Source organism: Hymenobacter sp. FMD4, from assembly GCF_058932745.1.
On sequence record NZ_JBZYWH010000003.1, the window covers coordinates 1 to 57671 of the forward strand.

Annotated in this window: 48 protein-coding genes and 1 other RNA gene (1 of these 49 running past the window's edge); 27 read left to right on the forward strand and 22 right to left on the reverse strand. The window is 58.3% G+C overall.

Features of this window, described 5'->3' with window-relative positions:
* From AC5FXY_RS03850 to AC5FXY_RS03860, 3 genes are all read right to left on the reverse strand, one after another.
* Entirely contained in the window at positions 1-258 is a 258-nt protein-coding gene (locus AC5FXY_RS03850; RefSeq protein ID WP_493555316.1) for a hypothetical protein, read from the reverse strand.
* A 27-nt stretch (positions 259-285) separates the two neighbouring features.
* Positions 286-525 carry a hypothetical protein gene (locus AC5FXY_RS03855; RefSeq protein ID WP_493555317.1) on the reverse strand — a complete coding sequence of 80 codons (240 nt, stop codon included), beginning with the start codon at positions 523-525 and terminating at the stop codon, positions 286-288.
* Between the two features lie 227 nt (positions 526-752).
* Positions 753-2084, reverse strand: coding sequence for a chloride channel protein (locus AC5FXY_RS03860; RefSeq protein WP_493555318.1), 1332 nt, complete (start codon positions 2082-2084; stop codon positions 753-755).
* A gap of 216 nt (positions 2085-2300) precedes the next feature.
* Here AC5FXY_RS03860 and AC5FXY_RS03865 point away from each other — a divergent pair, with 216 nt between their 5' ends.
* From AC5FXY_RS03865 to AC5FXY_RS03900, 8 genes are all read left to right on the forward strand, one after another.
* A complete protein-coding gene (locus AC5FXY_RS03865; RefSeq protein ID WP_493555319.1) occupies positions 2301-2918 on the forward strand; it encodes a (2Fe-2S)-binding protein in 618 nt (205 codons plus the stop codon).
* Between the two features lie 99 nt (positions 2919-3017).
* Positions 3018-5510 carry a xanthine dehydrogenase family protein molybdopterin-binding subunit gene (locus AC5FXY_RS03870; protein ID WP_493555320.1) on the forward strand — a complete coding sequence of 831 codons (2493 nt, stop codon included), beginning with the start codon at positions 3018-3020 and terminating at the stop codon, positions 5508-5510.
* Positions 5507-6529 (forward strand): FAD binding domain-containing protein, encoded by a 1023-nt coding sequence (locus AC5FXY_RS03875; protein WP_493555321.1) that lies wholly within the window; start codon positions 5507-5509, stop codon positions 6527-6529. The genes AC5FXY_RS03870 and AC5FXY_RS03875 overlap by 4 nt, the downstream gene beginning before the upstream one ends.
* Positions 6529-6771 carry a hypothetical protein gene (locus AC5FXY_RS03880; RefSeq protein ID WP_493555322.1) on the forward strand — a complete coding sequence of 81 codons (243 nt, stop codon included), beginning with the start codon at positions 6529-6531 and terminating at the stop codon, positions 6769-6771. The genes AC5FXY_RS03875 and AC5FXY_RS03880 overlap by 1 nt, the downstream gene beginning before the upstream one ends.
* Positions 6772-6864: 93 nt before the next feature.
* Positions 6865-8025, forward strand: coding sequence for an XdhC family protein (locus tag AC5FXY_RS03885; protein ID WP_493555323.1), 1161 nt, complete (start codon positions 6865-6867; stop codon positions 8023-8025).
* A complete protein-coding gene (locus AC5FXY_RS03890) occupies positions 8022-8642 on the forward strand; it encodes a nucleotidyltransferase family protein (protein ID WP_493555324.1) in 621 nt (206 codons plus the stop codon). Before AC5FXY_RS03885 ends, AC5FXY_RS03890 begins: the two co-directional genes overlap by 4 nt.
* Before the next feature lie 77 nt (positions 8643-8719).
* Entirely contained in the window at positions 8720-10180 is a 1461-nt protein-coding gene (locus AC5FXY_RS03895) for an MFS transporter (protein ID WP_493555325.1), read from the forward strand.
* A gap of 84 nt (positions 10181-10264) precedes the next feature.
* Entirely contained in the window at positions 10265-10771 is a 507-nt protein-coding gene (locus AC5FXY_RS03900; protein ID WP_493555326.1) for a DinB family protein, read from the forward strand.
* An 81-nt stretch (positions 10772-10852) separates the two neighbouring features.
* Here the strand turns inward: AC5FXY_RS03900 and AC5FXY_RS03905 are convergent, their stop codons facing one another.
* Positions 10853-12535: an amidohydrolase gene (locus AC5FXY_RS03905; protein ID WP_493555327.1), complete on the reverse strand. Its 1683-nt coding sequence runs from the start codon at positions 12533-12535 to the stop codon at positions 10853-10855.
* A gap of 139 nt (positions 12536-12674) precedes the next feature.
* Positions 12675-13448, reverse strand: coding sequence for an AMP nucleosidase (locus AC5FXY_RS03910; protein ID WP_493555328.1), 774 nt, complete (start codon positions 13446-13448; stop codon positions 12675-12677).
* A gap of 128 nt (positions 13449-13576) precedes the next feature.
* On the opposite strand from AC5FXY_RS03910, the gene AC5FXY_RS03915 reads away from it, so the two are divergent.
* Positions 13577-14056, forward strand: a complete 480-nt coding sequence (locus AC5FXY_RS03915; RefSeq protein ID WP_493555608.1) for a type I restriction enzyme HsdR N-terminal domain-containing protein — start codon at positions 13577-13579, stop codon at positions 14054-14056.
* Complete coding sequence (locus tag AC5FXY_RS03920; protein ID WP_493555329.1) at positions 14053-14661, forward strand: hypothetical protein; 609 nt, start codon at positions 14053-14055, stop codon at positions 14659-14661. The genes AC5FXY_RS03915 and AC5FXY_RS03920 overlap by 4 nt, the downstream gene beginning before the upstream one ends.
* Here AC5FXY_RS03920 and AC5FXY_RS03925 read toward each other — a convergent pair whose 3' ends face one another.
* The 5 genes from AC5FXY_RS03925 to AC5FXY_RS03945 all read right to left on the reverse strand — a co-directional run bounded on the left by AC5FXY_RS03925 (position 14662) and on the right by AC5FXY_RS03945 (position 20147).
* A complete protein-coding gene (locus AC5FXY_RS03925) occupies positions 14662-16566 on the reverse strand; it encodes an LTA synthase family protein (RefSeq protein WP_493555330.1) in 1905 nt (634 codons plus the stop codon).
* 91 nt (positions 16567-16657) lie between these two features.
* The gene (locus tag AC5FXY_RS03930; RefSeq protein WP_493555331.1) at positions 16658-17257 is read right to left on the reverse strand and encodes an SMI1/KNR4 family protein; all 600 of its coding nucleotides are present in this window, start codon (positions 17255-17257) and stop codon (positions 16658-16660) included.
* A gap of 165 nt (positions 17258-17422) precedes the next feature.
* Complete coding sequence (gene ald, locus AC5FXY_RS03935; RefSeq protein ID WP_493555332.1) at positions 17423-18550, reverse strand: alanine dehydrogenase; 1128 nt, start codon at positions 18548-18550, stop codon at positions 17423-17425.
* An 84-nt stretch (positions 18551-18634) separates the two neighbouring features.
* Positions 18635-19132: a hypothetical protein gene (locus AC5FXY_RS03940; protein ID WP_493555333.1), complete on the reverse strand. Its 498-nt coding sequence runs from the start codon at positions 19130-19132 to the stop codon at positions 18635-18637.
* A 223-nt stretch (positions 19133-19355) separates the two neighbouring features.
* On the reverse strand, positions 19356-20147 hold the full coding sequence (locus tag AC5FXY_RS03945; protein WP_493555334.1) for a DUF1573 domain-containing protein: 792 nt from the start codon (positions 20145-20147) through the stop codon (positions 19356-19358).
* 288 nt (positions 20148-20435) lie between these two features.
* On the opposite strand from AC5FXY_RS03945, the gene AC5FXY_RS03950 reads away from it, so the two are divergent.
* On the forward strand, positions 20436-22856 hold the full coding sequence (locus AC5FXY_RS03950; RefSeq protein WP_493555335.1) for an alpha-ketoacid dehydrogenase subunit alpha/beta: 2421 nt from the start codon (positions 20436-20438) through the stop codon (positions 22854-22856).
* Between the two features lie 77 nt (positions 22857-22933).
* Here the strand turns inward: AC5FXY_RS03950 and AC5FXY_RS03955 are convergent, their stop codons facing one another.
* On the reverse strand, positions 22934-23476 hold the full coding sequence (locus AC5FXY_RS03955) for a hypothetical protein (protein WP_493555336.1): 543 nt from the start codon (positions 23474-23476) through the stop codon (positions 22934-22936).
* A gap of 114 nt (positions 23477-23590) precedes the next feature.
* Here AC5FXY_RS03955 and AC5FXY_RS03960 point away from each other — a divergent pair, with 114 nt between their 5' ends.
* Both AC5FXY_RS03960 and AC5FXY_RS03965 read left to right on the forward strand, forming a co-directional pair.
* The gene (locus tag AC5FXY_RS03960; protein WP_493555337.1) at positions 23591-24607 is read left to right on the forward strand and encodes an acyl-CoA synthetase family protein; all 1017 of its coding nucleotides are present in this window, start codon (positions 23591-23593) and stop codon (positions 24605-24607) included.
* Positions 24608-24795: 188 nt separating this feature from the next.
* Positions 24796-25176 carry a hypothetical protein gene (locus AC5FXY_RS03965; protein WP_493555338.1) on the forward strand — a complete coding sequence of 127 codons (381 nt, stop codon included), beginning with the start codon at positions 24796-24798 and terminating at the stop codon, positions 25174-25176.
* A gap of 65 nt (positions 25177-25241) precedes the next feature.
* On the opposite strand, the gene AC5FXY_RS03970 is transcribed toward AC5FXY_RS03965, so the two are convergent.
* The 7 genes from AC5FXY_RS03970 to AC5FXY_RS04000 all read right to left on the reverse strand — a co-directional run bounded on the left by AC5FXY_RS03970 (position 25242) and on the right by AC5FXY_RS04000 (position 32235).
* On the reverse strand, positions 25242-26399 hold the full coding sequence (locus tag AC5FXY_RS03970; RefSeq protein ID WP_493555339.1) for a sigma-54-dependent transcriptional regulator: 1158 nt from the start codon (positions 26397-26399) through the stop codon (positions 25242-25244).
* A 127-nt stretch (positions 26400-26526) separates the two neighbouring features.
* Positions 26527-26924: RNase P RNA component class A (gene rnpB / locus AC5FXY_RS03975), an RNA gene on the reverse strand.
* Positions 26921-27493, reverse strand: a complete 573-nt coding sequence (locus AC5FXY_RS03980; RefSeq protein ID WP_493555340.1) for a hypothetical protein — start codon at positions 27491-27493, stop codon at positions 26921-26923. The genes rnpB and AC5FXY_RS03980 overlap by 4 nt, the downstream gene beginning before the upstream one ends.
* Before the next feature lie 20 nt (positions 27494-27513).
* Positions 27514-29400: a M1 family metallopeptidase gene (locus AC5FXY_RS03985; protein ID WP_493555341.1), complete on the reverse strand. Its 1887-nt coding sequence runs from the start codon at positions 29398-29400 to the stop codon at positions 27514-27516.
* 152 nt (positions 29401-29552) lie between these two features.
* Positions 29553-29834 carry a GIY-YIG nuclease family protein gene (locus AC5FXY_RS03990; RefSeq protein ID WP_493555342.1) on the reverse strand — a complete coding sequence of 94 codons (282 nt, stop codon included), beginning with the start codon at positions 29832-29834 and terminating at the stop codon, positions 29553-29555.
* A 190-nt stretch (positions 29835-30024) separates the two neighbouring features.
* A complete protein-coding gene (locus AC5FXY_RS03995; RefSeq protein ID WP_493555343.1) occupies positions 30025-31158 on the reverse strand; it encodes a Smr/MutS family protein in 1134 nt (377 codons plus the stop codon).
* A 102-nt stretch (positions 31159-31260) separates the two neighbouring features.
* The gene (locus AC5FXY_RS04000) at positions 31261-32235 is read right to left on the reverse strand and encodes a DUF2279 domain-containing protein (protein WP_493555344.1); all 975 of its coding nucleotides are present in this window, start codon (positions 32233-32235) and stop codon (positions 31261-31263) included.
* 152 nt (positions 32236-32387) lie between these two features.
* On the opposite strand from AC5FXY_RS04000, the gene AC5FXY_RS04005 reads away from it, so the two are divergent.
* Positions 32388-35228, forward strand: coding sequence for an alpha-amylase family glycosyl hydrolase (locus tag AC5FXY_RS04005; RefSeq protein ID WP_493555345.1), 2841 nt, complete (start codon positions 32388-32390; stop codon positions 35226-35228).
* 68 nt (positions 35229-35296) lie between these two features.
* On the opposite strand, the gene AC5FXY_RS04010 is transcribed toward AC5FXY_RS04005, so the two are convergent.
* The gene (locus tag AC5FXY_RS04010) at positions 35297-36157 is read right to left on the reverse strand and encodes an N-acetylglucosamine kinase (RefSeq protein ID WP_493555346.1); all 861 of its coding nucleotides are present in this window, start codon (positions 36155-36157) and stop codon (positions 35297-35299) included.
* Between the two features lie 411 nt (positions 36158-36568).
* Between AC5FXY_RS04010 and AC5FXY_RS04015 the strand changes: the two genes are divergently transcribed.
* The gene (locus AC5FXY_RS04015) at positions 36569-37810 is read left to right on the forward strand and encodes a T9SS type A sorting domain-containing protein (RefSeq protein ID WP_493555347.1); all 1242 of its coding nucleotides are present in this window, start codon (positions 36569-36571) and stop codon (positions 37808-37810) included.
* 413 nt (positions 37811-38223) lie between these two features.
* On the opposite strand, the gene AC5FXY_RS04020 is transcribed toward AC5FXY_RS04015, so the two are convergent.
* The 3 genes from AC5FXY_RS04020 to AC5FXY_RS04030 all read right to left on the reverse strand — a co-directional run bounded on the left by AC5FXY_RS04020 (position 38224) and on the right by AC5FXY_RS04030 (position 44064).
* A complete protein-coding gene (locus AC5FXY_RS04020; protein WP_493555348.1) occupies positions 38224-39276 on the reverse strand; it encodes a SusE domain-containing protein in 1053 nt (350 codons plus the stop codon).
* A gap of 91 nt (positions 39277-39367) precedes the next feature.
* Positions 39368-41026 carry a RagB/SusD family nutrient uptake outer membrane protein gene (locus AC5FXY_RS04025; RefSeq protein ID WP_493555349.1) on the reverse strand — a complete coding sequence of 553 codons (1659 nt, stop codon included), beginning with the start codon at positions 41024-41026 and terminating at the stop codon, positions 39368-39370.
* Between the two features lie 11 nt (positions 41027-41037).
* Entirely contained in the window at positions 41038-44064 is a 3027-nt protein-coding gene (locus AC5FXY_RS04030) for a SusC/RagA family TonB-linked outer membrane protein (RefSeq protein ID WP_493555350.1), read from the reverse strand.
* Between the two features lie 410 nt (positions 44065-44474).
* On the opposite strand from AC5FXY_RS04030, the gene AC5FXY_RS04035 reads away from it, so the two are divergent.
* From AC5FXY_RS04035 to AC5FXY_RS04090, 12 genes are all read left to right on the forward strand, one after another.
* Positions 44475-45896: an alpha/beta hydrolase-fold protein gene (locus AC5FXY_RS04035; protein WP_493555351.1), complete on the forward strand. Its 1422-nt coding sequence runs from the start codon at positions 44475-44477 to the stop codon at positions 45894-45896.
* A gap of 504 nt (positions 45897-46400) precedes the next feature.
* Positions 46401-47882, forward strand: coding sequence for an anthranilate synthase component I family protein (locus AC5FXY_RS04040; protein WP_493555352.1), 1482 nt, complete (start codon positions 46401-46403; stop codon positions 47880-47882).
* Positions 47883-47919: 37 nt separating this feature from the next.
* Positions 47920-48492 (forward strand): anthranilate synthase component II, encoded by a 573-nt coding sequence (locus AC5FXY_RS04045; protein ID WP_493555353.1) that lies wholly within the window; start codon positions 47920-47922, stop codon positions 48490-48492.
* Between the two features lie 107 nt (positions 48493-48599).
* Complete coding sequence (gene trpD, locus AC5FXY_RS04050; RefSeq protein WP_493555354.1) at positions 48600-49592, forward strand: anthranilate phosphoribosyltransferase; 993 nt, start codon at positions 48600-48602, stop codon at positions 49590-49592.
* 121 nt (positions 49593-49713) lie between these two features.
* Positions 49714-50547: an indole-3-glycerol phosphate synthase TrpC gene (trpC, locus tag AC5FXY_RS04055; protein WP_493555355.1), complete on the forward strand. Its 834-nt coding sequence runs from the start codon at positions 49714-49716 to the stop codon at positions 50545-50547.
* Positions 50548-50561: 14 nt separating this feature from the next.
* Positions 50562-51236 (forward strand): phosphoribosylanthranilate isomerase, encoded by a 675-nt coding sequence (locus AC5FXY_RS04060; protein WP_493555356.1) that lies wholly within the window; start codon positions 50562-50564, stop codon positions 51234-51236.
* Between the two features lie 61 nt (positions 51237-51297).
* Positions 51298-52485: a tryptophan synthase subunit beta gene (trpB, locus tag AC5FXY_RS04065; protein ID WP_493555357.1), complete on the forward strand. Its 1188-nt coding sequence runs from the start codon at positions 51298-51300 to the stop codon at positions 52483-52485.
* Positions 52486-52565: 80 nt separating this feature from the next.
* Entirely contained in the window at positions 52566-53345 is a 780-nt protein-coding gene (trpA, locus tag AC5FXY_RS04070; RefSeq protein WP_493555358.1) for a tryptophan synthase subunit alpha, read from the forward strand.
* A 41-nt stretch (positions 53346-53386) separates the two neighbouring features.
* Entirely contained in the window at positions 53387-54415 is a 1029-nt protein-coding gene (locus tag AC5FXY_RS04075; RefSeq protein ID WP_493555359.1) for a bifunctional 3-deoxy-7-phosphoheptulonate synthase/chorismate mutase, read from the forward strand.
* A 72-nt stretch (positions 54416-54487) separates the two neighbouring features.
* Complete coding sequence (locus tag AC5FXY_RS04080) at positions 54488-55729, forward strand: helix-turn-helix domain-containing protein (RefSeq protein WP_493555360.1); 1242 nt, start codon at positions 54488-54490, stop codon at positions 55727-55729.
* 59 nt (positions 55730-55788) lie between these two features.
* Positions 55789-56664, forward strand: a complete 876-nt coding sequence (locus AC5FXY_RS04085) for a DoxX family protein (protein WP_493555361.1) — start codon at positions 55789-55791, stop codon at positions 56662-56664.
* A 292-nt stretch (positions 56665-56956) separates the two neighbouring features.
* Positions 56957-57671, forward strand: partial view of a phenylalanine 4-monooxygenase gene (locus AC5FXY_RS04090; protein ID WP_493555362.1) — the 5' portion only. The gene runs 20 nt beyond the window's last position; the window shows 715 of its 735 coding nt (coding positions 1-715); its start codon is at positions 56957-56959; its stop codon lies beyond the right edge, outside the window.

The following is a 57671-nucleotide window of genomic DNA, read 5'->3' on the forward strand; positions in this document are numbered from 1 at the left end:
CTAGCCCACCTGGGTATCATAGTCGCGTAGTTCGAAGCCTGTTTCGCGCAGCGCTGCTTTGATGCTATCGGGACCGGGGGGAGGCTGGTGCATCGCGGCTACCTCCGCATGGCCCAGGCTCACCTGGTCGACGAGCAGGCCGAGGCTGGTGAGCTTCTCTCTTACCCGCACAATGCTGGTGTCATCGGTCATATTGTCGATATACAGCACGTAACGAACCAGCTGGGTCGGGTTGGTATCGGGCGAATCAGGAGACATAGGCACAATGCGTAAGCAGCGGGTTAACTAAGAAATGAGAAGCTGGTGCAGTTCCTCGAGGCCACTGATGGGGCCACGGTGATGAATCTGGGGTGCGTACAGGTCACCGGATGAAATTTCGATATCGGGCGAGTCGACGGGCACAAATACACGCAAAGAACCAGTAGCCGACATCCGCACATAGAGTTGACCCTGGGTATAGGTAGTGCCCGAAGGAACCCAATCGGCAGGCAAAAACCCCGCTTGGGCAAGTTCTTCGGCAGTCATGGGAGCAATAGGAATGCAGGTGGGAGCAAGGCATTAACTAGCTGATCCTCTATACATTTTGGTCCAGAGTTGGCAACAAAACCAGCATGCACCGCCACTGGCATGAAGCAGACGCAGAACTTTCATTTTGCAGAAAGCAGATCAACACAGTGGGGACTACGGGTAACGCTACCGTAAAGTTGCGGTAACGCTATAGTAGCCCGGAAGCTGGACCGGCGCTGATAAGCTTAAGCCCTGCGGCGCTTGCTGAGGCTGCTGAGCGCTTGGCCGGCGTCGCGGCCGTAGCGTAGGTGCTTGGCTTCGCCAATGATCTGCGAACCGTAAATGCCCCCGTGACCGGATGTAAGGTAAGCCACTACGCAGGCCAGCGCCAAGTAAGGCGCGGCGGCCAGCCCAAACAGCTCGATTCCCATCAGAATGCAGGCCAGTGGCGTATTGGCAGCGCCGGCAAACACCGCCACGAAACCCATGGCGCCCAGCAAGGCTACCGGCAACGGCAGCACCACCGCCAAGGCGCTGCCCAGCGCCGCCCCGATAAAAAACAGCGGTGTCACCTCACCGCCCTTAAAGCCCGTGCCCAGCGTGAGCGAGGTCAGCAGTAATTTAAGCGCAAATGCGTACCACGGAAGCGGGGTAGCCAGGGCTGCTACAATAGTGGGTACGCCCAAGCCCAGGTAGCGCGTGACATCCGGCACTGCCGTAATGCTCAGCAGCCATACCAAAGCCAGCAGAAGCGCGCCTCCCAACATAGGCCGGAGTGGGGGCCATTGCAGGCGCCGGGCAAACCAACCCTGAATGCCGTGCACGGCCACCGAAAAGCTGCGCGCTGTGAGGCCAAACAGCAGGCCAACTAGCAGCGTCGCGGCCACGGCAGTGGCCGACAGGGGTGGAGCGGCTACCAACGGGTAGTGCGTGTGGCCCACGCCCCAGACCCGCGTTACCCAATCAGCCCCGAACGCGGCGAGGAAGCTGGGAATCAAGGCATCGTAGCGCAGCCGACCGATCAGGAACACCTCCAGGCCAAAAATGGCGCCAGCTAGCGGTGTGCCGAACACCGAAGCAAAGCCTGCGCTGATGCCAGCAATAAGTAAAAGACGCCGGTCGCGGGGGCGCAGGCGTAGGGGAGCAGGTAGCCAGCGGGAGAGCTGATCAGCCAGGGCGCCACCCATCTGGACAGCGGTGCCCTCGCGGCCAGCCGAACCGCCCACCAGATGGGTCAGCAAGGTTCCCAACAGTACCAGCGGTGCCATGAGCAGCGGAATCACGTCGCGCGGTTGATGGATTTCTTCGATGAGCTGGTTGTTGCCTTTTACCACGCTTTGGCCTAGGTAATGGTAGAGCAGCCCGACGGCAAGGCCGCCCAGTGGTAGCAGTAAAATCAGCCAAGGGTGAGCCTCGCGGAATACCGTGACCCAATCCAGCGCCACCAGAAAGCCCGCCGACGCCGTACCTGCCAGCGCACTCACCACGGCGCAAATGAGCAGCCAGCGGAATAAGTAGAGCAGCTGCGGCAGCGGATCCTGGCGCAACAACCGGGCGGAAAAAGAGGTGTGTGGCAAAAGGCAGAGCAGAATAAATACGACCTGCAAAGTACACTGCGGAGCAGGATTGGGGTGCTTGCCTTCCCGCTGGGGCCTAAGCGGAAACCTTCCTGTTGGCTCGGGGTTGAATTTTCTTTAGGGTTTAGATAAATTTAGAAGGGTGGCGCAACTGTAAGCCGCGACTACGCTTCTTTTCGCCAATAATTTTTTCGTCTCCCACGAAGCCATAGCGCTATGCCTGATCATGACGAATTACCCGAGTCGGTGCGCGGCCTCTCGCGCCGCGGCTTCCTGAAGGGGGCCGGAATTACTGCTGCGAGCGGCGTGGTACTCAGCACCGGTCTAGGCTCGCTGGCCGAAGCCGCGCCTGCCACGCCGGCGGCCGTAGGCCCCGGCCGCACAAGCATCAGTTTGAAAGTCAACGGGGAGAAGCGTAAAGTCAGCATCGAGCCGCGCCAAACCCTGGCCGAGGTGCTGCGCGACGAGCTGCAGCTCACTGGCACTAAAGTGGTGTGCAACCGCGGGGCTTGCTCGGCCTGCACCGTCTGGCTCGACGATTTACCCGTGAACAGCTGCATGACGCTGGCCATTGAGGTGGGCAAACGCGAAGTAACCACGGTGGAAGGCCTCAGCAAGAACGGCAAGCTGCACCCCGTACAAACGGCCTTCATGGAGCACGACGCGCAGCAATGCGGCTTTTGCACGCCCGGCATGGTGATGAGCTGCGCCGCGCTACTGAAGCGGAACGCCAAGCCCAATCTCGATGAAGTAAAAACTGCCCTGAGCGGCAACTTGTGCCGCTGCGGCACTTATCCGAAGATTTTTGAAGCCATGCTGGCCCTGGCGAAATAGGTAGAATCGGCAAGCGAGAATTGAAACCAGGAATGAGGCCTGAACCAGCACCCAGTGCCAGGCCCTTGTTCAATTCTTCATTCTCAATTTCAAACTGATATGGGCTACCGCAAACTAAAGAAAAGTGCCAAGAAGGCCGGCAAGTTTGAGCATCTGAAGGCTGCTATGGCCGCGCCGCTGCCCGGCATGGCGCCCGCCGCTACCCAAAAGCTAACCATGCCGCTGGGTATTCCGGGCGTCAATCTCAAAACCGTGGAGCGAGAGGTGCCCGCCGACGAGCCGCCGGTACTGGCCCCGAACAAAGACCTGCGTGTCATTGGCAAGCCCGTGCGCCGCATCGATGCCCAGTACAAGGTGACTGGCCAGGCCCGCTACACCTACGATGTGCACCTGCCGGGCATGCTTTACGCCCGCATGCACCGCTCGCCGCACCCGCACGCCCGTATCAAGAGCGTAGATACCAGTGCCGCCGAGCGTTACCCCGGCGTGCAGGGTGTGTATGTAATTCAAACGGTGATGGGCTCGGCCGTGGAAGTGCGCGACCCTGGTCATGCCAATCCGAAAGTGAGTGCCGAACCCACCGGTAGCACCTTTCCGGTGATTCGCTACGTGGGGCAGCCCATTGCGGCTGTGGCCGCCACCTCGCAGCAAGCCGCCGATGAAGCCGCCCGGCTGGTGCGCGTGGAGTATGAACTGCTGCCCTTCGTGGTGGATTTGGACCGTGCCCGCCAAGCCGATGCGCCGCTGGTATTCGGCGGCCGGCAGGTAAGTCAGGCCGGTACTGGCGGTGGCGGTGGCGCTGCCCGGGCCTTGCCGCAAAAAGGTAATGTGCGCGGCCCAAACACCGGCGGCTCCCGCGGCGACGCCGACAAAGGCTTTGCGGAAGCTGAAATAGTGGTGGAAGGCGAGTTTCGGACGCAAGTGCAGACGCACTCCCCACTGGAAACCCACGGCATAGTAGCTGACTGGAAGCCCGAGGGCCTCACGGTATACCTTTCGACGCAGGACGTAAGCGGGGCGCGCAACGAATTTGCCGAGCGTTTTGAGCTGCCGCAAAGCAATGTGCGCGTCATTACCGAGTACATGGGGGGCGGCTTTGGGGCCAAGTACGGCGCGGGCAACTACGGCGTGGCCGCTACTAATCTTTCGAAGAAAACAGGCCGACCGGTGCGCCTGATGCTCGACCGCCGCGAACAGCACCTGGCCGTAGGCAACCGCCCCAACTCCATCCAAACGCTACGCATCGGGGCCAAAAAAGACGGTACGCTCACCGCCATTGAGCAGACCTCCTACGGCACAGCCGGCGTGGGGCTGGGAGCTGGCGTGGGCCTGATAGCCGTGCAAATGTATCAGACCTGCCCCAACGCCAAAGTGGCTCAGTATGACGTGATGACCCACGCCGGCCCCGGAGCAGCCTTCCGGGCGCCAGGGGCGCCGCAAGGGGCATTTGCTTTGGAGCAGCTGATAGATGAGTTGGCCGAACGCATTGGGCAAGACCCGCTGCTGTTGCGCGACAAAATCGACAGCAGTGAAATGCGCAAGGCGCAGCGCCGCCTCGGAGCCGAGAAATGCGGCTGGAGCCAGCTGCGCAAGCCGCCCGGTTCCTCACCCGGAGCGGTGAAGCGCGGCGTGGGCATTGCGCAAAGCGAGTGGGGCCGCTACGTGCAGCAGGGAGTGGGCGCCGAAGTGCGCATCCACCGCGACGGCTCGGTGGCGCTGATGTCGGCCGTGCAGGACCTGGGCACCGGCGTGCGCACCATTCTGGCGCAGGTGGTAGCCGAGGAACTAGGGCTGCAGGCGACGGACATTACCGTGCGCATCGGTGATTCGCAGTATCCGCCGGGACCGGCCTCAGGTGGCAGCAAGACCACCGGTTCCATCACGCCGCCGGCCCGCAATGCGGCCTACAAAGTAGGACAGCAGCTATTGGCGGCCGTGGCGCCGGCGTTGGGCGTAGGCCCGAGCGAGTTGGCATTCAGGAACGGCCGTGTCATCGTCAAGACCAACCCCGGCAAGAGCTTGAGCTTTAAGGAAGCCGCGGCTAAGCTGCCCGGCGAGCAAATAGCCGTGACGGCGGAGCGCAAGGAAGACTACGGCGGCATGGTCAACCGGGGCGTGACCTACGGGCGCTCCGGGGGCGTGCAGTTTGCCGAAGTCAGCGTGGATACCGAAACCGGCTACGTGAAAGTGGAACGCGTGGTGGCCGTGCACGACTGCGGCCGCCCGATCAACCCGCTGCAGCTCGAAAGCCAAATCAACGGCGGCGTGATTCAAGGCATCAGTTGGGCCCTCTACGAAAACCGGCACATGGACCGTAACTACGGTCACATGATGAATGCCAACCTCGACCAGTATAAAATCCTCGGTGCCCGCGAAGTGCCGAAGATTGAAATTCACCTGCTGGAAGAATACACCGCCACCTCCAGCACCGATGCGCTCGGTATTGCCGAATCGGCGAACGTGGCTACGGCCGCGGCTGTAGCCAATGCCGTGTACAACGCCATCGGGGTGCGCATCCGGGAGTTGCCCATCACGCCGCAGCGCATTCTGGAAGCTTTAGCCAATCAAACCAAAGCCACCGGCCGCCTATGAACGCCTTTGAATGGATGGACGCCACGAGCGTCAAGCAGGCCCAGGGGCAGCGCACCGTGCCCGTTGCCGACGCTATGTTACCGAGCGCCCAGCCCGGCACCGCCACGGTGTTCAAAGCCGGCGGCGTGGATTTGCTGGATCTGATGAAGGAGCATCTGCTGCAGCCGGCTCGCCTGGTGAGCGTGCTGAATCTGCCCAAGATGAACAGCATCAGCGACGCCAAAGAGGGCTCTTCCTTGGGCGCCCTCGTGACGCTTGCGCAGCTGGAAGCCGATAAAGGTCTGCGCCAGCGCTACGTGGCCCTAACGGAAGCTATTGCCCATGCCGCCACGCCGCAGGTGCGCAATGCCGCTACCCTGGGCGGCAACATCATGCAGCGGCCGCGCTGCTGGTATTTCCGCAACGAGCATTTCCAGTGCCTGAAGAAAGGCGGTACCAAGTGCTTTGCCAACGAGCCTGGCGCCGAAAACAAGTACCACGGCATTATCGGCAATCAGGTGTGCTCCGCCGTGCACGGTTCCAGCATCAGCACGGCCCTGGTAGCTTTTGGGGCGCAGGTGGAGCTGCAGGGGCCGCAGGGCACGCGCCGGGTGCCGCTCGAGCAGTTCTTCGTGCGGCCCGAGCAGGATGTACGCCGCGAAAACAGCATCCAGCCCAATGAACTGATTACCGAAGTGCTGCTGCCGCGGCCCGCAGCCGGCACCGGCTCGTGGTACATCAAGTTTGGCGAGCGGGAAAGCTACGACTGGGCTACTGCCGATGTGGCCGTGGTGCTGGAGCAGGAGGGGGGCACCTGCCGCAAAGCCAGCATCGTACTGGGGGCGGCGGCACCAGTGCCCTTGCGCGTGCCAGCGGCCGAGGCGGCTTTGGTCGGTAAGCCCATCAGCGAAGAAACGGCCCGCGCCGCTGCCCAGGCCGCTGTGGCCGGCGCCACGCCGCTGGAGCAAAACGCTTACAAGGTGCCGGTGTTTGAGGCCATCGTGCGCCGGGCCATTCTGAAAGCGGCAGGGCTAAGCTGATGCAGTTTATTCCCGTTCACCTCGAGCCCCAAACCGATGTGTGCCGTTTTCTGCGCAGCAAAACCGGCGTCGGCACCAGTGAAGGCGGTGAGGAGCCGTGGCTGTTGGTCGATTCGCTGACGGCTACCTCGTGGTGCCTGCGCACCATGGAGGCTTTCGGGCCCGACGAAGAAGTAGCCGAGCCCCTAGAGTGCCGGCCGGGCCGGGAGTGTTACGCGGCTCCAAGTAACGCAAGCTTGTAGTTCGCGTATCGTTGCTGGCTGCTTATCTACTGACGTTTCTTGATCTGCGCGCCGCCAGTTGGCTTTACTAGCTGGCGGCGCACTACACCTGCTATGACCGAACTCCAACGCCTGCTAGCCGTCTACGACCAGCACCGCGCCGCTGGCCGGCCTTGCGCCTTGGCCACCGTGGTGGAGGTGCTCGGCTCGGCTTATCGCCGGCCCGGCGCCCGCATGCTCGTCACCGACGACGGTCAGCTTACCGGTGCCATCAGCGGCGGCTGTTTGGAAGGCGACGCCCGCCAGCGCGCCCGCCAAGCCATTCAGCGCGGCCAAGCGGCCCTGGTTACCTACGACACCTCCGACGAAGATGACCCGCGCCACGGCCTCGGCCCAGGCTGCCAGGGCACCGTGCGCATTCTGCTGGAACCACTGGACTTTTCCGACGCGGCCAATCCGCTGGAACTACTGCGCGGCTTTGCCCAACACCCCGCACCGGCCGTGCTGGCCACCGTCTTCAGCCGGCCCGGCAGCGACGTAGCCGGCCTGGGCCAGCGCTTACTGCTGACTGCCGCCCACGACCACATCAGCACTCCAACCGCTGACGCCACCACGCCGGAGCTTCTTTCCGATGCCGCCGAGGCCCTCGCCTCTGGCCAGTCCATGACCCAGGATTACGAGACTGGCACGGGCCCGGTGCGGGTGTTTCTGGAAGTGCTGCGACCCCCGCTGCGCCTCACCATTTTCGGCGCCGGCAACGATGCCCAGCCGCTGGTGCGCCTGGCTGCGTCGTTGGGCTGGCGCGTGCAGGTGCTGGATGGCCGGCCCGCGCAGGCAGCCCCGGCCCGCTTCCCTGAGGCCGAAGCCGTGCGCGTAGTGCCCGTGGGCGAGGTGCCCCAGTTGCCTCCCGACGATGCCTACGCCGTGCTACTCAGCCATAACTACACCTACGACCTCGCGGCGCTTGAGTACTTAATCGGTACCGATACCCCTTACATCGGCCTGCTGGGCCCGCGCACCAAAGCAGCCCGCATACTGGAAGAGCTGGCCCTATACGTGCCCGATGCTACCGAGAAGCTGGCCGAGCGCCTGCACAGCCCCGTCGGGCTCAACATCGGGGCCGAAACTCCGGAGGAAGTGGCCTTGTCCATCGTGGCCGAAATTCAGGCGGTAGCCGCTGGCAGGGCTGCTGGCTTTTTGCGCGATACGTCCGAGCCGATTCACGCGCGGTCATCCGCTCAGATGTCTGCCGCTGCCAGCAGCCTTTCCGCGTGAGCCGCCCCGCCGCCCCGCCTTCAGTGGCCGCGCTGCTGCTGGCCGCCGGCTCTTCCAGCCGCATGGGGCAGCCCAAGCAGCTGCTCCCGTACCGCGGGCGCACGCTGCTGCGTCACGCCGCCGAAACGGCCTTGACTGCTGGCTGCACCCCGGTACTCATGGTCACCGGCGCCCAACACGCCTCACTCGCAGCCGAAGTAAAAGAGTTGCCCGTTCTCCTCAGCCACAACACAGACTGGCAAGCTGGCATGGGCAGCTCCATCAAAACGGGGCTACAGGCCTTGCTGACGGTCACCGAGCCGCATGCGCCCGATGCCGTTCTGGTTTTGCTCAGCGACCAGCCGCTCATCACGCCCGAACTGCTGCGGCTGCTCATTCGCGCCTGGCACACCAGTGGCTTGACCGCTGCTGCTACCACCTACGCGGGCAGCGTAGGCGTACCCGCGGTTTTCGGGCCCGCAGCCTGGCCGATGCTGCTGGAAATGCCCGCCGATGCCGGCGCCAAGCCGCTGCTGCTGCGCCTCGGGGCGCAGGTGGCGCTGGTTGCCTTTGAGCCGGCTGCCCTGGATGTAGACACGCCCGCGCAGTACCAACAATTGCTCCGCTCAGGTGGCTGAATAGTTAACCGCGCAGTAACCGCCCCAATGGCTATTTCTGCGTAGTTTGGCCGTTACTACCTTTTACCATTGCATCTATGTCTTCTGCCGCGGCCCCGGTCATCCTCGATTCGGGCTTTGAAAATGTACCCAAGGACGACAAGCGCATCACCCGCGGCTGGACGTTCTACGACTGGGCCAACTCGGTGTATCCGCTGGTGATTACCAGTTCCATCTTCCCGATCTATTGGGGCTCGATGGTGAAGGCTGTAACCGGCACCGACAGCGGCAAGTCGCCCGTAGAATTTCTGGGTTTGCACATCCCCGGCACTTCCCTCCAAAACTACTCTGTGTCGGCGGCCTTTCTCATCATTGCGCTCATCAGCCCCATCCTCACGGCTCTGGCTGACTATTCGGGCCGCAAGAAGCTGTTCATGCAGATTTTCTGCTACCTCGGCGCGGGCGCCTGCGCGGGGCTGTACCTCTTCACGCCCGATACCTTCACCGCCAGCGTGTTCATGTTTATCCTGGCCACGGTAGGGTTTTCCGGCTCCATTGTCTTTTACAATTCTTACTTGCCCATCATTTCCTCCGAGGAAAAATTTGATTCCTTGTCGGCCCGCGGCTTTTCCATGGGTTACATCGGATCGGTGCTACTGCTGGTGCTATGCCTGGCGCTGATTATGGGCCCCGAAATGATGGGTGGACCTGAAGGGGTAGCCATGTTTGGCTTGAGTACCGGGCAGGCCACACGCCTTAGCTTCCTGCTGACGGGTATCTGGTGGGCTGGCTTTGCCCAAATTCCCTTCTTTGTTCTGCCACCCGACCCCGGTCGGCCTGCCGGTGCCACTTCCGAATCGGGCTGGTTGCTCAATGGCTTTCACGAGCTGAACAAAGTGTGGCAAGAGCTCAAGCACTTGCCCAACCTGAAGCGGTTTCTGCTTGCTTATTTTACCTATAACATGGGCGTACAAACCGTAATGTACGTGGCTACGCTTTTCGGCGACGAAGAGCTGCACCTGCCTGCCGATCAGCTAATTATTACCATACTACTGCTGCAGCTGGTGGGTATTCTTGGCGCTTATTTGTTTGCCAAGCTTTCCGAACGCATCGGCAATACCCGGGCTCTGAGCTGGGCAGTGTTTATCTGGATGCTAATCTGCATTGCCGGCTATTACGTGCAGGCTGGCTGGTCATTTTTTGCGCTGGCAGCCGTTATCGGCCTCACTATGGGCGCCGTGCAAAGTCTGTCGCGTTCTACGTATTCAAAGATTATTCCTGAGAATACCCCGAATACGGCCTCATACTTCAGCTTTTTCGACGTAACCGAAAAAATCAGCATCGTAATTGGCCTGCTTGTGTTCGGCGGCATTTCGCAGTTGATGAACGGCAACATGCGCTACAGCATTCTGGCGCTGATTTTCTTCTTCGTGCTGGGTATGATCTTCCTGCTAACGCTTCGCGGTAAAAAGCTTCGTGACGACGTTACCACCGGATCCGAAACTGTCTCCTCGCCGCCTGCTACCCCCAACATCGGCATGCCCGCCAGCAGACGCTAACGACTACAAATTGCGCTAACTGGCTTCGAAAGCACCCCTTCGGGCGGTTGCCGGTTGAGGCTGAACCACATTTTTCTCATTCCCATGACTGACACTCCTGCCTCGCTGCAAACTGTCCTTGCCCAAGAGCTGAAATACGAGCTGAACCTCACGCGCCGCCTGCTGGAGCGCGTGCCCACCGAGCATTTCAACTGGCAACCACATCCCAAGTCCATGCCTATCGGCAAGCTGACCTGGCACATGGCCAACCTGATTGCCTTTCTGGAACTGTCGCTGCAAGGGACGGAAACCGACATGACCACAGTACAGTGGCCCGCTACAGCTACCACGACCGATGAAGTTCTCAGCCGCTTCGACGTTACGGCAGCTAGCATCCAGCAGGTCGTAACCGGCATCGAGGATGAGCAACTGCACGGTTCCTGGACCATGCGACTAGCCGAGCGGGTGATTGGGACCATGCCGCGTACTCGCGTGTTGCGCGTGCTGGTGCTCAATCACCTCATTCACCACCGCGGCCAGCTTTCGGTATACCTGCGCCTGCTCGACGTCCCGGTACCCAGCATTTACGGCCCCTCTGCCGACGAGCAATAGTCACTCAAAGATTCCGGCACAATGCAAAAAGGCCCGTTATCAATTGATAACGGGCCTTTTTGCAGTTGCTTGTTCTAGGTACTATCGACCAGCGGTTTGCTGCTTACCCGAGTACACCTTCTCGCCGCTGATGTACGTGCTCAGCACCTTGATATTGCGCAGCTGCTCCGCTGGGGCTGTCATCAGGTCTTGATCCAGGATGACGAAATCAGCCCACTTGCCGTTTTGCAGCGTGCCTTTCTTCTCGTCTTCGAAGGCTGCCCAAGCGGCCCATACCGTCATACCGCGCAAGGCCTCTTCGCGGGTAAGGGCATTTTCGGGTTGAAAGCCGCCTTTGGGGAAGTTCTTGGCGTCCTGCCGCGCCACGGCCGAATGAAAGCCAAACAGTGGGTTCAGGTACTCCACCGGAAAGTCGGAGCCGATGGCCACGCGGCCAGTAGCGCGCAGCAGGTCTTTGTAGGCGTAGGCGGTCTTCACGCGCTCTGCGCCTAGCCGGTCGCCGGCCCAGTACATATCCGAAGTAGCGTGCGTGGGCTGCACTGAGGGCACGATGCCGTACTGCCCAAACTTCGCCACGTCGGCTTTGCTGACCACCTGGGCGTGCTCAATGCGCCAGCGCCGGTCTTTCTGCCCGCGCAGCACTTCACCGTAGATGTCCAGCAGCGTCCGGTTGGCCGAGTCGCCGATGGCGTGGGTGTTCATCTGAAATTTACTGGCTGCCAGTTCCTGCGCCAACGCCCGGTATTCGGCCACCGACTGCAGCAGGAAACCCGTCTGGCTAGGCTTGTCCTGGTAAGGGTGGAGCAGGCAGGCCCCGCGAGAGCCCAGCGCGCCGTCGGCGTACACCTTAAAGGAATTAACGGTGAGGCGGTCGGTGAGGTAGGGGCCGCGCTTCAGGTAGTATTGGCGGTTGGCGGGTGTCGGGTTGATCATGCAGGCCAGCCGGAGTTTCAGTTGCTTGGCTTGCTGCAGCGAGTCGAGCCGCTCAATCTGGTTGCGCTCCAGGCCGGCGTCGGCCAGGCTGGTAAGGCCTAGCTCCACACATTCTTCCTGCGCCTGCAGCAGCAGTTGGGCCGCTTCGGCCGCCGTGGGCTCCGGAATCTTGGCCGATACCAGATCCACCGCGTTATCGACCAACAAACCGGTCAGACGACCCTGCGCGTCCTTCTCTATCACGCCGCCGGAAATTGGCGTGCGGGCTGTGACGCCGGCCAGGTCCAGTGCCTTCTGATTGACGAGGGCGGCGTGGCCATCTACCCGAATGATGAACACCGGCACGTCAGGAAACTGCCGGTCCAGGGAATCCTTGGTCGGAAATTGCTTCACGGCCCAGTCGTTCTGGTCCCAGCCGCGGCCGGTGAGCCACGCACCCTGCGGGTACTCGCGCCGCTGCGCCCGTAGCTTGCCCAGCACCTCGCTCCACGACTCGGTGCCCACCAGATTGGCGTCGCGCAGACCGAGGGCGTAGCGGTAGAAATGGCAATGCGCGTCGTAAAAGCCCGGATAGATGAACTTGCCCTGCGCGTCCACTTCCTCGGCTGCTTTGTATTGTTGCCGCACCTCGTCGGAGGTGCCCACCAACAAAACTTGGCCGTCCCGAACCGCAAAGGCTTGGGCCTTGGTAAAGGCCGAGTCCACCGTATAAACCGTGGCATTGTATACAATCAGATCAGCGGTGTTCTTGGTGGCAGGGCAACCTGTCAAGCCGAAAAGCAGCGGCAATGCTGCAAGCGGCGCCAGCAGTGGGCGGAGGCGAGTAGGCATGGGTTCAGAGATGGAGAAGCGGCAAGTTAGCGTGCGGTGAGTGCTCAATAAAAAAGTGGTGCCACAGCTCTGAGCCGTGGCACCACTTCATTCGGGAAAAATGGGCTACCAAATTAGTGGCAGCCTAAAAAGCCGTGATTTATTCAAAGCGCATGTGCTTCACCGACTCGCCTGAGTTCTTCAGCTCCAGGAGCGAATCAATACCGATCTGCAGGTGCGTGGTGACGTAGTTGGAAGTCACGCTCTTGTCGCTTTCGGCGGTTTTTACACCTTCTGGCGTCATCGGCTCGTCGGATACCAGGAGCAACGCGCCGTGCGGAATTTCATTCACGAAGCCCACCACGAAGATAGTTGCCGTTTCCATGTCCACGGCCATGGCCCGAATCTGGCGCAGGTAATCCTTGAAGTTTTCGTCGTGCTCCCACACGCGGCGGTTGGTGGTGTACACCGTGCCGGTCCAGTAGTCCTTCTCGTTCTTCTTGATCATTGAAGACACCGAACGCTGCAGGCGGAACGAAGGCAGGGCCGGAATTTCGGGCGGGAGGTAGTCATCGGAAGTACCTTCGCCGCGGATGGCTGCGATGGGGAGAATCAGGTCGCCCACTTTGGTCTTGCCCTTCAGGCCACCGCACTTGCCCAGGAATAGGGCCGCTTTCGGCTTGATGGCGCCCAGCAGGTCCATCACCGTGGCTGCCATAGCCGAGCCCATGCCGAAGTTGATGATGGTGATGCCGTTGGCCGTAGCCGACTGCATGGGTTTATCCAAACCACGGATTTCGACGCCGAACTGCTCGGCGAACATGGTCACGTAGTTGATAAAGTTGGTGAGCAGGATGTACTGCCCAAATCCTTCCAGCGGGACCCCGGTGTAGCGGGGTAGCCAGTTTTTGACGATGTCGGATTTGCTTTTCATGTGTTTGGAAAGGGGGAATGCGGGGCGTTAATGTAAGGATGCAAAAAAACCGTCGCACACGAAATGAACGACGGCTCTGCGAGCGAAAAAGCGGGTGCAGGAGCCTGTTAGCAGTACCTTTGTAGGTGATGCAAGCCTTGAACCTGCCGCCTTTCGCCCACAAAGTTACGCAATCGGGCTCAAATCTGATGATCTGGGACGTGCTGCGCCGCCGTTCGGTGGTATGCACGCCCGAAGAATGGGTGCGGCAGCACGTGGTACACTACTTGGTAGAGCACCTGGGCTACCCCCGCGGCCTGCTAAGCCTGGAGCGTGGCCATACCTACAATCAGCGCCGCAAACGTACCGATCTGCACGCCCTCGGCCCCGATGGTCAGCCCCTGCTGCTGGTCGAATGCAAAGCTGCCTCCGTACCGCTCACAGCCGATGTAGCCATGCAGATTGCTACCTACAATCAAACCATCGGCGCGCCGCTGCTGCTGGTTACCAACGGCGTGCAGCACTGCTGCTGGCGCGTGCACAGCTTAGAGCGTACTACGCAGGCGCTGACATTTATTCCCACTTACGAGGAGGCGCTGGAGCTGCTGGCTGTAGCTCGGACGCCATGAACGCGATGCGAAACAAGATGAGCCATCTTCGAAATTGGCTGTTTGCAGGAGTTATGGCCGGGGCAATTGTCGGTTGTCAATCCAAACCCCAGGTGATTTATCTGACTGCTTTTGATGGGGTGCCATCAGCTCAAATTGTGTTGGTGCGCGACGTTATTCAGCGTTTTTATAAACGACCGGTTCATCTGTTGCCTACCCAGCGTCTTTCCCGCAAAACCATTTGTCCAGTGCGTCACCGTCACCGAGCGGCGTTGCCGTTGAATCAATTGCAAGCTTTGCTGCCTGATACTACCGATGGGAAGATTCTAGCTCTGGCAATGCAGGATGTGGAAGTCGAAAGTCCTAAAAAGCCGCACTGGGGAGTTATGGGACTGGCCAATTACGTCGGTGGTGACGCCTGCGTAGTGTCTACCTTTCGATTAGGAGGCCGTCAGGAGCGGCTACGAAAAGTAAGCGTACACGAAATAGGGCACTTGATGAACCTGCCGCACTGTACTTCCGGTACGACTACCTGCGTAATGAACGACGCCCGTGGCCGCGGCTCCATCGTCGACAAAACCAGACTACAACTCTGCCCAGCCTGTCAAGCACGCATGGCATGGTAGCTACTGCCGGTACAGCGTGTTGTCGAGCAGCCCATTCGTGAAGAATTGAACGAGGGCGCGTATTTCCTGACCGTAAGCCTGCTGCTTGTTGGCGGGCGGATTGGCCAGCGGCTCCACCGGCATACTATGGGTTTGGTAAGGATAGAGCCGCACCTGATTATCGGTGGTCAGCTCCGTTACGTAGTCGCGGTGGACCAGATAGTAGGTGTTGCCGGAAAGGAAAACCGCCCGGCCCGGGGCCTGCTTATCAAACACGGAATACCCGAAGGGCAACAGCTCGCGGCTAGTAGCTCCGAAGCCGAGGTAGTCAAGCACGGTAGCTGGTACGTCGGCTTGCTGGGTAATGCGCGTGACATCGGCAGCGGGTAGTTGGCGGCCCGGATGAAACAGCAGTAAGGGCGTTTTGTATTCCCCGAGCATGTTCTGGTAACCGCCTTCCAGCGTTTGCGAAGTGTGGTCGGCCAGTAAGATAAACAGCGTATTCTGGTACCACGGCTGCTGGGCTGCAGTCTGAAAAAAGCGCCGCAAGGCAAAATCGGTGTACTTAATGGACGCGTGAATGGGCAATTGGCCCGGCCCAAAGCGTTGCTTGTATTGTGGCGGCACCGGAAACGGCTCGTGCGACGTCAAGGTAAATACCGTGGAGAAGAACGGCTGCGGCTGCTGCGTAAGCTGCTTCGCAAAATATTGCAGATATGGCTCATCAAAGATTCCCCAATGGCCGTCGTAATCGGGGCTTTGGGCGCGGCTGGGGTATTCATTCAGTCCGAAATACTGCTGAATGCCCACTTTTCCTGAGAACGTATTGAAGCCCATAGTGCCATTCTGGGCCCCGTGGAATACCGAGGTAGCGTAACCTTTGCGCCCTAACAGCTCACCCAAGCCATGCAGCTCATTAGTCTGGAAGTTCGAGGTGATGAAGGCGCTTTCCATCAACGACGGTAGCCCGGCCAATACCGCCGGCAGGGCCTCAATGGAGCGGCGGCCGTTGGCGTAATGGTCACGAAACAGTAAGCCTTTGGTGGCCAGCGAATCGAAGAACGGTGTGTAAGTCTGCGCCCGGCCGGGGTTCTCGATACCGTTGTATTCGGAAGAGAAGCTCTCCACGAGCAGTATCACCACGTTGTCGCGGCGCGGGCTGGGGCTGGGGGCTGGATAGTGCGCGGCCAGCGCCTGCCGCAGGGCCGGTTCCGACGCGAAGTAGGTGCGTCGCTCTACTGCCTTTTGCCCGAAGCTTTTGATAAACGTAAAGGTGCTGTTCAGCGCCAGATGGCCCAACAGCGGGGGCGTCTGTACGAAAGCGTGCCCGGTCCGCAGGGGTTTCAACTGCAAGCCACCCCGAATGCCTAACACGGCCAAGGCTGCTACTAGCAGGGTTTCCGCCATGATTATACCCATCCGGTATACTGGCTTGCGCAAAAGTTGCGGCGCTGGAGCTGCGGATGGCATTGGGTAGAAATACCACAGCAGGCCGAACAGCAGCACAAACGGCGGAACCAAAAACCAGTAATGCCAGACGAGTTGCCCCGCCTGCCGTTCAATATCCCCGGTGATAGTGAACAGCTCATCGGATGTGCGACGGCCGATAAACTTAAAGTATTGGCTGTCGATGATGTTCAGGGACAGCCCCGGCGCATTCAGCGTCAGGTACACCCCGCGGAGGGTACGCTGCCAGCCCTTACTATAAAGCGGCAAAAACGACAGCAGCACAAACGGGATGTTCAGCAGCAGCAGCGCCGAAAGATCGAACCGGAAGCCGTGCCAGAAAGCCAGTAGCGTTTGCCCCACCGATGCCTCGGCGAATACGCCGTGGTTGGCTATATAGAACCCAATGCGCAGCAACAGGTACGCGGCAAGCAACAGTGCAAACCGACGAATGAGCAGGCGAAGCAGGAGGGAAGGCATTCGGAGGCGAAGTGGCGAGGTGCTGAGGTGGTGAAGCAGGAAGCTCGTAATTCGGCAGCTCTTCCCATTTCACCACTTCACCAGCTTTCCTTTAGTAGTCTTTGCGCAGGCGGATTTGCTGCCCGGGCTTCAAGCGGCTGATTTGCTGATACAAATTGGCCAATGACTGCAACCGCACGTTGACGGGCATGCGCGTCAGGTTGTATTGCTCGTCCGAGGTCTGAATGCAAGCAGGCGGGTAGACGGCTATCAATTCGCCTGGCACCAACCGCGCCCCAAACTGCATGAATTGAATTACGACGGACAAGTCCAGGGCCTGCTCCGGCCAACGCGTCACGGCTTCAATGAAGCGCTGAAAATTCACGTTCAGGTTTTGCATCTCGCCGGTTTCGGTGTCGAGAAACCACACCTCACCGCGACGGAGTAAAAATTGGTTACCAACGCCGTCTTGAGCAAAGGGCATATCCGATTGCTTGACGCCGCGATAGGTGCGCCAGAACGCGTTAGGACCCTGCCATACTTCCTTTAACGAGTGCCAGGCCGGCTCTTTGCAGCAGCCACGGATGTGCAGCCCGCCACCATACGCTATCAGGCCGTTGTGTTGCAGCATAAAGGCCTGCATGTCAAAGGGCAGCAGCTTGAAGGTAGCAGCATCGGAAACAGGCTCCCCGATGTAAATAATGTCTTGCATTGCAGTAAAAAAGAAAAGACTCAGGTTAGCAAAAAGCCTTTCCGACCACGGGAGTCGGAAAGGCTTTTTGGGGATATAAGTTAAGAACGAAGAATTAAAAACTGACCTGAAGCTGCAGTGCGTGGCACCCGCAATTCGATTTTTAATTCTGAATTCTTAAGTGATTTATGCGTGGGCAGGCTCCAGTACGGTGCTCACGTTGGTGAAGGGCAGGCCCCAGGCCTCAGCCACACCTTTGTAAACCACCCGGCCACCTACTACGTTCAGACCCAGACGCAGCGCGTTGTCGCGCGTGCAGGCCTCGCGCCAGCCGAGGTTAGCCAGCTTGATGGCGTAGGGCAGAGTAGCGTTGGTGAGAGCCAGCGTTGAGGTGTAAGGTACCGCGCCGGGCATGTTGGCTACGCAGTAGTGCACCACGTCGTCGATGATGAACGTCGGGTTTTCGTGGGTCGTGGGCGTGCAGGTTTCAATGCAGCCACCTTGGTCCACGGCTACGTCTACCACCACGGCACCAGCCTTCATATCTTTCAGCATCTCGCGCGTTACCAAGTGCGGGGCCTTGGCACCCGGAATCAGTACGGCCCCGATAACGAGGTCGGCTTCCTTAATGGCTGCACGGATGTTATAGTCATTCGAGTACTGGGTCACCACGTTTTTCGGCATGATGTCATCCAGCTCGCGCAAACGGTTCAGGCTGATGTCCATGATGGTCACCTGAGCACCGAAACCAGCGGCTACTTTCGCGGCGTTGGTACCTACTACACCGCCGCCCAGAATCAGTACCTGCGCCGGACGTACGCCGGGCACGCCACCCAGCAGAATGCCACGGCCTTTAAGCGGCTTCTCCAGGTACTTAGCACCTTCCTGCGGAGCCATACGGCCTGCCACTTCGCTCATGGGCACCAGCAGGGGCAGCGAGCGGTTGGGCAGCTCCACGGTCTCGTAAGCAAGGCAGGTAGCCTTACGCTCGATCATGGCGTGCGTCAGCTCTTCCGACGAAGCAAAGTGAAAGTAGGTGAACAGCAGTTGGCCCTCGCGGATCAGCTCGTACTCTTCCTGAATCGGCTCCTTCACCTTCACGATCATCTCGGCCTGGCCGTATACGTCGGCGATGGTCGGCAGCATTTGGGCGCCGGCCTGCTCGTATTCAGCGTCGCTGAAGCCGCTGCCTACGCCGGCACCAGCTTGTACAAATACCGTGTGACCAGCTTTACGAAATTCGGCCACACCGGCAGGCGTTACGCCCACGCGGTTCTCGTTGTTCTTAATCTCCTTCGGTACGCCGATGATCATGGGAAAGATTGGTGGGATGAGATGACGGGGAAAAGTGGCCGCAAAGATAGGTAAGAGTTGGACAACGCCGGGCGGAGGAGCCTCCTAAAACCGCAGCTTGTTGCTGGGAATCTCGACAACCCGAGCGAAGCGGCCAGAGGGCGAATAGACGCGCGGGTGATAAAAAAGCTGCAGCTGGTACTCTCCTGGGCCGGTAGGCCGAATGGCACCGGCGTAACGGTCGAGGGGCAGCTCGTAGGTAGCGCGGTAGGTACCGTGGGCCGGAATAGTCACCTTCACGTCCTTGGTGCGCTTCATGTGCATCTCCCAGCGACGCGGCTCACCGTTCACCCACACCACCGGCAACGTAGCCTGGGTCTGAGCCGGGTCTGACAGCGTGTAAGGTAGGTCGTTGTTGTTGATCAGCTCCACGGTAGCGCGCACGCCGTCCAGCTGCGTACCGGGTTCGATGGGCGGTAAGCTGACGCGCAATTGCAGGCCGTATTGCGGCGTGGTGACGGGGACTTGCACGTTGCGCACGCAGCCAACAAGCAGCGGCAACACTGTACAGGAGAGAAGGAGGGAAGGTAAAGTAAGGCGCATGGGAAACGGGTGTTGGGAGAGTCAATCAACGCTGCAGCTGAGCAGCCTAGGAAGGCTCTACAAAAAATAGTGCCACGTCTATCATTTGGCGTGAATAAAGTAGCCTTCAGCTGGTGCTCCTGTCAGTTTACAGAATGCCAAAAATGACTGGTGCCACGACTGAAGAGTCGTGGCACCAATGGATTTAGCTTAGCAGTCAGCAGTGTGCGCCGAATCAGTGGGCTTATTTGAATGGAACTGCAGCTCCGCTTTCCTTTAGCATGCTTTGCTGCGTCAGGCTCTGCACAATGTTGGCCTTGAAAGTGATTTTCGCATCCGGGCCAGTGATGTCGTTTGTGTGCAACGTCACTACGTCACTCATCTGACCAACTTGACGCTGGCCGTACTGCAGCTCAATCACGCCCGACTGGCCCGGCTTGAGTGCCTGCGGCTGCGCCTTAATGGTTACGCAATAGCAGTTGGAAGTAATGGTGCTGATGGTCAGGTCGCTCTTACCGGTATTTTTCACCGTAAACTTAGCCACCGGTTGCTGGCCCGATTCCATTTTGCCAAAGTCGTGCGTGGTGCGGTCAAGCACCATTTTGGGCGACTTGGCCAGCTCGGCCGGCGAGTAGTTCTTGGTCATTTCGGCCTTGTCTACCACCGAGCCTTTGATGGTGAGCATTGCATTTGGGGTAGCAGCATTGCTCGTCACGGTCACCGTCTTGTTGAACTGGCCGGGACGGCCGGCGCTGTTGTAAGCGGCGCGGATAAAGCCGGTTTTGCCGGGCAGAATCGGCGTTTTTGTCCAGTCCGGCGTGGTGCACCCGCAGGAAGCCTGCACATTGGCGATGATGATGGGCTGGTTGCCGGTGTTCTTGAACTTGAATTCGTGCGTCGCTACGTTGCCCTCGGCCACGTTGCCGAAATCGTGCAGCGTTTCGTTGAATTCCATCACGCCCTGGGCTGAGGCACCGGCAGCAGTCAGGAGCAGTAGGCACAGGCCCAGCAGAGAAGTAAAGATGTTGCGAAGCATAGCGCGGAAGTGGTGAAGAAAACAGAGGAATAGCAACCAGCAAAAACAGCGCCGGGCCGTGAAGCTCCGGTGAAGTTAGTGTTGAGCTGAGCCTAGCACTGTGGTGAAGCAGCGCATCAGCAAATATAACTATTATAGGGTTTGATCGGGGTTGCCTAACGCTCGTTTGCTTTCACGCATACCAAAGCGCCCGTTTTGCGTACTTTTGAGGGCCCGTCCGTGTGGGATGGGCCGCCTGCCTTGCGGCAGGCGCACCGCTCCGTCTATTTTTCCCCGACGCCCATCCGCATGTCCACTGCCGAATCGGCCGTTGCTTCGGCCGCCGCCACGCTCAGCAAAGAAGAACTGCTCCGTGATTATCGCCTAGGTTGGGAAAGCCGCCAGGCTTCGCTCACGGGCCGCAAGGAAGTATTTATGGGCAAGGCCAAGTTTGGCATCTTCGGCGATGGCAAAGAGCTGCCGCAGTTGGCCATGGCCCGTGCCTTCCGTGCCGGCGACTTTCGCTCCGGTTATTACCGCGACCAAACGTTCATGTTCGCCATCGGCGAGCTGACGCTGCAGCAGTACTTCGCCCAACTTTACGCCCATCCCGACGTGGAGGCCGAACCGGCCACCGCGGGCCGTGCCATGAACGGCCACTTTGCCACCCGCTTCCTCGACGAGGACGGCAACTTCAAGGCGCTGGTCGACAGCAAAAACTCCACGGCTGATATTTCGCCCACCGGTGGCCAGATGCCGCGCCTGCTCGGCCTAGCTTACGCTTCCAAGCTGTTTCGCCACAACCCCGAGCTGCAGCAGTTCACGCAGTTCTCGCGCAACGGTGACGAGGTAGCCTTCGGCACCATCGGCAACGCCAGCACCTCCGAAGGCATGTTCTTCGAGGCCATCAATGCGGCCGGTGTGCTGCAGGTGCCCATGCTCATGAGCGTGTGGGACGACCATTACGGCATTTCAGTGCCGGCCGAGTACCAGACCTGCAAGCAGAGCATTTCGGAAATCCTGATGGGTTTCCAGCGCAATGCGCCGGGCGAGCAGGGCTTCGAAATCTTCGTGGTGAAAGGCTGGGATTACGCCGCCCTCGTCGACACGTACCAGCGCGCCGCCGAAGTGTGCCGCCGGGAGCATGTGCCAGTGCTGATTCACGTAACTGAAGTGACGCAGCCACAAGGCCACTCCACTTCCGGTTCGCACGAACGCTACAAGACCAAAGACCGCCTCACTTGGGAGCAGGAGTTTGACTGCATGCGCCAGATGCGCCTGTGGATGCTGCAGGAAGGCCACGCTACCGAAGCTGAGCTGGATCAGATTGAAAGCGAAGCCAAAGACGCCGTGCGCAAAGCCCGCGCCGCTGCCTGGGAGTCTTTCTTTAATCCGCTGCTGCAGGAGCGCGACGAAGCCGTGGCGCTGCTTAACAACCTGGCCACTGAAACCGGCCGCGAAAACGAGCTACACGAGCTGATTCACCAGCTGGAGCACAATCCGACGCCTATCCGGGCTGATATGATGCGCGCCGTACGCCGGGCTCTGCGCCTGGTGCGCGACGTGAAACGCTCCGGCGCCCGCGCCGAGCTGCGCCGCTGGCACGAGCAAGCCGTAGCCGAAAACGCCGACCGTTACAACTCGCACCTCTTCAGCCAGAGCGAAGAATCCGCGCTGCAAGTGGAGGAAGTGAAGCCGGTGTTTGCCGAGGATGCCGCCCAGGTCGACGGCCGCGAGGTGCTGCAGGCTTGCTTCGACGCTATCCTGGCCCGCGACCCGCGCGTGTTTGCCATCGGCGAAGACGTGGGCCGCATCGGCGATGTAAACCAAGCCTTTGCGGGCCTGCAGGAAAAGTACGGCGACCTGCGCGTGACCGACACCGGTATCCGCGAATGCACCATTGTGGGGCAGGGCATCGGGGCAGCCATGCGCGGCCTGCGTCCGATAACCGAGATTCAGTACCTCGATTACCTGCTCTACGCCATCCAGATTCTTTCCGATGACTTGGCCTCGCTGCAGTACCGCACTAAAGGCGGGCAGAAGGCGCCGCTCATCGTGCGTACCCGCGGCCACCGTTTGGAAGGCATCTGGCACAGTGGCTCGCCCATGGGTATGATCCTGAATAGCATCCGCGGCATGCACGTGCTCGTTCCCCGCGACATGACGCAGGCTGCCGGTTTCTACAACACCTTGCTGAAGAGCGACGAGCCAGCTCTGGTAATTGAGCCCCTGAATGGCTACCGCCTGAAGGAACGTATTCCCTCGAACATCGCCGAATTCACGGTGCCGCTGGGCGTACCGGAAGTATTGCGTGAGGGCTCTGATATCACCATCGTGACCTACGGCTCGATGTGCCGCATCGTGCTGGATGCCGCTAAGCAGTTAGAGCAAGTGGGTATTTCGGCTGAAGTGGTGGACGTACAAACGCTGCTGCCTTTCGACCGCGAAAGCATGATTCTGGAGTCGATCAAGAAAACCAACCGCGTGCTCTTCGCCGACGAAGACGTGCCGGGTGGCGGCACCGGCTTTATGCTGCAGCAGGTGATTGACGAGCAGGGTGCCTACCGCTTCCTCGACTCGCAGCCGCGCTGCCTCGCGGCGCAGCCCCACCGCCCGCCCTACGGCTCCGATGGCGACTACTTCTCAAAGCCTAACGCGGAGGACGTGTTCGACGTGGTATACGAAATGATGCAGGAGGCTGATCCGCAGCGTTTCCCCAACATTTACTAGGCATTGGTCAAACGCAAACCGCCCCGCCACTGATGAGCAGTGGCGGGGCGGTTTGCGTTTGAGGCCGAGACGAAACGCTATGGCAGCGTGAGGACGTCGGTAGTAACGATGTTGCTCTCGTTCAACTCCCGGTCCATAATCTGCACTGTAAACTTGACTTCAGTGCCGGGGCGAAAGTCAGGGTCGGTGATGTCGAAGCCAATGCCTTTGATAACTTCGTATTCCAAATCACCGCGAATCGGTTGGGGCTTCTCGTCGTCGTTCAGCATACGCGGAAAGCGACCGTTGAAGGGGAAGAACGGAATGTACTGTACAAATTCCCCGCGGCTGTCTTTGCGGTAGAGCGTCAGGAGGTAGTTGTTTTTGTAACGTTCCTGGTTAAACGGCGGCGACTGAACGTCAGCATCAGACAAACCTAGGTCGCCGTTACCATCTTTGTACGCAACGGTGATGAAGATGCGGTTGAAGGGCGTGCCACCGTTGTCAGGCGTCTCACGCTGGGCGCGGATGCTTTTGAATTCGATGGAAGGCGTATCGGGATAATCCGGTGCGTCTTCGCAGCCCAGCAGCGCGGTGCTAAGCACCAATAAAAGACCCGAAAGTAGACGTATGCGCAGCATAGTAGAAAAGCAAAGCAGTTACAGCCAGAAGCCGACGGCAGAAAGTACGCAATTTATATGCAGTCAACGCAGCGCCAGCCTATTTGTTATGCTCGTTAACCCGGTTTTAGGTCGATGAGTTTCCGCGATACTTACTTGGCCGAACTAGCCCAGGTAACCCCCGATATGGCTGCCGATCTGGCGCTGCGCCTGTTCCGGCACCAGGCGCAATACTGCGTGCCCTACCGCGAATGGCTCGCCGCGCTGGGCTGCTTGCCCGAGCAAGTGCAGCAACTCAGCGACGTGCCGTTTTTGCCCATTGAGTTTTTCAAGAGTCAGGACGTAATTACCCTGGAGCCCGGCGACGCGTGGCAGCCCGCACAGGTATTTCGCAGCAGCGGCACCACCCAGATGCAGCGCAGCCGCCACCTCGTGCGCGACCCACAGCTGTACCACGAGCACGCACAGCGGCTGTTCGAGCAGCAGTATGGCCCGCTGAGAGGGTGGACGTTTCTGGCCTTGCTACCGTCGTATTTGGAGCAGGGTGAGTCGTCGTTGGTAGCCATGGTCGAGCACTTCGTAAAGGCTTCGGGCCAGTCCCAACAGAATGCTTTCTTCCTGCACGACCACGCTGCGCTGCTGGAAGCGCTGCAGGATGCCAAGCGTGCAGGTGACCGGAAGGTGATGCTCATTGGCGTGACTTTCGCGCTACTCGATCTGATCGAAGCCTCTGCGGGCCACCCGGCTTTGCACTTGCCCGATGCCGTGCTGGAAACCGGCGGCATGAAAGGCCGCCGCCGCGAGATGATTCGGGAAGAGCTACATGCTTTGCTAGCGCCGGCGTTTGGCCAGGCCGTCATCCACTCCGAATACGGGATGACTGAGTTGCTCTCACAGGCGTACAGCCCCGGCCACGGCCGTTTTTATGCGCCGCCTGCGTTGCAAGTGCTGCTGCGCGAGCCCACCGACCCGTTCAGCGCCAACTTCAAGCGTGGCAGCGGTGCCATCAATGTGGTAGACCTCGCCAACGTGGATAGCTGCGCTTTCATCGAAACCCGCGACCTGGGCCGGCGCCACCCAGATGGTTCGTTTGAGGTGCTGGGTAGGCTCGATAACTCCGACATCCGAGGCTGTAGCCAGATGGCTGGGTAGCCTCTTTTTTAACACAAGAGTGAGTGTAAACCAAAGGGGCTGTGCATTGCTACGCCATTATTGGTCTACAGAAGCTTTGGCATGCTAATACAAACGCACAAAAAAAAGTAAATCAATAATAAACTTCTGATTTACAGTGAATTTGTGCTGTAATACGTAACAGGATAAACCCTCTTTATCCTGAAATCATGAAACACGTACTAATACTTTTTGCATTCACTGCAGCCGCAATGGTTGGGTTTAGTCCTACCGCATTGGCTCAGGCTACAGACTCTGCCCAAATGCGGCTGGACCAACAGAAGGAGCGGACCTTAGACGCTAGGAAGAACGTTGCGGACAAGCACCGCCAAAGCGTAAACAACCGCCAAGCGGTAAATGCCAGCGAATCGCAGTTGCGCCAGCAGCGAAACGAGATGCAAGTTCAAAAGCACCAACTGAAAGAACAGCAGTTGATGGCCAAGCAAAGCAAGCAGCAAGAAAAGGCTGCTCAAGTGCAGCTAAACGAGGAAAAGGGCCGGATGCGGGACCAGAAACGGCTGAACCGAGAAGCTAAAGCCAATGAACAATAAGCCATAAGCGAAACAGGCCAGCCTATACGGGCTGGCCTGTTTCGCTTATTACCCGGAGGTTGTAATTACTTCCCCGAGAAGCCTTTGGCGTCGTCCTCCGAAATTGGGTCGCCGCCCATGATGACGAGGCGCTCTACCACGTTGCGTAGCTCCCGGATGTTGCCGCGCCAGTCGAGGCCCTGCAGGTACTTCATGCCTTCGGGGCTCATCTTCTTGGGCTTGGTGCCGTAGTCGTTGCCGATGTCGGCCAGGAACTTTTCCACCAGCGCTGGAATGTCGTCGCGGCGGTCGTTTAGGGCCGGTACCTGGATCAGGATAACGGAGAGGCGGTGGTACAAGTCTTCGCGGAAGTTGCGGTCGGCAATTTCCTGCAGCAGGTTTTTGTTGGTAGCCGCCACCACGCGCACGTTTACCGATATTTCCTTTTCGCCGCCCACGCGGGTGATTTTGTTTTCCTGCAGGGCGCGCAGCACCTTGGCCTGGGCCGAGAGGCTCATGTCGCCGATTTCGTCCAGGAACAGCGTGCCGCCATCGGCCTGCTCAAACTTCCCGATGCGCTGCTTCACGGCCGAGGTAAACGAGCCTTTCTCATGCCCAAACAGCTCCGACTCGATCAGCTCCGACGGAATGGCGGCGCAGTTTACTTCCACCATCGGGCCGCTGGCGCGGTTGCTCAGCTCGTGAATCTGGCGAGCTACCATTTCCTTGCCGGCGCCGTTGGGGCCGGTGATGAGCACACGGGCATCGGTGGGAGCTACTTTGGCAATGGCCGTACGCACGACTTCCAGCGCCGCCGAGGTGCCTACCATTTCGGAGCTTTTGGCAATCTTTTTCTTGAGCGTTTTGGTCTCTACCACCAGCTTGGTGCGGTCCAAAGCGTTGCGCACCGTCACGAGCAGACGATTCAGGTCCGGCGGCTTCGGGATGAAATCGAAGGCGCCCTTCTTGGTGGCGTCCACGGCCATTTCGATGTTGCCGTGGGCTGATATCATGATGAAAACCGTGTCGGGCGAGATTTTCTGCGCGCGCTCCAGCACTTCCAGGCCATCCATCTTGGGCATTTTTACGTCGCAGAGCACCACGTCGTACTTGTCCTTGATGAGCATATCAAGGCCGGCGGGCCCGTCTTCGGCCTGATCTACGGTATAATTTTCGAACTCCAGAATTTCCTTCAGCGTGTAGCGAATGGCTTTTTCGTCGTCGATGATGAGAATGCGGGGCATGGAATCAGGGTATATCGGTCGAAGGTTCGAAAGTAACGAAGTTAGGCGGTAGCGCGGTTCTCGTGGCTTTTTGCCCTAACGCAAAACCGGCCGCCGCTGCGCTCTGCAACGACGGCCGGTTCTGATACCAGGTGATGCGCCTGTAAGCCGGGTTCTGTCCGCCACCTTGCGGCAGCGGCCCCACCATTTATCTAGGCCTGCACTCACGCGCAGGCTCCATCAGCCTACCCGCCGACCGAACGAGCCGCCCGTTGCGAAGCCTTACGGCTCCGCGTGCCGGCCTATTTGGCCTTTCAACCCCTGAGGTTTACCCAGCCGGAACGGTCACCCGCCCGCTGGTGCGCTCTTACCGCACCTTTTCACCCTTACCGACCGCCCGAAGGCGGCAGGCGGTAGTTTTCTGTGGCACTGGCTGTCCAACGGCCGTTCCCAGCCGCCGTCCTTCCCGTTAGGAAGCAGGGTGCTCTGCGTTGCCCGGACTTTCCTCTCCGCTCCGAAGAGCGCAGCGGTGGGGCGGCGCATCACTTGCAGGCAAAGGTAAGAGGTTTAGATACTTTATCAGTTGCATCCTTCCATCTATCCTTATAGATGCAGAGGATGTCTTCGATGTCCGCGCAACTTATGTCTTTAGCGTGGAAAGCTTTGGGTAATCGTTGTTTGCTGATGTAGCGTTCTTTGATCGGTTTGCCGATCAGGCGTTGGGCACCGATTAATGCACCATTATGTAGATATACCTTATCAGGTAACAAATCGAGGTAACAACCGATCCTGTGCGCTGCATCATACTTCGTGAGTGGACCAATGTCGTGGACTCGGACGGAGTCAACAAAGCTGAACAGTTGGTCGAAATGCTGCGCTTTGCGCATTTGCGGTACCAAGAGTAACAGCGCATCTCGAAACGCTTGCAATGTCTGAGCAGACCTTCGGCGTTGATGAGGATTGCGTCTGCCCTGAGTATCAATGGACAAAGCGGCCACTTCAACTGCAGATGCCAAAGAGGTCTGTTGTAGAGTGAATTCTATCCAGGTATCCGGATGCTTTTGCCTAAATCTGCGGTACTCGGCAATAATAGCGGTAATGTCTGCTTGTCTCATAGTATTCAATTATAGACGTTCTACTTCCCCTCCCACACATTATCCAGCGGAAAGCTATCGGGCACATAGGTGCTGCCTAGTTTCACCTGCTTCACGGCTTTGTCGCCGGGCACGTTTACCGTTACCGTGCGGGCGCCTGATTCCCACACGCCCACGTTGCGGTGGGCTTTTTGGGTGCTGCCGTCGGCGTAGGTGATGGTCACGTCTACGGGCACGGGCTTGCTGCCTTTGGCTTCCACCACCACGTCGTAGCCGGCGCCTTGTTTGGTCACACTCTGGATGGACAGGTCAGGGTAGCCGTTATCGAAAAACCAGCGCTGCCAGAACCAGTTGAGGTTGCGGCCGGCGCCGGCGTTCATGGAATTGAAGAAGTCGAAGGGCATGGGGTGCTTGCCCTGCCAGTTCTGGATGTAGGTGTGCAGCGCCTTCGTGAACAGCTCGTCGCCGAGCAAGTCCTTAACGTAGAGGTAGCCCAGGGCCGGCTTTGGGTATGAGTTCAGGAAGAACGCGGTGCCGGTTTGCTGGGTGCTCAGCGTGGTGATGGGCACATCTACCTCAGTCGCGGCATGCATGGCGTAGGGGCGCACGCCGTAGTCGTCTTCCAGTTTCGGGTCGATGATGCCCGAGATAATCCACTCGCCGATGGTGGCCCAACCTTCGTCCATCCAGCCGTATTTCGTCTCGTTGGTGCCCATGTAGAATGGGAACATCGTGTGGAATACTTCGTGGTCGGTGAGGGTAATGGCATCCTCGCGAGTAGCTACCGGGTTGTCGTTCACCATCATGGGGTATTCCATTTGGTCGAGGCCGTCGAACACCGAAATGTGCGGGTAGGGGAAGGGCCACTTCGGGAAGGTGTAGCTCATGGCTTCCACCGTTTTGCGGGCGAAGCTGGTTACTTCCTCAAAGTCCTTGTGCTTGGGGTTGTAGGCCGTGTCCACGCGGGTGCGGCGCTTGGTTTTGGGGTCGACTACCAGGCTGGTAGATTCCCACACGTAGTGGTCGGAAGTAGCGAAGGCAAAGTCCGTCACGTTCTTCGCCTCGAAGCGCCAGGTGTTCTGGGCGTTGGCAGCGGTGATGTCGCGGCGGGCCAGGTCGGCTGCATCGATGATGGGCACGATGGCGTCCTTCTTTTCCGCGTCGCGCAGGCGTTTTTGGTATTTCTTGGTAAGCACCTGCTCGGCGTTCTGCAAGTCTCCGGTGGCCCACACCACGAAGTCCTTGGGCACGGTGATGGCGGCGGAGAAGTTGCAGAAATCGTTGTAAAACTCCTGTTGGCCGTTGTAGGGCGTTTTGTTCCAACCGTCGATGTCGTCGTACACGGCAATGCGCGGGAAAAAGTAGGCGATGAAAGCCGCGTTTGGCTCAATCTCACCCGTGCGCATGTGCGACTCCTTGTTGAGCACGTACGAGTACGTCACCGATACCCGGGCGCTACCCTTGCTCGGCAGCACCTCGGCTAGCGGCACTTGCATGTTGGTGGCATCGATGCGCAACTCGGCCACGTTTACGGGCTTACCGTTGATGGTTAGCTGTTCGATTTTGACGCCCTCGCCGACGTCTTCCGGCTTGATGCTGGAAGCGCGGGCGGCACCCTGCTTGTAGAGGTTGGGGTAGAGCTTAAACCAGAGCTGACCTAGCTCGTCGGGGCTGTTATTCTGGTAGGTGATATCAACGGTGCCCGCCACGCGCCGCGTAGTTGGGTCGAAGCTGATGTTGAGCTTGTAGTCAGCTGAGTTTTGCCAGTAATTCGGGCCGGGCTGGCCGCTCGCGCTGCGCGTGCCATTGGCGTAGGTGGCCTGCAGGTTGCGCGGTATGGATAGCTGCTGGAGCGGCTGTTGCTGTGCCAGCGCCGGCAGGGTGCTGAGGGCGAGGAGGGAAGCGGCAAGCAGGCCGGGTAGGTTCATGCGGAAATGTAGAAATGTAGAGAAACTGTCATCCTGAGTCGCAAGCCGAAGGACCTACTCATGCATGCACGACTCATTGTTTAAGTTGTCATACTGAGCAACGCGAAGGACCTTATCAAGCGTGAACGGCTGCGTAAAGTGGATCATTTACTTTACACCAGCAGGAAGTCACGGTCAGGATTCAGCGTGTCGATTAACACTTCCTTCTTGGCTCGCGTCCAGCCTTTTAACTCCTTCTCGCGGGCAATGGCCGCTAGGCTGTTTTGGTGCTGCTCGAAGTAAAGCAGGTTGTAACAGAAGTAGCGACCGGCAAAAGTCTGTTGATGACCACGGTTTTCGAAGTGCTGCGCCAGGCGGGTTGCGAGGTTATTGGTTACGCCAATGTATAGAACGGTTTTGGCGGGATTTGTAGTGATATAGACGTAGTAAGACATAATAGTTTTTGGTGCCTGTCATTCTGAGCAAAGCGAAGGACCTTACCACATCTGGGCAACTATAATTAGTTACTATCTCGCGTGGTAAGGTCCTTCGCTTTGCTCAGGATGACAAAGTAAACAACGCCTTGTACTAGCGTGAGAAGGTCCTTCGGCTGCGATTCAGGATGACATACGAGGCGCGGAGTAGCTACTTCAGCCGCACCAGCGTAGCGCCGTAGCCGAACTTCTCCTTCCGCGCTTCCTCAAAAAACTTAATGTCCCGATTTCGGCTCAGGCGCTTGTGCAGCTCCTTGCGCAAGGTGCCATTGCCCACGCCGTGGATGAAGATGATTTCGTGCATGTTGGTGGCCAGGGCCCGGCTCAGGGCATCCTCGAAAGCTGCCGTTTGCAACTCCAACACAGCCGTGTTCGACAAACCCTCAACGCCGCCCTCGGGCTTAAGCGCTTCTAAGTGCAGATCCACCTCGTGGGGCGGTGGCACAATGGCTTTTACCGGCTCCTGCTTGGGCGCCGGCACCACGCTTTTGGCGTCGCCACGAAGCTTGTCGGCAATCTGGTCGCGCAGCTTCGCCGGGTCCACGGCCGGGGTGGGAGCGGGCTTGGGCTCGTCGGTGGTGGGCACCGGAATAGCGGCGGCCGGCTTCTCGTCGAGCTGGAAGAGGTAAGCCTCGCGCTTGATGACGGGCGCCTCGCGGCGGCTGGAGTAAAATGTGCTGGCTTTGAAAGACACACGCTTCAGCAGCACATCATAAAGCACCGGGCTATTGAGCTGTGAGGGTAGCAGCTGCACCACGGCCGTAGCCCACTGATCAAAATCCTTCATGTGCCGATGACCAAGCGGCTGGCTGGTGGTTCTGGGCGCGAGTTTGTCGGCGGCCAGAGCGCGGTATTGGCCGTTGCGCTCCTCGCCAAAGGTAAAGAGCACGTCGGCATCGGTGTTGTTGATCAGGTGCGCTACCAGCAGCTCCGAAGTTTGCTGAACCAGCGCTAGGTACAAACCCTTGGGCGCGGGCGGGGCGGGCGCAGCCTTGGGCGGATTTACGGTGCTACCGGTAGGCGTAGTGGTGCTGGTAGTTTGAGGGGCAGCGGTTTTAGATGGCTTGCCTGGTTTCAGCGGCCGCGGCGCAGCAACCTGGGAAGGCGCCAGTTCGCTGCCGCCAAAAGCCTTGAACTCTTCGGGCGCTACCAGCACCAACTCGCTGCGCAGCACCGGCACGGGAAAATCATCGATAGTGACTTCCACCAAATTCTGATCGAGGATGCGGGTAACGATGCCTTCTTCGCGGCCCGACATGAGGCGCACTCTATCTCCAATATTCATGATGCTCTTGTGCTCTGGGGTTATTGATTACGCCAGATGGGCAATTACCCATGTCCGGCGCGAGGGGTAAAGGTCGTCAGATAGCGCGGAACCGCCACTCTTTCACCAGTACAGTCCGTGTAGCACGAGGCCGCGCTTGCGGTTGAGCTCTACTGCCGGGGCGGGCAGGTGAAAAATGCTTGCCACGTAGAACATCGTACGCAGGGCTTTGCTGCGGGTAGGAATACGGCGCAGGTCGATGTCGAGCGACAGGTAATACTGGCGGTATGCATCGAAGCCGGCGGCGCGGTTGGTGGCCGGGTCGTTGAACACGATCTGCTGTGCGCCATAGCCCAGGGCCGGCTGTAGCCAGCGGGGCCAGCAGTTGCCTTCGGGCAGGAAAGCGCCCACGTCGGTGCAGAGCCAGTAGGTCTGGCCGTTGTAGTCCTTAAGCAGGCGTTCGGGCAAGGTGCTGCCCAGCACGTTGGGGCGGCGCGCGGCGTAAGGCGTCAGCCGAAACGATACTTTGGGCATGATGCGCACCTCGTCCCACGCCAGGTGTTGGGCCACCACGCCAGCCGAGCCCAGGAAGTTGGCGGCCAAATCGGTAGCGGAGGCTCCATAAGCCGGGTCACGGCCATCGAAATACTCGATAGGGGCCTGGAGTAAGAACCCAACGAAGCCGCCGTACCAAAGCGCCTGCTTTTTGGTGAGGCCGGCCCAACGCAACAGGTCCACGGCGCCGCGGCTTTCGTGGAAAGCACCCCAGGCGTGGCCGGCTTTATCGAGCTGCTTCCACTCGTGCGAATCGTCAAACCAATGAAAACGGCTGCGTGGGCCCGTGTACCAGCCGCGGCTCAGAGCGTAGTACGTACCCGCGTAGCCCACGGCAAAGGTCCCCACTACCAGCGGCAGACGGTAGCGAGGTACGTTCAGCGCAGTATCGCGGCGGCTGAGCTGGCGGGTAAGCAGGGTGGTTTCGCTAGGTTTTCCCAACCCAAAGCCCGGTCGGATGGTTGCTGATGAAAGGCTCAGACGGTGAACGGAATCAATGCCCTGAGCTGCTGCTGAGTAATTACTGAGCAGATGAAAAAACATTAATAAACTACACAAATAAAAACGGGAGTAACTTAGGGGCGGCATAGCCCGAAAAGTACGCAGAAAAGCCAAAGTGGCCACTCCCGCCACGTCTTGGTAGCCGCTTTTGGGTCTTTGTCTTCGATTATTTCTTTCATCCATTCCCACTTTCAATGAAAGCATTTCGACTCCTTGCTTTGCTGATGGTGCTGCTTAGCGGCGCCGTGCGGGCACAGGTGGTGACCACGCAGCCGGTATTCTTCACGGCTGCCGATCCGGTTACCATCATCTACGACGCCAGCCAGGGCAACGCTGCCCTGAGCGGCTTTGCTGGCCCGGTTTACATCTGGACCGGGGTCATTACCAACCTGAGCACCTCGCCCAGCGACTGGAAGTATGTCAAGAGCCCGTCGTTTGGTCAGGCCGACCCGGCCGCCCAGATGACCTCGCTCGGCAACAACCGCTGGAGCATCACCCTGAGCCCCAATGTGCGCGCCTGGTACGGCGTACCGGCTACCGAGCAGGTGCTGAAGCTGGCCATGATTTTCAAGAATGCCGATGGTTCGCTGGTAGGCCGTGGCCCCTCGGGCGACATCTTCGTGGACGTGCAGCAGAGCGCCGGCCTGAACGTACGCATTACCAGCCCTACTACCGGCGCCAACCCCACCTTCGTGAGCAGCGGCGCATCGGTAAGCGTGAGCGGCACCTCTTCGCAGGCTGCCACGCTGACCCTGGCGCTGAATGGCACGCAGGTAGCCCAACAAACCAACGCTACCTCGCTCACCAGCAGCGTGACGCCCACGCAAGCGGGCCGAAACGTAATTCGCCTGACGGCAACGGCCGGCACCACCACCGTTTCCGATTCGGCTATCGTGTATGTGCGCCCAGCCGTAACTACTGCCGCCCTGCCAGCTGGTGTACGTGACGGTATCAACTACCAGACCGGTGGCACCTCGGCTACGTTGGTACTTACGGCTCCGAGCAAGCAGTTCGTGTACGTGCTCGGCGAGTTCAACAACTGGCAACCGACGCAGGCTGCTTTCATGAACAAAACGCCCGATGGCAACCAGTGGTGGGTGACGCTCACGGGCCTCACGCCCGGCCAGGAGTACGCTTATCAGTACTTGGTCGATGGCGAGCTGCGCGTAGCTGACCCGTATTCGGAAAAGGTGCTTGACCCCAACAACGACCGGTTTATCCCGGCCATTACTTACCCCAATCTGAAGGCCTATCCCACGGGCCAGACCACGGGCATCGTATCGGTGCTGCAAAGCAACGCGCCGGCTTATGCTTGGCAAACGACTAATTACCAGCGCCCGGCCAAAACCAAGCTGGTGATTTACGAGCTGCTGGTGCGTGACTTCATCGCCCGCCATGACTACCAGACCCTGATTGATACGCTCGGCTACCTGCAGCGCCTCGGCGTGAATGCCATCGAGTTGATGCCTATCAACGAGTTTGAGGGCAACGAATCTTGGGGCTACAACCCTTCGTTCTTCTTCGCGCCCGACAAGTACTACGGCCCCAAAAACGAGCTTAAGCGCTTCGTTGATGAGTGCCACCGTCGCGGCATTGCCGTTATCATCGACATGGTGCTGAACCACTCTTTTGGACAGTCGCCGATGGTACAGATGTACTTCGACAACAACCGCCCGGCGGCCAACAGCCCGTGGTTCAACCAAGATGCCACGCACCCCTTCAACGTTGGTTACGACTTCAATCACGAAAGCCAGTTCACCAAGACGTTCTCAAAACGTGTGATGGAGCACTGGTTGCAGGAGTACAAGATGGATGGTTACCGCTTCGACCTCTCGAAAGGCTTCACCCAAACCAACACCGGCGGCAACGTTGGCGCTTGGAGCCAGTACGACCAGTCGCGCATCAATATCTGGCTCGACTACAACAACTTCATCCGCTCGGTAGACCAGAGCGCCTATGTGATTCTGGAGCACTTTGCTGAAAACAGCGAAGAAAGTGTGCTGTCGAATGCCGGCATGATGCTGTGGGGCAACATGACCCACAATTACAACGAAGCCACCATGGGTTACTTGCCCCAGTCGGACTTCAGCGGAGTATACCACGGCGCTCGTAACTGGACACAGCCCAACTTAGTCGGGTACATGGAAAGCCACGACGAGGAGCGTCTGATGTACAAAAACCTGACCTTCGGCAACCAGGCCAACCCCGCTCACAACGTGCGCGACCTCAACGTGGCATTGGCGCGCAACGAAGCCGCCGCAGCCTTCTTCTTCACCGTGCCCGGCCCGAAAATGATCTGGCAGTTTGGGGAGCTGGGTTACGACTTCTCTATCAACTACTGCCCCAACGGCACCATCGACCCGAACTGCCGCGTAGGCAACAAGCCCATCCGTTGGGATTATCAGCAGAACGCCAACCGTCAGAAGCTGTACAATGTGTACCGCAACCTGATTGCGCTGAAGACCTCGCAGCCGGTATTCGACAATCCGACTAACTATGTTCAGCAATTGAGCGGAGCGGCCAAAACCATTCACCTCAGCAACGCTAACCTGAGTGTGGCCATCCTAGGTAACTTCGACGTAACCAGCACCACGCTTGATCCACGCTTCCAGACGACGGGCAAGTGGTACAACTACATGACCGGCGACAGCATCACCGTGACCAACGTGAATGCCCAGCTGACGCTGCAGCCCGGCGAGTACCGCGTGTACACCACACGCCGCCTCACGCGCCCGGCCACGGTTACCACCACCCGCGCCGCCCAGCAGGTAGCAGCCCTCGGCCTGACCGTAGCCCCGAACCCCGCTAGCAGCAGTGCTTCGGTACGCATGACCTTGCCTAGTGCCGCCGCGGTGCAGGTAAGCGTGGTGAACGTTATCGGTAGCGAAGTGCGCAAAGTGACGCTGCCTGGCCGCCAGGCCGCCGGGGCGGTGAACGTAACGGTGCCACTTAATGGTCTCGCACCGGGTATTTATGTAGTGAAGGTGCAGGCTGGTGCCTCCACTGCCTCTACTCGCCTGGTAGTGCAGCCCTAATCTGCTCCATCGGACATAAAAAAGGCCGTCTTCTCCTCGAAGACGGCCTTTTTTGGGGTATTAGCTACCTATTTGTCGTTGGCTACCTCCACATGATAATCCACGAGGCTATCGATAGGGGAGCGGATGATCTTGCCGATCTGCATGCCATGGGCGCGGGCCACCTGAGCCAGGGCGTCGCGGAAATTGTAACCCACCGAACCGATGCAGTTGAAGGTATAGTCGCGGTAATCGGGGTAACGGATGACGAGGTTTTTAAAGAACGCCTCAAAGCCTTCTACCACAATGTCGCGGCAGTAGCTGTAGTTGTTGTGCTCGTAGGCAAACTTGCTGAACGAGGCCAGGAAGCGGTTGGGCAAGGGCTGGTTGTAGATGCGGTCGAAAATTTGCTCGTTGACCAGGCCGTATTCCTGGCGAAATGCATCCTGCAATTCATCGGGCATGAGAAAGCGCATGTAGTCGCGTAGTAGGCGCTTGCCGATCCAGGAGCCCGAGCCCTCATCGCCAAGAAAGTAGCCCAGCGAATCGATGTTATGCGTCACGTTCTGGCCATCGTAGATGCACGAGTTGGTGCCCGTGCCCAGAATAGCCGCGAAGCCAGGCTTACGTCCTAGCAGGGCGCGGGCCGCCGCCAGCAGGTCGTGGCCCACGTGCACATTCGCATTGGGAAAAATCTGACGCATTGCGCGCTCCACGATGGCCACGTTGGTGGGAGTGGAGCAGCCCGCGCCGTAGTAGCTCACGGCCGTTACATCTTCGCGGTTGAGGGCCTCGGGCAGGCTCTGGTCCAGCGACTCCACGATACCATTTGTGTCGATGAAATACGGGTTGTACCCCTCCGTATTGAAATGCACGCGCTCTTGTGGATCGTCCAACTCAAGTTGGCACCAGCTGGTTTTCGTAGAACCGCCGTCAGCAATTAGAATCATAGGGAAAAGCAAGGGTTTCAAAACGAAATAAACGGCTCAGCCGCACTAGCTGCGAAAATAGAAATGATGTGCAGAGTAGTGACTTCTGAATACGCAAGATTACTGAGTAAAGTGAAAATACGTTTGTGCCTGTTCGTGCAATCGTTTGCATAACTCTTGCTAGTTAGACCTGTAAGATGAGCTTAACTATCAGGAGGTTAGCTAAATGAGAAGTTATAATTATCCTGTGATAGTAGTACTATTGAAAATATATTGCGTCTATGTTTTGGAGATTAATAACACTACATACATTTAGGAAGCAGATATGGCAACAAAAGCTAGATGTGGGCGTAAAAACTGCACTCTTAGAGCTTCTTTGCTGCTTTACTGGCACTTCACCTTTTTCCCATTCACTCCTATTCTTCATTCTCCATGAAAAAACTTTTTACCCTTGCTGCCGCCGGTGCATTAGTTGCTGGTGTCCACAGCGCACAAGCGCAGGTGGTACTCGACGGCCAACTGACCGCTACTGAGCTGACAGCTGGCAACTACGTATTGCTCGGTAAGAGCAACGCCTTTACGGGCAACCAAAACACGGGGCGGCCTTTTGGTAACAATGGTTTGCTGAGCCTTTATGTGGCTAGCACCGCAACGAAGGTGTATATCTTCTTGGGGGGCACTGTCGAAACCAACGGCAACTCGTTCCAGATCTACCTTGACCTGCCAGGCGTTACCGGGGTACCTGCTGCTACTTTCCTGCCAGGCGGCGCTGCTGGTACTTCTTTTGAGCGAATCAATCGTATCAAACTAGATCAAGCAGCTGACCTTGCTCTGGCCCTACGCAGCGAAGGCACACCTGCTGCCGGTTCCCCGCAGACCTACAGAGCAGAAGCTGCCGTGTTTACTTCGGCTACAGCCGTACAGAGCAAGGCTTTAACCAGCTCCACTGCTTTGATCCAGGGCAACGGTACCGCATTTACTATCCCTGCCACGGCTACGACTGCTCCTTACGCAGGTTTGACCGGCTCCCGCATGGCATATCGTAACACTACCACCGGCCGCATCGCCGAAAATCCGGGTAACACGACGCCCATAACCGGAGCTGCGTATGGCGGAGCTGGTTCTTTGGGCTGGGAGATTGAGCTTGACCGGGCAGCACTGGGCGCTCTGACGGGTACGCCAGCTTTCCGCATTTTCGCCTTGCAGAACAATGATAACGGTGGATTCGCCTCTGGCGAGTTTATTCCACAGAATACTGCTCCGCTGCCAGCTACTTTCCCCGGACCAGGCATTAACCTGGGCGGCGCCGGTAATGGTACGCCCAACGACGTAGATTTCGCCACCATTGCTGGTGCGCAGACTGCAGGGTTTGCCTTGGGTGCCAACGGCGCCTTGAGCAACCGCGCTGCCGTTGCTGCTGTGGACATGAACGTGTACCCCAATCCCAGCCAAGGCGAAGCTACCGTTTCGTACCGTGTAACGGATCGGTCGCAGCCCGTACGTATCGAGTTGACTGACTTGATGGGCCGCCAGGTAAGCACCATTTTCGATGGTCAGCAAGCTGTAGGTGAGCAGAGCCAGAAAATCAACTCGGCTGCGGTAGCTGCTGGTACTTACTTAGTGAAAGTTCAGGTCGGCGAGCAAGTTGCTACGCGCAAGGTTACTTTGCTGTAAGTCGAATCACACCACGCTTATTTGAAAGCGCCTGCTGCAATTGCAGCAGGCGCTTTTACTTTATGTCAAGGTGTACTATACAATAAGGCGCGAGTATTACTGAATTAAATAGACGCATGCATGCTCATGCTGTGGCAGGATGCTTAACGCAGTCAGAAGCCGATGACATGACACCGTGTCAAGCTGATGGTTCGTATGGGCGACGATCTGTTAACCACCGGGCAACGCAAGTGGTCGAGCTGTGTGAGGTCAATTAACCGATAGTCAAATGGTAACTCCTTCGCTATTATATGAGGGAGGGTGTGGTTTTTGGTCATGTTTGCTGCTACGGGCTGCCTCATATGCCAATTCATTTACCCCACAAAAAAAGCAGCCGCCCGTAAGGCGGCTGCTTTTTAGCTTGTAAGCAAGTACTAGCGCGTGAGCGAGTAAGTGTAGTTGCCCGGGTTGCTCAGGTCCAGCGTTACCGTGTAGGTACCTGCAGCCGGGACCGGAATATCGGCACCACCGTACTCCAACGAGCCGTCAGCGCCGTCGTCACCAAAGTTGATGTCCCAAGCGTTATTTGCCCGGAACTTGATCTTGTTATCGGTGCCCGAAACAGTCAGCGGAACTTGTGCGGTCCACTTGCCCGTGGTAGCGTTGTAGGTCAAGGGCGTTTCAGTGTTCCAACCGCCGGGAGTAGCCGAGCCGATAACGGCCCACGTGGTACGGGTAGCTTCCCAAGTCAGGCTAGCAGTGTTGGCCTTCAGGCGGTAGTAGCCTGGAGCCGGGACAGTCAGGTTGCCAGCGCCACCATTGGTCGAAAGGGTGCCAGCAGTCGTGCCCGCGCCGTAGTTCGTGCCATCCCAAGTACGCTCGCTCGTGAACTTAAACTCCGGCGAAGCATCCGTCATGTTCACGTATCCTTCGTAAGCGGTGGGGGTAGCCGTGAAAGCCGAAATCCGAGGGGCCGTAGCCGGGGACCAACCTTGGTGGTTACCGGGAACGTAGAGCGAGGGGTAGTTAATGACCACCAAGTAAGGAGTGGCAGTAAGCGTCTGCGTCGGCGACAACGTGAATACGTCGTTGCTAATGCTGGCCTTCAACCGCACTTCTACCTGCGAGGCCGAACCGGCAGGCAGCCGCAGCCGACTAACGAAAATGTCGTTCAGCTCCGCTACGGTAAAGCTCTTGGAAGTACCAGACACCGTGAGTTCGTAAGGGGTCTGGAAATTGTTACCGCGCTTGTCAAACTGCAGGGAATAATTTACAGCGGCCTGGTAACCGAAGTCAGGAGCTGCCCAAGTATAGGTCACAGCGTTCTGAGCCGCGTTAGCGCTGGTCAGGTTTGCAGTTGTCCCGGAGGCCGTAAGCGCAGCGGTGTCCGGTGTTTTCATTACCACACGGTCTTCATCTTTCTCGCAAGCCGAGAGAAGCAGAACCGCGGCTAGAATACCCGTGTATTTAGTAAGCCGGTTTGTCATGGAAGTAAAAACAAATGGTGTGGGAATTTTGGGTTTAACAAGGAAGAACGCCCATGTTCCATAGTAACATAGGCGTTCTTTGGTTCCTTAATTAATACCCTTCATTTTGGGGTAGGTTGGGGTTTACAGTCCGGTCAGAAGCCGGAATGGGGAACAGCACGCGGAAGTTTTCCACTGCGCGTCCATCCCGTACACCACCTTTCCAAGGCCACAAGTAGGACCCGCCCACAAAGCGGTTGTAGCGAATGAGGTCGGTACGGCGGAATGCTTCCCAGAACAGCTCACGACCACGCTCATCAAGGATGAAATCAAGCGTAAGTGAGTTCACGTCAGCTACAGTGCTGGGCGTGTTGATCGGCAAACCGTAGGCACGACGGCGAATCTGATTGACATAGGTGCGGGCCAGCGCTGCATCACCGGTGCCGCCGCGCGTAACTGCTTCGGCGTAGTTCAACATCATCTCTGCCAGACGTATCATCGGAAAGTCAACGCTGGATTGGTTCACCGATCCGTTTTGCGGAGTGCCAGCCGAGGTTACGTTACGGAATTTCACCACACCAAAGCCCTGAGCAAAGGTGCCGATGTCGTCAATCTCCAGCGTCTGACCTTGTGTCCAGAAGCGGCCACGGCGGTCTTGTGCCGTATCAGGAAACAGCTGGAAGAGGTTGCGAGTGGTACGCAGGCCATTCCAGCCGCCAGTCATGCCCACGCGGGCCTGCCAGGCAGCACTGCTAGAGCTAGTCGAACCATTCACCAGGAAAGTAGTGCCACCGAAGCTGCGGGTGTTATTCGCGTCAAAGGCAACCGGCCAAATGATTTCGTTGCGAGCAGGAGCCGTATGGTTGTCAGCCAGGAACAGACGGCCGTAAGCCGACGAAACGTTGGCAGCCGGAGTAGCAGCCAAAGCGTAACCAGCGTCAATTACACGCTTGGCGTAAGTTGCGGCTTCGGTGTTGCGAGCAGTACCAGTATAAACCTGCGCATTGAGGTACAAGCGGGACAGCATGCCCCAAGCGGCAGCTTTGTCAACGCGAGCATACTCGTTCGTGCGCGGCTCAGCGAAGTCTGGGTCGTTGGCGAGGGCTAGCAACTCGCTTTCGGCAAAGTCAAACAGTTGCTGACGGGTGCGGTACGGGGGAGTATATGCGCCTGCGGGGTCGGTTTCGGTTACGAAAGGCCCACCACCAAACAGATCCACCACGTGCATGTAGGATACCGCACGCAAGAAGCGAGCTTCAGCACGGAAGCGGCGCGCTGTAGCCACGTCATTGCCGCTCAGGCGAGAGTTCAGCTTGTCGTCGCTCGACTCGCGGATGAACTCGTTGCAAATAGCAATTTCGTAGTAGAGGCGGTAATACAGACCCCGAATGAGCGGGTTGGAAGCCGACCAGTTCATGTTGTGCCAGTCGCGTACGCCTGCGTCACCCCAAGCTACAATGGCTTCGTCGGTCGTCAGTTCTTGAGCGCTCCACAACTGACGGATGTAGTCAGAAGTACCCTCGTCGATACCGCCGATGTCGCCGTCGCCGGCAGCACCTTGGTTGCCATTATCAGTGCCCAGTCCTGTCACGGCAAAACCGCCGTAAAGTTTGGCCAATACGGAGCGGTAGCCATTTAAGTCTACATACACCCGGTCTGGCGTGGTTTCATACTTGGGCTTCAGGTCTAAGTCGTTACAGGAGCTAAGGCCAGCACTTAAGACCAGGCCGGTGGTGGCTGCTACCAAGCCACGGATCAGAATTCTATTCATTGTCGGGTTGGTTAGAAGCTAGCGTTCAGGCCAAAAGTGAAGGTGCGGGCACGGGGATAGAAGTTGTTGTCAACCCCAGAGAAAATTTCCGGATCCAGACCGCTGTACTTGGTAATCAGGAATACATTCTGAACAGCTGCGGTCAGGCGAAGATTCGCACGTTCGGAGAAAATGCTGCCCACGTTGTAACCCAATGTGATGTTTTCGCCACGGAGGAACGAGCCGTTTTCCACGTAATAGTCGGAGAAGAACTGCGCGGTGCGGAAGTTGGTATTTCCGATGCTCGAGGGCAGGTTGCTTACAAAGCCGGTTGAGCTCTGCGCGTTAGCGAAGTTAGCACCGTTGCCAGCAATGGCGTTGTATACGTAGTTGCCGGTGTTGGCGCGCAGCACGGTGCTCAGCGACAATTTCTTGTAGGCCAAGGTGGTCGAGAAACCAAACGTAGCGAGGGGAGCCCGCTGCTTGTAGCGGTAGAGGTCGTTCTCGTTGATGATGCCGTCACCGCTGCGGTCTACGTACACACCCTCAACCGGCCGGCCGTCCTGGCCATACACCTGCTGATACACATAGAAGGCATTGTTCGGGAAGCCCACCGAGTTGATTTGGATGGTGCTGCCGGTACCGCCCGGTATGCCTTCTACCTGGTAACCCACGAAGCCTTCCTGCTGAGCACCGAGGTCGGTGATTTCAGTTTTGTTGTAAGCCACGTTGAAGTTCAAGTCCCAAGTGAAGTTATCAGTGCGTACGGGAGCAGCATTCAGCGCTACTTCCACGCCACGGTTGCGCAGTGAACCGATGTTGCGGTTCAACTGGTTGGCGAGGCCGCCGGCTGGTACAAATACGTTAGCCAGCAGGTCATTGGATTCACGCTCGTAAACATCGATAGAACCAGAAAGGCGATTGTCAAGCACGCCCCAGTCCAGGCCCAAGTTGATGGTGGTGGTCGTTTCCCAGCGCAGGTCAGCATTGTAGCCTGACGGACGTTGCGTCGTGACGAAGATAGGGTTGCCAGAGGGGTCAAGACCAATTTGGTATTGTACCGTAGAGCGGCCCGTTACGTAGCGCGGCAGGTAGTCAAATGGGCCGCCAATTTCTTGCTGGCCCGTGATGCCGTAACCGGCACGCAGCTTCAGCTCTGAAATGGAGTTCAGGTTGGCCAGGAAGTTTTCGCCCTTGATGCGCCAGCCCAAGCCCAAAGCTGGGAAGTAACCGCTACGGTTTTCTTCGCCGAAACGCGAGGTGTTGTCATTGCGCAGCGTAGCCGTCAGCAGGTAACGGTCTTTTACCGTCAGGTTAGCGCGGCTGAAATACGAGATAAGACGGTACGGAATGTAGAAACCAGCTACTGTTTGGGTAGCACCGGCAGTAGCCAGCGTGGTACGGTCAAAGCGGTAAGGCAAGAAGAGCGGACCCTCTTCTTCAAAATCTTGGTGAGAGTAGCCTGCCTGGATGTCAAACTTGCTGTTCTCGCCCAGTTGCTTGTTGTAAGCCAAGTAGAACTCCAGCAGGCGCATGTCCTTGTTCTGCTTGAACTCGCTGAAGCGGCCGTTCTGATTGACGTTGGTTGCGTCGGGGTTGAAAGTGCCAAAGTCGGTTACGGCGTTGGTGGTGGAACCGGAGCCGCGCGACAGGTCAGTAGCCAAGTTCAGATTGGCACGCAGCTCGGGCAGGAAGTGGAACTTGTAGTCCAACTGCACGTTGCCGATGAAGCGCTTTACATCACTGATGTTGTTTGTGTTGTTCAGAGATGCTACCGGGTTGCCGGGCGCCAAGCTGAGCGGGCGGCCGGAAGGCGTCAAGAACTGATAGTAGCCACCGAAGGGAGCAAACTGTGCCTCAGCTGAGCGCACGGGCTGGGTGGGGTCATAAAAAATGGCAGTGCCAATCTGGCCATTGTCGATGAAGCGGTTCTTCAGTTGGGTGCCTTTGGCATTAACGTCAATGCGCAGGTGGCCGTCGAGAATTACAGGCGATAGGCTGAGGGCGCCCGTGTTACGCTTCAGGTTGTTGGTGATGACAATACCGTCCTGGTACAGGTTGCCGTACGACACACGGAAGGGCAGTTTGCCCAGGTTGCCGGTCAAGCTGACGTTGTTGTCATAGGTAGCGGCAGTGCGGAAAATCTCGTCCTGCCAGTTGGTGTTGGCCGTGCCGAGGGTAGCAACTTGACCAGGTAGGCCATTTGCTTGAATTACAGAACGGAACTCGTCGGCGCCCAATACATCATAAGTTTTGAAAGGACGCGAAACGGAAGTCTGCGACGAGAAATTTACGGTGAGCTTCTCGCCTTGTACACCACGCTTGGTAGTGATGAGTATTACCCCGTTGGAGGCGCGGTTGCCGTAAATGGCCAACGCGGAAGCATCCTTCAGTACCGTTACCGACTCGATGTCGTTCGGGTTGATAAGCGAAAGCGGGTTACTGGCACCGCTGATGCCACCTTTATCTACCGGCACACCATCGATTACGAACAGCGGATCGTTGTTGGCGTTAAGCGAAGAGCCGCCGCGGATACGGATAGCGTTGGCTGCCCCGGGGGCACCGCCGCCGGTGGTGATGTTCACACCCGCAATCTTACCCTGCACCAATTGCTCCGGGTTGGTAATCTGGCCGGGCACGAAGTCCTTGGCCTGTACCGTCGCAATAGCCCCGGTTACGTCCTGACGACGCTGTACGCCGTAGCCCACTACCACGGCTTCATTCAGCAGCGTAGTGTTTTCGCCCAGCGTAATAGCGGGCACGTTGGTTGTTTGGCCCGCCGCTACGTTCACGGGAACCCGTTGGGTGGAGTAGCCCACAAACGAGGCAATAACCGTCTGCTGACCGGCCGGCACGTTTGTAATCAGGTACTGACCTTCGGCATTGGTAGAGCTACCAAGCTGAGTGCCTTCCACAATAATCGTTACGCCCGGTAGAGCTGAATTTTTTTCGTCGACAATGCGGCCGCTTACCGTGCCCGTCTGGGCGGCGGCATGCAGGCAGCAACTGACGAGCAGGAAAAGCAGAAACCATACTTTCTGCAGGTAGGAGTGCTTCATGATGACATGAAATGGGTTGTGGGAAATATTAGCGGGGATTGGTGAGGCTCTGGTAGGATGCGTCGGCGTCGGTCATGGCTGTTTTCTGGCACATTTGAAGAGACGCTACAACGGCATTATCGTAAATAAACTCCGCAAGATAAAGTTTTGCTAACATCAAACACAACCGGCCCTAGAACTTCATACAGAAGCTATTTTGTAAAGTACACTGAATTGCGGCTTATTCAATTTAACAGGCTTTACTTGCGGAAAATTTATAATATTATCAGGGTCTCATATAAAGCCAGAATAGCAAGTCGGCCAAGGCGCTGGATGCTATAGCATAAGCAATCAGCATTATCTCGTCAGCTTTCTATACCGTTCTCCAATCTTGCCCTTTCTCCGTTCTTCTTCTCCCAAATCCCAACTGCATGCGCGTCATTTACCTCTGTTGTCTGCTGCTGATTTCGGCCACCACTTGGGCCCAAACAACCTTTCGCCTGACCAGCATCCCGGCAAATACTCCGCCCAACCACACGCTCTATATCGCCGGCAGCTTCAATAACTGGAATCCCAACGCATCGGCCTGGGCGTTATCGCCCATCGGTAATGGGCAGTACGAAGTGACCTTACCGGCAAGCGTGACCGGAACCATCGAGTTTAAGTTTACTCGCGGCTCCTGGGCCTCAGTGGAGGCCGATGCCCAATACAACGACATTGCCAATCGTCGGTACACCATCGGTAGCGGAGCGGCTACTGTGAGCCTGACGGTGGTCAACTGGAAGGATCTGGGCGGCACCACCTGCCAGAGTACTGCCCTGCAGCCGCAAGTGCGGGTGATGGATGCTGCATTTGCCATGCCCCAGCTCGGCCGCACGCGCCGCATTTGGGTGTACGTGCCCGCCGATTATGCTACCAGCCAACGCCGGTACCCGGTACTCTACCTGCATGACGGTCAGAATGTATTTGACCAATGCACCAGCTTTAGCGGGGAGTGGGGAGTAGATGAAACCCTGGCCCAACTACAGCAGCAGGGCCTGGATGCTACTGGATGTATTGTGGTGGCGGTGGACAACGGTGGAGCCAGCCGCCTAAACGAGTACTCGCCGTGGAACAACCCGCAGTATGGCGGCGGTCAAGGCGACCAATACGTGGAATTTCTCACGCAGACGCTTAAGCCCCACATCGATGCGCAGTACCGCACCATGCCGGGCCGCGAGCATACCGGCATTGCCGGCTCCAGCATGGGTGCCCTTATTTCGGTGTATGCCGCGCTGAAGTACCCGGCAGTGTACAGCAAGGTGGGGGTGTTTTCGCCGGCCTTCTGGTTTGCCGAAACCCAGTTGAAAAACTACCTGCATCAGCACCGGGCCACCGCATCATTGCCCACGCGCTTTTACTTCGCGGCGGGTACGCAGGAAAGCCAAACCATGGTACCGCTCATGCAGGCTGTGAGGGATTCGCTGCTCCGAGCCGGTTACAATGCCGCTGACCTCAGCTACCAAACGCATGCCGATGGGCAGCACTCCGAATGGTATTGGCGACGGGAGTTTCCTGCTGCTTACCAATGGCTGTTCCGGCCCTCCAACGTCAACAGCAGCACGGCAGCTAAACAAGGCTCTACGTTCAGTTTATTCCCAAACCCAGCTACCAGCTCCATCACGGTGCATTTGCCCAGTGGCTGGCGCGATGCTCGCTTAGAAATCTTTGACACTACGGGCAGAGTAGTACTGCGTAACTCATTGCGACAGGCAAGCACAGTGGTCAGCGTGACAGGTTTAGCAAAGGGTACATATACGTTACGCCTCCGTAGTGGAAAGGCGAATGTTAGTCAGGCGTTTGTGAAGCAATAAAGCTTCTGCTTGGAGGCTCTGCCAACAATTATAGTTTGAGCTTCTGTCAAAACCTGAAACAAACTGGGACTTGCATGCTTTCTAGTGATGTCGTCCAATAAAAGCTGTACGCTCCGGCCCAGAGTTTATAAATTCATCAGGCAAGAGCTTGAAATTCCTTTCTGTATTTCGTTATTTTCATGTAATGCGCCAATTGTTAATGAAATTTCAATCAAGGTCGTATTTTGTGATGATAAGTGTAATATTTTTTGCGTTTGCTGAAAGTAGCAGTACTTTTGCACCGTCAACCATTCACTCACCATGACATCAGCTACTACAACCCTTCAACTCTGGTGGTGGCCCTGCCGAATACTCGGACGGGACGCTCAGTCATTGTCTGTGGGGTAGCATTAGCAGTTGACCCTTCAGTATCTGATAATCAGCAACAAGCCCGGCCGAACACGCCGGGCTTGTTGCTTTTCGGGCCCGGTGATAGAAGTCAATGCCAGCCCGAAATCTTTGCTCATGACCGCTTCCATTAAGCTCCGCACCCGCCACCTTACATTACCCGCCGACACTGTTACGCCCGTCGGCCTGTACCTGCGGTTGCGCGACCAGTACCCCGGCTGTCTGTTGCTGGAAAGCTCTGACTACCACGCCCAGCAGAACGCCTTTTCCTATATCGCCTTCGACGAGCTGGCCCGCCTTGAGTTGCGAGGAGCTGAGCTGCTGGAGCGCCTGCCCGATGGCTCGGAGGAGCAGACCACACTACAGAACCCACGCCATGAGGCCCTGGAACGGCTGCGTAATTTTGCGGCGCGCTTTGCGGCTCCTACGGTTGAGTTGCCCTTTATCAGCGGCGGCCTATTCGGCTACCTCGGCTTCGGGGCCGCGCAATACTGTGAAGACGTAGCTTTCAACCAAGACAAACCTGCAGCCGGTCCGCTCCCTGATGCCCGCTACGGGCTCTACCGTTACGTATTGGCCCTGAATCACTTTCGGCAGGAACTGCACATCTTCGAGCATACGCCCGACAACGTGGCACCCGACGAAGACGCGCTTCGCCGCTTGCTGAGCGTGGTGCGTAGCACCGTTCGTCCGACGTTCGAATTTGCCATGGAAGGGGAGGAGCAAACCAACCTCACCGATGATGAGTTTCGGCGCATTCTGGCGGCCGGGCAGCAGCACTGTTTGCGCGGCGATGTATTTCAGATCGTGTTGTCGCGCCGCTTTGCGCAGCGCTTCCGCGGCGATGAGTTCCAGGTGTACCGCGCCCTGCGAGCCATCAATCCCTCGCCCTACCTCTTTTATTTCGACTACGGCCAATACCGCCTGCTGGGCTCGTCGCCTGAGCCGCAACTGCGCGTAGAGGGCCGCGAGGCTAGCATATTCCCCATTGCCGGCACTTTCCGCCGCACCGGCCACGATGCCGAAGATGCAGCACTAGCTCAAAAGCTAGCTGATGACCCGAAGGAAAATGCCGAACACGTGATGTTGGTAGACCTCGCCCGCAACGACTTAGCTCGCCACGGCCGCACGGTGGAAGTGCGTAGGTTCCGTGAAATTCAGTACTACTCCCACGTCATTCACCTGGTAAGCCACGTTGCTGCCACCCTGGCCGATGGCACCGACCCGCTGCAGGTGGCTGCCGATACGTTTCCGGCCGGCACTCTCTCTGGCGCGCCCAAAGTGCGGGCCATGCAGCTCATTGATGAGCTGGAACCCACGGCCCGCGGCCTGTACGGGGGCTGCATCGGGCATTTGGGACTCAACGGCGACTTCAATCATGCCATTTTCATTCGCTCGTTTGTGAGCGTGGGGCGCACCCTGTACTTCCAGGCCGGCGCCGGGGTGGTAGCAAAATCCGAAATAGAATCGGAGCTGAATGAGGTGCACCACAAGCTGGCCGCCCTGCGCCAGGCGCTGAAGCAAGCTACGGCCGCTGGCGAGGAAGTAAAGCCGGTGGAGATAAAAGGAACTTCTGACTCAGTGTCTGCTGCTCTTTAATCGGAGAGCTGTATTGGTCTGCCAAACGCCCGTTGCCATGTCTATTCTAGTTTTCGACAATTACGATTCTTTCACCTATAACCTTGTGCAGGTGCTGCGCGAGCTAGGCTACGCCGATCAGCTCACGGTGCGCCGTAACGACCAACTCAGCCTGGATGAAGTGGCCGCTTACGACGCTGTGTTGCTCTCACCCGGCCCTGGTATTCCATCCGAAGCTGGCCTAATGCCCGAACTCATCAGCCGATACGCACCCTCGAAGCGCATTTTGGGTGTGTGCCTCGGTCACCAAGGCATTGCCGAAAGCTTTGGGGCGCAGCTGCTCAACCTAAGCACTGTCCGCCATGGCGTAGCCACCGATGCACTGGTAACGGCTCCCGACGAACGGCTGTTCCGAGGCATTCCCGAGCGTTTCCGGGTAGGGCGTTACCACTCCTGGGCCGTGCAGCCGGGCTCCTTGCCCGAGTGCCTTGAAGCCACCGCTTTCGACGAGGAAGGCGAAATCATGGCGCTGCGCCACCGCGAGTACGACGTGCGCGGCGTGCAGTTCCACCCCGAATCCATTCTGACCGAACACGGACACCGCCTGATGCAAAACTGGCTTGAAGGATAAGATGGTAAAGAGACGACGTTGGGAGTAAGAACTGATAATTGGAGCCTGTCCACAACGTCCTCCGGTCAACCCTTCCAAGCTTACGACATCACAAACTCACTTTTGCAATGAAAGTCCTCCTCACCGCCTTGTTTGACCACCAAACCCTGACCCGCAGCGAAGCTTATGAGCTTATGCTGCGCCTAGGGCAGGGCGAGGTGAACGACGCGGAAGCCGCTGCTTTGCTGACGGTTTTCCGCATGCGCCCGATTACCGTGCCCGAGCTGGCTGGCTTCCGCGACGCTCTGTTGCAGCTCTGCCGCGACCCGGAGCTTGGCACCCACGAAGTTCTCGACATCGTAGGGACCGGCGGCGACGGCAAGGAAACGCTTAACATCAGTACGCTGGCCAGCTTCGTAGTAGCTGGAGCAGGCCACAAAGTGGTGAAACATGGCAACTTCGGCGTGTCGTCGTCGGTTGGGGCTTCAAACATTCTGGCCTACTTCGGCTATAATTTCGATGCTTCTACTGATCAGTTGCGCCGGCAACTAGATGCTGCCAACATTTGCTTTCTGCACGCCCCGGCTTTTCATCCGGCCATGCGCCGCGTGGCCCCTGTGCGTCGCGAGTTGGGCCTGCGCACCTTCTTCAACATGCTGGGCCCGCTAATCAACCCCGCCCGTCCAAGCGCGCAACTGCTGGGCGTGTACAGCCTAGAGCTGCTGCGCCTTTACCAATACCTGCTGCAGGAAACGGGCACCCGCTACGCCGTGGTACACGCACTGGACGGCTACGACGAACTTTCCCTTACCGGCGAAGCCAAAATTGCCACCTCCGAAGGAGGCGAACGGCTACTGACGGCAGCGGGCCTGGGCTTGCCCGTGTGTCGCGCCGAGGAACTGGTTGGTGGCCGCTCAGTGGAAGGTTCGGCGCGCATGTTCCGCGACGTGCTCGACGGCAAGGGTACCCGCCCGCAGTGCGACGTGGTGGCCGCCAACGCCGCCCTTGGCATCTGCTGCATTGCGCCCCAAACCTCGCTATCGGATGCGCTGGATGCGGCTTATGAGTCGCTGGATTCGGGCCGCGCCCGGCACGCCTTCACCACTCTGCTGAATACGTAGTCGCGCTGCCGCTCTGGCCGTCGTGCGCTTTTGCCTTTTCGAAACCACACCCTTTTCACAGTCCTCAGCTCGCCTAGTGCTTGTTTCTGACCGGAAGCAGCCGCGGAAAGAGGCCTTGCCTATGAATACCATCGTATCAACTCCCGACGTTCTGGCCCGCATAGTGGCGCATAAGCTGCAAGAAGTGGCCGAGCGCCGTAGCCTGGTGCCCGTGAAGCTGCTGGAGCGCAGCCAGTACTTAACTTCTCCCACGTTGTCGCTGCGCGGGTATCTGCGGCGGCCCGAACTAAGCGGCATCATTGCGGAATACAAGCGTCGCTCGCCCTCCAAAGGCTGGATCAACGAGTTTGCGCCCGTGGAGCGCACCACCCTCGGCTACATGCAAGCTGGCGCCTCGGCCCTGTCGATTCTGACCGACACCGAATTCTTCGGCGGCAAAAACGACGACCTGACCACGGCCCGCCGCTTCAACCTGTGCCCTATCCTGCGCAAGGATTTCGTGGTGGATGAGTACCAGTTGTTGGAAGCCCGCAGCATCGGGGCCGATGCCGTGCTGCTGATTGCTTCGGTGCTGGAGCCCACGGAAGTGCGCCGCTTGGGCCATTTGGCCAAGGACCTCGGCCTGGAGGTGCTGCTGGAAGTGCACGACCGCACCGAATTGGTGCGCACGCTGGATGTCGCCCTCGATGCGGTGGACCTGGTAGGCGTAAACAACCGCGACCTGCGCGACTTCTCCGTGTCCCTCGACCGCTCCCTAGAACTGGCCGAACTGCTGCCGGCTCACTTAGGACGCGTGGCCGAGAGCGGCCTGCGCACCGCTGCCGATATTCATTTGCTGCGCCGTGCCGGGTTTGATGGCTTCTTGATTGGCGAGACTTTCATGCGGAACAGCCGCCCCGAAAAGGCCTGCGCCACCTTGGTGCAGCAGTTGCGCGAACTGGAAGCCACCCGCTAACTGTTGTCGCTGCCATGACTGCTGTTACGTCGTTGTCGCCCCGTCCGCTACGGGTCATCGGGTCCGTCAGACCGCTTGTGAAAGTGTGCGGCCTGAAGTATCCCGAAAACGTGGCGGCTGTGGCTTCCCTGGGTGCGGATATGTTGGGCTTCATCTTCGCCCCTAAGTCACCGCGCTACGCTACCGACACGCTCGATGCCGCGCAAATGCGCCATTTGCCCCTGACCAAAGTAGGAGTGTTCGTAAACGAGCGTCCAGCTGTCATTCGGCGTCTCGCTCTGCACTTCGGCCTAGATGCGGTGCAGCTGCACGGGCAGGAAAGCCCGGCGGTATGCGCTGAGCTGGCCGCAACTGGTCTGGCCGTGCTGAAGGCATTTGGGGTAGGAGAGCAGTTTGATAGTGCCGCGCTGGAATCGTACGTGCCACACTGCCAGCTTTTTGTGCTCGATACCGCTGGCCCGGCAGCTGGTGGCAACGGAGTCACCTTTGATTGGGACTTGCTCCGCGATTATGCGCTACCCACGCCCTATCTGCTGGCGGGAGGCCTCGGGCCGGAGCACGCGGCTCAACTGACTTCCTTGCGGCTGCCAGGCTTGGCCGGCTTCGATGTCAACAGCCGGTTTGAGTCGGCTCCCGGGGTGAAAAGAGTAGAGTTGTTAAGTACGTTTTTGCGCGAATTGCGCGGCTGATATCAGCCCGTAGAGGCCACTGCTTTGCAGACCGACCGCGAGCTAATAACACCAGACTACCATGAGCCAATACCAACCAACCGCCCGCGGCTACTACGGCCAGTTCGGCGGCGCCTTCATCCCCGAAATGCTCTACCCCAATGTGGAAGAGCTGCGGGAGCAGTACCTGAGCATTCTGGCCGATCCAGCGTTTCAGCAGGAGTACCAGCAGTTGCTGCGCGACTATGTGGGTCGGCCCACGCCGTTGTTCAAAGCGCAGCGGCTTTCGGCCCGCTACGGCGCTACCATCTACCTGAAGCGCGAAGACCTTTGCCACACCGGGGCCCACAAGGTCAACAACACGGTAGGACAGATCTTGCTGGCCGAGCGGCTGGGCAAAAAGCGCATCATCGCCGAAACCGGCGCCGGCCAACACGGCGTAGCAACCGCTACCGTGTGCGCCCTGCGCGGGCTGGAGTGCGTGGTGTACATGGGCGCAGTGGACATGGAGCGCCAGCGCCCCAACGTGGCCCGCATGCGCATGCTGGGAGCCGAAGTTCGCCCCGTTACCAGCGGTAGCCAAACACTCAAGGATGCCACCAACGAAGCCATCCGCGACTGGATTACCAACCCCACCGATACGCACTACATCATCGGCTCGGTGGTGGGCCCGCACCCATATCCTGATCTGGTGGCGCGCCTCCAGGCCGTTATCAGCGAGGAAATCCGCAAGCAACTGCTGGCGCAAGCCGGCCGCGAGCTGCCCGACTATGTGGTAGCCTGCGTGGGCGGCGGGTCCAACGCAGCTGGGGCGTTCTACCATTTCCTCGATGAGCCCAGCGTGCAACTGGTAGCCGTGGAAGCTGCCGGCCATGGCGTCGAGACCGACAAATCGGCGGCGACGTCGGTGCTGGGCCGGCCGGGCATTATCCACGGCAGCCGAACCCTGCTGATGCAGGACGAGCACGGCCAGATAACGGAGCCGCACTCCATTTCGGCGGGCCTTGATTACCCAGGTATTGGTCCTTTGCACGCTTTTCTGGCCGATTCCAAACGGGCAAAGTTTATCAGCATCACCGATGCGGCTGCGCTGGAAGCAGCTCAGATGTGCAGCCGCCTGGAAGGCATCATTCCGGCCCTCGAAACCGCTCACGCCTTCGCTGCGCTCGATCAGCTTGAGCTAAAGCCCGAAGATGTAGTAGTGCTGAACCTCTCCGGTCGCGGCGACAAAGACCTCGAAACCTACCTGCGCGAGTTGCACTTAGCGTAAGCTGCCGCATTGGTGCCTTGAGGTTTGCTGCGTAATGGAGCACCTCTGAATCCGTGACATTCGTCTAATCTGAAGAATCTGTGGTCAATCGATTTGCCGACCTGTTTGCCCGCAAGCCGCAAGGCGTGCTCAATCTGTACATCACGGCCGGCTACCCCGCCTTGCACGACACCGTGCCGCTGCTGCGCACCCTCGCCGAAGCCGGCGCCGACGTACTGGAAATCGGTGTGCCGTTTTCCGATCCGCTGGCCGACGGCCCTGTCATTCAACAGACAAGCACCATCGCCTTGCGAAACGGGATGACCCTGCGCCGGCTCCTCGATGAGCTACAGGGCGTACGGAAGCACCTGCCCGACACGCCGCTACTGCTCATGGGCTACCTGAACCCAGTGATGCAGCTCGGCATGGAGGAGTTTTGCCGCCGCGCTTCCGAGGCTGGTATCGACGGCGTAATTCTGCCCGACCTGCCGGCTGAGGAATACGCCGAGTTTTACCAGGAGACCTTCCGACGCTACAACCTGCGCCCGGTTTTTCTTATCACTCCGCAAACCTCGGAGGCCCGCATCCGCCGCCTCGATGAGCTGACCGAGGCCTTTCTATACCTGGTATCGGGCCCGGGCCTCACCGGCGGCAATCAAACCGCCGACCATGGCAAGCAAGAAGCCTACTTGCAGCGCATTGAAGCCATGAACCTGCGCAATCCGCGCCTGGTCGGCTTCGGCATTGCCGACCGCAGCTCCTTTGAGCAAGCGTGCCGCCATGCCCACGGGGCCATCATCGGCTCGGCGCTGCTCAAGTCGCTGGAAGGCGCCCCTGATCCGCATGCCGCCGCTCGCGAGTTTGTGCAGCGCATCCGGTAGCCCACCATCAATCCTCGAAATCAAAAGACATTCAGCGGTCCATGATCATTCACCTCGACCCCCAGCTCACACCTGCCGCGCAAGACTCCTTGGTGGAGCAGTTGCGGCAACTGCGTTTTAAAGTCACGCCCGTCCAAACCCAGCACGCCGCTTACCTCGTGGCGCTCGGCCCGCAGGATGTGGATTTGCGCCGCATCGGCTCCCTGCCCGGTGTGCGCGACGTGCATCGCGTGTCCGATGACTACAAGCTGGTCAGCCGCAAATGGCGTGTACATCCCACCGTGCTTGATTTGGGCGACGGAATACACCTGGGCGAGGGTTCGTTGAGCATCGTAGCTGGTCCGTGCAGCATCGAGAACGAGGCCCAGATGGAAGCCGTGATGCACCACCTGGTACAAAGCGGCGTGCGCCTGATGCGCGGTGGCGTGTTTAAGCCTCGGTCGTCGCCATACTCCTTCCGGGGCCTCGGTCTCGCCGGCCTGCGCGACTTCTACCGCCTAGCCCGACAGCACGGCCTGCGCATCGTGACGGAAGTGATGCAGGTGTCGCAGGTGGAAGAGATGTACGATTTCGTTGATGTGTTCCAAGTGGGAGCCCGCAACACGCAGAATTTCAACCTGCTCGATGCCTTGGGGCGCGTGGACAAGCCGGTGCTGCTGAAACGCGGTGTGTCGGGCACCATCGATGAGCTGCTGCACTCGGCCGAGTACATTTTCTCGGGCGGGAACGAGGATATAATTCTGTGCGAGCGAGGCATCCGTACTTTCGAAACGGCCTCGCGCAACACGTTGGACTTAAACGCCGTGCCTATCCTTAAAGAAAAGACGCATTTACCCGTGTTCGTCGATCCGTCGCACGGCATTGGTATCCGCGACCATGTGGCTCCGCTGGCTCTGGCCGGTGTAATGGCCGGTGCCGACGGCATCCTGTACGAAACGGCACCCATTCCTGAGCGCGCTGCTTCCGACGGCCAGCAAACCCTGAACTTCGCCGAATCGGCGCGGCTGGTGGAGGCATTACGCCGCACGTACGCCCTGCGGCAAGAACTGGTGGAGCAGGAATTGGTTTAAGGTTAAAAAGGAATCTGTGGCAAGGGCCGGGTTAAGGTTGGAAGAAGCCGCACCCGGCCCTTCCTTTGTTGTATGATGTTCGAATTCAGCCAGTATAGCTCCTTGCTACTGCCAGCATTCGTGCAGGGCGTTGTCTTTGGCATATTGTTGCTGATACGGAGTTGGCGTCTTGACGAGCCCGCTGACCGTTGGTTGGCTTGGCTGATCCTGCTGTACACTGCCAACATCGCCCAGTGGATGTTAGGCTTTGCCGGCTGGTACGATGCCCACAACGGCTATTCCACCTTCATGTTTTATTTCCCGTTCTCTATGAGCCTGGGCGCGGGGCCATTGTTTTACTTCTACTTTCGCAGCCTTACCAATCAAGCTTTTCGGCTCAGCCGCCGCCAGCTTTGGCACTTCGCGCCATGGGCCGCTTACGTCGGCTGGTTTGCAATCTGCTTGGTAGTCGATGTACTGGTGCGGCACCAGGGACTAGGGCAGCCGTTGCCGGAGCATTTCGGCACCAAGGGCGCCCTCATCAACATTCAGGAGGTACACGATGTGGCGGGGCTGCTCAACTACTTGTCGCTGGGGACCTATGGTTACCTCACGTTGCGCGAATACCAACAGTACCGACGTTACCTCAACGACAACTTCTCAGACACCGAGCTGCGGCGTTTCCAATGGCTGCGCAACGTGCTCTTGGCCGTGCTAGTGAGTACGGTGGTATCGGTAGCGTATTCCTTGGTCGATATCGGTGCCGGACTTTCTTACGTCGAGTACTGGTACGCCTTTTTCTTCACCGGGGTGCTCATCTATTACCTGAGTATTGCGGGCTGGCAAGCCCAGCACCAGTGGCGCGCGCCCTTGCACTTTGAGCCCAAGCTAGCTGCTGAACCGCAGGCAGCGCCGGTCACTAATATCGAGACGTACCCTGCCGAACCCGACGTAGTCCCGGCCGATTACTTGCGCTGGAATGAACGCCTAGAGCAACTCATGCGCACCGAGCGCCCCTATCTAGAGCCCGATCTTACCCTGGCCGAATTGGCCTTGCGGCTTCAAACGAATACTACTACGCTGTCGAAAGTCATCAACGCTGGCTTCGGCCAAAACTTCAACGACTTTGTGAACAGCTACCGGGTAAGCGAAGCTGAGCGCCTGCTGGTGGATGCACGCTATCAGCACTACACGTTGGTGGCCATTGCGTTAGAGTCAGGATTTAATTCCAAATCCACCTTCAATCGAGTGTTTAAGAAGCTCAAGGGTGAAACCCCAAGTGAGACCTCCGCGCGGCTCAAATCACAAATTGGGGCGTCCCGAATCATAACCTGAAGCGCTTTGACAGCCTTATGAAGGCAGTTTTGGGTCATTAACCAACCCAGTGCTGCGTCATGAAAAAGCTGTTGTTTTCCGCCGTTCCTTTGCAAAACCGCGCCGTCGACATCGCGTGGCTATTTTTTCGTCTTCATCTGGGCTTATCCATTGCCGATGGTGCCGGCCTGCCCAAGCTTACTAACCTAGCCGCCGTGGCCAGCGCCCGGATACCTGGCCCACCTGATTGGTTTGTGCAGCAGGTGGCGGGCCTAGGGTTTACGTTCCCATCACCCTATTTCTGGGCTGGTGCCGCCGTGTGGGGCGAGTTTGCAGGTGGCCTGTTGATTGCGCTGGGACTGTTCACGCGCTGGAGCGGATTCCAATTGGCGTTTCAGTTCTTCGTCGTGGCGTTTCTGTGGTATGAGGACCCTTCACCAATCACCGGGATGTATTTTCAGCAGCTACTGTTTTGGGCCTTTGTTGTCGTCACGGCGGTAGGGCCGGGGCGGTATTCCATTGATTATTTGCTGACGCGCCCAAGGCCGGTTAACTTAAATCCTGTTCCATTGGCCGCCACCTCTTACCTCACAAAGCCGGTTGTGGCTGTTTTAGCACTGTTGCTCGCAGTAGTTACGGCCAGTTGGGCCGGCGATAATCTGCACTCCAACTTATTTGTGGAGCCAGGTAAGCAGTTTTTGCTCGGCGGCGGACAGCGTGGTACCTTCCGGGTCACTGCCCGAAATATTGGGCGGGTGCAGGTGGAAATCAAGGAGAAGCGGACTGATGGCAGCATCAGCAGCAGGGGCATGCTGGCGCCTGGGCACAGCGCTACCCTACGCTTTGAACCGGGCTCAGCAGCGGTTGTTGTAAACGCAAGCAGCGCAACCGCAAACCTGAGTCTGACGGTACGCGGCGAAACTAGTCTTGGCATGCGCAGTGAAGAGTTAAAATAACTGGACGTAGGGCTGTTAGCGACCGTATTCCGCACTTTCCCTTATTGAAAAATATAGGCTCGAACCCAGGCGAAGTTGCACCAACTGGATTTTCATTTATCTTTGTAGTCACTATGCTGCGCCAGTCCATCAAATGCAACTTTAATCTGTACGTTCGCCCCACGCAAGGGGATGGAGCCGTGCCGTTGCATGTCAGCCGATGAAGCCAAAGCAGCTACTAGACTTGACTTGAATCCAACTAAGCCCGGCTCCGCTAAGGAGACCGGGCTTTTTTTCTGCTTACCTAGTTCGTATGAAAGCCCATCACCTCACCGCCGAAGACCACCTTGTGTGGAAAGTTCTCTTCGACCGCCAAACTGCCCTGCTGCACCGCCGGGCGGCGGCACCGTTTGCGGTTGGCATTAGCCGTCTGGGCCTCACGCGCGATGCGGCTCCTGATCTGGACGAGCTCAATCAACGCCTGCAACAGCTGACCGGCTGGAGTATTGAACCAGTGCCCGGCCGCGTTGACGACCGTACATTCCTTTCCATGCTGAGCGAGCGGCGCTTTCCCGTCACGCACTGGATGCGACCTATGCGGCACTTCGATTACCTAGCGGGCCCCGACCTATTCCACGATGTGTTCGGACACTTGCCCATGCTAACAAATCCGGAATGGGCCGGCTGGCTCGAACACTTCGGCCAGATAGCGCGCCATCACCTAGCCGATAACCTGGCTGTGCAGCAATTGGTGCGCTTGTTTTGGCATACCGCGGAGTTTGGCCTGTTACGGGAAGGGGAGGAACTACGCGTATATGGGGCCGGGCTGCTTTCGTCAGCTGCCGAGCTGCACCGCTGCTTTGACAGCGAAGCCCCCCGGCAACCTCTTGATGTGGCGCAGGCTGTAAGCATGCCTGCCGTGCGGGATGGATTTCAAACGTTCTATTTCGTATTGCCTAGCTTAGCCGAGCTAGCGGATGCCACCGCGGAACTAGTGGCTCAGCTTACTACTGCAGGGAAGTCCGAGG

Coding starts and splice junctions, on each gene's coding strand:
- AC5FXY_RS03850 (WP_493555316.1), bottom strand. CDS start 258: ATGTCTCCTGATTCGCCCGATACCAACCCGACCCAGCTGGTTCGTTAC.
- AC5FXY_RS03855 (WP_493555317.1), bottom strand. CDS start 525: ATGACTGCCGAAGAACTTGCCCAAGCGGGGTTTTTGCCTGCCGATTGG.
- AC5FXY_RS03865 (WP_493555319.1), top strand. CDS start 2,301: ATGCCTGATCATGACGAATTACCCGAGTCGGTGCGCGGCCTCTCGCGC.
- AC5FXY_RS03870 (WP_493555320.1), top strand. CDS start 3,018: ATGGGCTACCGCAAACTAAAGAAAAGTGCCAAGAAGGCCGGCAAGTTT.
- AC5FXY_RS03875 (WP_493555321.1), top strand. CDS start 5,507: ATGAACGCCTTTGAATGGATGGACGCCACGAGCGTCAAGCAGGCCCAG.
- AC5FXY_RS03880 (WP_493555322.1), top strand. CDS start 6,529: ATGCAGTTTATTCCCGTTCACCTCGAGCCCCAAACCGATGTGTGCCGT.
- AC5FXY_RS03885 (WP_493555323.1), top strand. CDS start 6,865: ATGACCGAACTCCAACGCCTGCTAGCCGTCTACGACCAGCACCGCGCC.
- AC5FXY_RS03895 (WP_493555325.1), top strand. CDS start 8,720: ATGTCTTCTGCCGCGGCCCCGGTCATCCTCGATTCGGGCTTTGAAAAT.
- AC5FXY_RS03900 (WP_493555326.1), top strand. CDS start 10,265: ATGACTGACACTCCTGCCTCGCTGCAAACTGTCCTTGCCCAAGAGCTG.
- AC5FXY_RS03905 (WP_493555327.1), bottom strand. CDS start 12,535: ATGCCTACTCGCCTCCGCCCACTGCTGGCGCCGCTTGCAGCATTGCCG.
- AC5FXY_RS03910 (WP_493555328.1), bottom strand. CDS start 13,448: ATGAAAAGCAAATCCGACATCGTCAAAAACTGGCTACCCCGCTACACC.
- AC5FXY_RS03915 (WP_493555608.1), top strand. CDS start 13,577: ATGCAAGCCTTGAACCTGCCGCCTTTCGCCCACAAAGTTACGCAATCG.
- AC5FXY_RS03920 (WP_493555329.1), top strand. CDS start 14,053: ATGAACGCGATGCGAAACAAGATGAGCCATCTTCGAAATTGGCTGTTT.
- AC5FXY_RS03925 (WP_493555330.1), bottom strand. CDS start 16,566: ATGCCTTCCCTCCTGCTTCGCCTGCTCATTCGTCGGTTTGCACTGTTG.
- AC5FXY_RS03930 (WP_493555331.1), bottom strand. CDS start 17,257: ATGCAAGACATTATTTACATCGGGGAGCCTGTTTCCGATGCTGCTACC.
- ald (WP_493555332.1), bottom strand. CDS start 18,550: ATGATCATCGGCGTACCGAAGGAGATTAAGAACAACGAGAACCGCGTG.
- AC5FXY_RS03940 (WP_493555333.1), bottom strand. CDS start 19,132: ATGCGCCTTACTTTACCTTCCCTCCTTCTCTCCTGTACAGTGTTGCCG.
- AC5FXY_RS03945 (WP_493555334.1), bottom strand. CDS start 20,147: ATGCTTCGCAACATCTTTACTTCTCTGCTGGGCCTGTGCCTACTGCTC.
- AC5FXY_RS03950 (WP_493555335.1), top strand. CDS start 20,436: ATGTCCACTGCCGAATCGGCCGTTGCTTCGGCCGCCGCCACGCTCAGC.
- AC5FXY_RS03955 (WP_493555336.1), bottom strand. CDS start 23,476: ATGCTGCGCATACGTCTACTTTCGGGTCTTTTATTGGTGCTTAGCACC.
- AC5FXY_RS03960 (WP_493555337.1), top strand. CDS start 23,591: ATGAGTTTCCGCGATACTTACTTGGCCGAACTAGCCCAGGTAACCCCC.
- AC5FXY_RS03965 (WP_493555338.1), top strand. CDS start 24,796: ATGAAACACGTACTAATACTTTTTGCATTCACTGCAGCCGCAATGGTT.
- AC5FXY_RS03970 (WP_493555339.1), bottom strand. CDS start 26,399: ATGCCCCGCATTCTCATCATCGACGACGAAAAAGCCATTCGCTACACG.
- AC5FXY_RS03980 (WP_493555340.1), bottom strand. CDS start 27,493: ATGAGACAAGCAGACATTACCGCTATTATTGCCGAGTACCGCAGATTT.
- AC5FXY_RS03985 (WP_493555341.1), bottom strand. CDS start 29,400: ATGAACCTACCCGGCCTGCTTGCCGCTTCCCTCCTCGCCCTCAGCACC.
- AC5FXY_RS03990 (WP_493555342.1), bottom strand. CDS start 29,834: ATGTCTTACTACGTCTATATCACTACAAATCCCGCCAAAACCGTTCTA.
- AC5FXY_RS03995 (WP_493555343.1), bottom strand. CDS start 31,158: ATGAATATTGGAGATAGAGTGCGCCTCATGTCGGGCCGCGAAGAAGGC.
- AC5FXY_RS04000 (WP_493555344.1), bottom strand. CDS start 32,235: ATGTTTTTTCATCTGCTCAGTAATTACTCAGCAGCAGCTCAGGGCATT.
- AC5FXY_RS04005 (WP_493555345.1), top strand. CDS start 32,388: ATGAAAGCATTTCGACTCCTTGCTTTGCTGATGGTGCTGCTTAGCGGC.
- AC5FXY_RS04010 (WP_493555346.1), bottom strand. CDS start 36,157: ATGATTCTAATTGCTGACGGCGGTTCTACGAAAACCAGCTGGTGCCAA.
- AC5FXY_RS04015 (WP_493555347.1), top strand. CDS start 36,569: ATGAAAAAACTTTTTACCCTTGCTGCCGCCGGTGCATTAGTTGCTGGT.
- AC5FXY_RS04020 (WP_493555348.1), bottom strand. CDS start 39,276: ATGACAAACCGGCTTACTAAATACACGGGTATTCTAGCCGCGGTTCTG.
- AC5FXY_RS04025 (WP_493555349.1), bottom strand. CDS start 41,026: ATGAATAGAATTCTGATCCGTGGCTTGGTAGCAGCCACCACCGGCCTG.
- AC5FXY_RS04030 (WP_493555350.1), bottom strand. CDS start 44,064: ATGAAGCACTCCTACCTGCAGAAAGTATGGTTTCTGCTTTTCCTGCTC.
- AC5FXY_RS04035 (WP_493555351.1), top strand. CDS start 44,475: ATGCGCGTCATTTACCTCTGTTGTCTGCTGCTGATTTCGGCCACCACT.
- AC5FXY_RS04040 (WP_493555352.1), top strand. CDS start 46,401: ATGACCGCTTCCATTAAGCTCCGCACCCGCCACCTTACATTACCCGCC.
- AC5FXY_RS04045 (WP_493555353.1), top strand. CDS start 47,920: ATGTCTATTCTAGTTTTCGACAATTACGATTCTTTCACCTATAACCTT.
- trpD (WP_493555354.1), top strand. CDS start 48,600: ATGAAAGTCCTCCTCACCGCCTTGTTTGACCACCAAACCCTGACCCGC.
- trpC (WP_493555355.1), top strand. CDS start 49,714: ATGAATACCATCGTATCAACTCCCGACGTTCTGGCCCGCATAGTGGCG.
- AC5FXY_RS04060 (WP_493555356.1), top strand. CDS start 50,562: ATGACTGCTGTTACGTCGTTGTCGCCCCGTCCGCTACGGGTCATCGGG.
- trpB (WP_493555357.1), top strand. CDS start 51,298: ATGAGCCAATACCAACCAACCGCCCGCGGCTACTACGGCCAGTTCGGC.
- AC5FXY_RS04075 (WP_493555359.1), top strand. CDS start 53,387: ATGATCATTCACCTCGACCCCCAGCTCACACCTGCCGCGCAAGACTCC.
- AC5FXY_RS04080 (WP_493555360.1), top strand. CDS start 54,488: ATGATGTTCGAATTCAGCCAGTATAGCTCCTTGCTACTGCCAGCATTC.
- AC5FXY_RS04085 (WP_493555361.1), top strand. CDS start 55,789: ATGAAAAAGCTGTTGTTTTCCGCCGTTCCTTTGCAAAACCGCGCCGTC.